The sequence below is a fragment of the Shewanella aestuarii genome (assembly GCF_014647215.1).
In the GTDB taxonomy this organism is placed as follows: domain Bacteria; phylum Pseudomonadota; class Gammaproteobacteria; order Enterobacterales; family Shewanellaceae; genus Shewanella; species Shewanella aestuarii.
Window position 1 is genome coordinate 1 of sequence record NZ_BMOT01000005.1, and the last position, 57671, is coordinate 57671.

The 57671-nt window shown below is 39.1% G+C and carries 55 protein-coding genes (1 of these 55 running past the window's edge); 46 read left to right on the forward strand and 9 right to left on the reverse strand.

The window, feature by feature from the left end:
- Positions 1-103 precede the first annotated feature (103 nt).
- The 34 genes from IEY03_RS08735 to rfbB all read left to right on the forward strand — a co-directional run bounded on the left by IEY03_RS08735 (position 104) and on the right by rfbB (position 37889).
- Positions 104-703 carry a glutathione peroxidase gene (locus IEY03_RS08735; RefSeq protein WP_188840988.1) on the forward strand — a complete coding sequence of 200 codons (600 nt, stop codon included), beginning with the start codon at positions 104-106 and terminating at the stop codon, positions 701-703.
- Between the two features lie 266 nt (positions 704-969).
- On the forward strand, positions 970-1983 hold the full coding sequence (gene hemH / locus IEY03_RS08740; RefSeq protein ID WP_188840989.1) for a ferrochelatase: 1014 nt from the start codon (positions 970-972) through the stop codon (positions 1981-1983).
- A 110-nt stretch (positions 1984-2093) separates the two neighbouring features.
- Positions 2094-2423: a stress response translation initiation inhibitor YciH gene (gene yciH, locus IEY03_RS08745; RefSeq protein ID WP_188840990.1), complete on the forward strand. Its 330-nt coding sequence runs from the start codon at positions 2094-2096 to the stop codon at positions 2421-2423.
- A gap of 79 nt (positions 2424-2502) precedes the next feature.
- Complete coding sequence (locus IEY03_RS08750) at positions 2503-3114, forward strand: YqgE/AlgH family protein (RefSeq protein ID WP_188840991.1); 612 nt, start codon at positions 2503-2505, stop codon at positions 3112-3114.
- Positions 3115-3164: 50 nt separating this feature from the next.
- Positions 3165-3587, forward strand: a complete 423-nt coding sequence (gene ruvX, locus IEY03_RS08755; protein ID WP_188840992.1) for a Holliday junction resolvase RuvX — start codon at positions 3165-3167, stop codon at positions 3585-3587.
- Between the two features lie 139 nt (positions 3588-3726).
- Complete coding sequence (locus IEY03_RS08760) at positions 3727-4284, forward strand: DUF4136 domain-containing protein (RefSeq protein WP_188840993.1); 558 nt, start codon at positions 3727-3729, stop codon at positions 4282-4284.
- A gap of 348 nt (positions 4285-4632) precedes the next feature.
- Positions 4633-5142, forward strand: coding sequence for a transcription/translation regulatory transformer protein RfaH (gene rfaH, locus IEY03_RS08765; protein ID WP_188840994.1), 510 nt, complete (start codon positions 4633-4635; stop codon positions 5140-5142).
- A gap of 1200 nt (positions 5143-6342) precedes the next feature.
- Positions 6343-9075: an SLBB domain-containing protein gene (locus tag IEY03_RS08770; RefSeq protein WP_346056043.1), complete on the forward strand. Its 2733-nt coding sequence runs from the start codon at positions 6343-6345 to the stop codon at positions 9073-9075.
- A 160-nt stretch (positions 9076-9235) separates the two neighbouring features.
- A complete protein-coding gene (locus IEY03_RS08775; RefSeq protein ID WP_188840995.1) occupies positions 9236-9613 on the forward strand; it encodes a four helix bundle protein in 378 nt (125 codons plus the stop codon).
- A 342-nt stretch (positions 9614-9955) separates the two neighbouring features.
- On the forward strand, positions 9956-10918 hold the full coding sequence (locus tag IEY03_RS08780) for a Wzz/FepE/Etk N-terminal domain-containing protein (protein ID WP_188840996.1): 963 nt from the start codon (positions 9956-9958) through the stop codon (positions 10916-10918).
- Between the two features lie 260 nt (positions 10919-11178).
- Positions 11179-12459, forward strand: a complete 1281-nt coding sequence (gene tviB / locus IEY03_RS08785; protein ID WP_188840997.1) for a Vi polysaccharide biosynthesis UDP-N-acetylglucosamine C-6 dehydrogenase TviB — start codon at positions 11179-11181, stop codon at positions 12457-12459.
- An 11-nt stretch (positions 12460-12470) separates the two neighbouring features.
- Positions 12471-13415, forward strand: a complete 945-nt coding sequence (locus tag IEY03_RS08790) for a Gfo/Idh/MocA family protein (RefSeq protein ID WP_188840998.1) — start codon at positions 12471-12473, stop codon at positions 13413-13415.
- A 22-nt stretch (positions 13416-13437) separates the two neighbouring features.
- Positions 13438-14022, forward strand: a complete 585-nt coding sequence (locus IEY03_RS08795; protein WP_188840999.1) for an acyltransferase — start codon at positions 13438-13440, stop codon at positions 14020-14022.
- Between the two features lie 14 nt (positions 14023-14036).
- Entirely contained in the window at positions 14037-15101 is a 1065-nt protein-coding gene (locus IEY03_RS08800) for a DegT/DnrJ/EryC1/StrS family aminotransferase (protein WP_188841000.1), read from the forward strand.
- Positions 15101-16336 carry an oligosaccharide flippase family protein gene (locus tag IEY03_RS08805; RefSeq protein WP_188841001.1) on the forward strand — a complete coding sequence of 412 codons (1236 nt, stop codon included), beginning with the start codon at positions 15101-15103 and terminating at the stop codon, positions 16334-16336. The genes IEY03_RS08800 and IEY03_RS08805 overlap by 1 nt, the downstream gene beginning before the upstream one ends.
- 1 nt (position 16337) lies before the next feature.
- Positions 16338-16865, forward strand: coding sequence for an acyltransferase (locus IEY03_RS17130; protein ID WP_188841002.1), 528 nt, complete (start codon positions 16338-16340; stop codon positions 16863-16865).
- 4 nt (positions 16866-16869) lie between these two features.
- On the forward strand, positions 16870-18795 hold the full coding sequence (asnB, locus tag IEY03_RS08815; RefSeq protein WP_188841003.1) for an asparagine synthase (glutamine-hydrolyzing): 1926 nt from the start codon (positions 16870-16872) through the stop codon (positions 18793-18795).
- Entirely contained in the window at positions 18782-19423 is a 642-nt protein-coding gene (hisH, locus tag IEY03_RS08820) for an imidazole glycerol phosphate synthase subunit HisH (RefSeq protein WP_229778253.1), read from the forward strand. Before asnB ends, hisH begins: the two co-directional genes overlap by 14 nt.
- On the forward strand, positions 19424-20185 hold the full coding sequence (locus tag IEY03_RS08825) for an AglZ/HisF2 family acetamidino modification protein (protein ID WP_188841004.1): 762 nt from the start codon (positions 19424-19426) through the stop codon (positions 20183-20185).
- 8 nt (positions 20186-20193) lie between these two features.
- Entirely contained in the window at positions 20194-21297 is a 1104-nt protein-coding gene (locus IEY03_RS08830; RefSeq protein WP_188841005.1) for an N-acetyl sugar amidotransferase, read from the forward strand.
- Positions 21298-21302: 5 nt separating this feature from the next.
- The gene (locus tag IEY03_RS08835; RefSeq protein WP_188841006.1) at positions 21303-21860 is read left to right on the forward strand and encodes an acyltransferase; all 558 of its coding nucleotides are present in this window, start codon (positions 21303-21305) and stop codon (positions 21858-21860) included.
- On the forward strand, positions 21857-22990 hold the full coding sequence (locus IEY03_RS08840; protein WP_188841007.1) for a glycosyltransferase family protein: 1134 nt from the start codon (positions 21857-21859) through the stop codon (positions 22988-22990). Before IEY03_RS08835 ends, IEY03_RS08840 begins: the two co-directional genes overlap by 4 nt.
- 5 nt (positions 22991-22995) lie before the next feature.
- Positions 22996-24111 carry a glycosyltransferase gene (locus tag IEY03_RS08845; protein WP_188841008.1) on the forward strand — a complete coding sequence of 372 codons (1116 nt, stop codon included), beginning with the start codon at positions 22996-22998 and terminating at the stop codon, positions 24109-24111.
- Between the two features lie 45 nt (positions 24112-24156).
- Complete coding sequence (locus tag IEY03_RS08850) at positions 24157-25392, forward strand: O-antigen ligase family protein (protein WP_188841009.1); 1236 nt, start codon at positions 24157-24159, stop codon at positions 25390-25392.
- Between the two features lie 122 nt (positions 25393-25514).
- Positions 25515-26627, forward strand: coding sequence for a glycosyltransferase (locus IEY03_RS08855; protein ID WP_188841010.1), 1113 nt, complete (start codon positions 25515-25517; stop codon positions 26625-26627).
- On the forward strand, positions 26627-27700 hold the full coding sequence (wecB, locus tag IEY03_RS08860; protein ID WP_229778254.1) for a non-hydrolyzing UDP-N-acetylglucosamine 2-epimerase: 1074 nt from the start codon (positions 26627-26629) through the stop codon (positions 27698-27700). The genes IEY03_RS08855 and wecB overlap by 1 nt, the downstream gene beginning before the upstream one ends.
- Positions 27690-28922 (forward strand): glycosyltransferase family 4 protein, encoded by a 1233-nt coding sequence (locus tag IEY03_RS08865; RefSeq protein ID WP_188841011.1) that lies wholly within the window; start codon positions 27690-27692, stop codon positions 28920-28922. The genes wecB and IEY03_RS08865 overlap by 11 nt, the downstream gene beginning before the upstream one ends.
- Positions 28906-29502, forward strand: coding sequence for a sugar transferase (locus IEY03_RS08870; RefSeq protein ID WP_283103382.1), 597 nt, complete (start codon positions 28906-28908; stop codon positions 29500-29502). Before IEY03_RS08865 ends, IEY03_RS08870 begins: the two co-directional genes overlap by 17 nt.
- A complete protein-coding gene (locus tag IEY03_RS08875) occupies positions 29499-30128 on the forward strand; it encodes an acetyltransferase (RefSeq protein WP_188841012.1) in 630 nt (209 codons plus the stop codon). The genes IEY03_RS08870 and IEY03_RS08875 overlap by 4 nt, the downstream gene beginning before the upstream one ends.
- A 28-nt stretch (positions 30129-30156) precedes the next feature.
- Positions 30157-31332: a DegT/DnrJ/EryC1/StrS family aminotransferase gene (locus tag IEY03_RS08880; RefSeq protein ID WP_188841013.1), complete on the forward strand. Its 1176-nt coding sequence runs from the start codon at positions 30157-30159 to the stop codon at positions 31330-31332.
- A 310-nt stretch (positions 31333-31642) separates the two neighbouring features.
- On the forward strand, positions 31643-33574 hold the full coding sequence (locus tag IEY03_RS08885) for a polysaccharide biosynthesis protein (protein WP_188841014.1): 1932 nt from the start codon (positions 31643-31645) through the stop codon (positions 33572-33574).
- An 89-nt stretch (positions 33575-33663) separates the two neighbouring features.
- Positions 33664-35019, forward strand: coding sequence for a phosphoglucosamine mutase (glmM, locus tag IEY03_RS08890; protein ID WP_188841015.1), 1356 nt, complete (start codon positions 33664-33666; stop codon positions 35017-35019).
- Positions 35020-35180: 161 nt separating this feature from the next.
- Positions 35181-36590, forward strand: coding sequence for an MBL fold metallo-hydrolase RNA specificity domain-containing protein (locus IEY03_RS08895; protein WP_188841016.1), 1410 nt, complete (start codon positions 35181-35183; stop codon positions 36588-36590).
- 255 nt (positions 36591-36845) lie between these two features.
- The gene (gene rfbB / locus IEY03_RS08900) at positions 36846-37889 is read left to right on the forward strand and encodes a dTDP-glucose 4,6-dehydratase (protein ID WP_188841017.1); all 1044 of its coding nucleotides are present in this window, start codon (positions 36846-36848) and stop codon (positions 37887-37889) included.
- On the opposite strand, the gene rfbC is transcribed toward rfbB, so the two are convergent.
- From rfbC to IEY03_RS08920, 4 genes are all read right to left on the reverse strand, one after another.
- Positions 37886-38434, reverse strand: a complete 549-nt coding sequence (gene rfbC / locus IEY03_RS08905) for a dTDP-4-dehydrorhamnose 3,5-epimerase (protein WP_188841018.1) — start codon at positions 38432-38434, stop codon at positions 37886-37888. The genes rfbB and rfbC overlap by 4 nt on opposite strands.
- A 64-nt stretch (positions 38435-38498) precedes the next feature.
- On the reverse strand, positions 38499-39419 hold the full coding sequence (gene rfbD / locus IEY03_RS08910) for a dTDP-4-dehydrorhamnose reductase (protein ID WP_188841019.1): 921 nt from the start codon (positions 39417-39419) through the stop codon (positions 38499-38501).
- A 26-nt stretch (positions 39420-39445) separates the two neighbouring features.
- Entirely contained in the window at positions 39446-40309 is an 864-nt protein-coding gene (gene rfbA, locus IEY03_RS08915) for a glucose-1-phosphate thymidylyltransferase RfbA (RefSeq protein ID WP_188841020.1), read from the reverse strand.
- Between the two features lie 99 nt (positions 40310-40408).
- Positions 40409-42238 carry an ABC transporter ATP-binding protein gene (locus IEY03_RS08920; protein ID WP_188841021.1) on the reverse strand — a complete coding sequence of 610 codons (1830 nt, stop codon included), beginning with the start codon at positions 42236-42238 and terminating at the stop codon, positions 40409-40411.
- A gap of 200 nt (positions 42239-42438) precedes the next feature.
- On the opposite strand from IEY03_RS08920, the gene IEY03_RS08925 reads away from it, so the two are divergent.
- From IEY03_RS08925 to IEY03_RS08950, 6 genes are all read left to right on the forward strand, one after another.
- Positions 42439-43986 (forward strand): DNA-3-methyladenine glycosylase 2 family protein, encoded by a 1548-nt coding sequence (locus IEY03_RS08925; protein WP_188841022.1) that lies wholly within the window; start codon positions 42439-42441, stop codon positions 43984-43986.
- A 29-nt stretch (positions 43987-44015) separates the two neighbouring features.
- Positions 44016-44576, forward strand: coding sequence for a methylated-DNA--[protein]-cysteine S-methyltransferase (locus tag IEY03_RS08930; RefSeq protein ID WP_188841023.1), 561 nt, complete (start codon positions 44016-44018; stop codon positions 44574-44576).
- Positions 44577-44828: 252 nt separating this feature from the next.
- Positions 44829-46103 carry a DEAD/DEAH box helicase gene (locus IEY03_RS08935; RefSeq protein ID WP_188841024.1) on the forward strand — a complete coding sequence of 425 codons (1275 nt, stop codon included), beginning with the start codon at positions 44829-44831 and terminating at the stop codon, positions 46101-46103.
- An 11-nt stretch (positions 46104-46114) separates the two neighbouring features.
- On the forward strand, positions 46115-46594 hold the full coding sequence (locus tag IEY03_RS08940) for a dual specificity protein phosphatase family protein (protein ID WP_188841025.1): 480 nt from the start codon (positions 46115-46117) through the stop codon (positions 46592-46594).
- 24 nt (positions 46595-46618) lie between these two features.
- Positions 46619-48169: a phospholipase D family protein gene (locus IEY03_RS08945; RefSeq protein ID WP_188841026.1), complete on the forward strand. Its 1551-nt coding sequence runs from the start codon at positions 46619-46621 to the stop codon at positions 48167-48169.
- A 102-nt stretch (positions 48170-48271) separates the two neighbouring features.
- Complete coding sequence (locus tag IEY03_RS08950) at positions 48272-49177, forward strand: chemotaxis protein (protein ID WP_188841027.1); 906 nt, start codon at positions 48272-48274, stop codon at positions 49175-49177.
- A 93-nt stretch (positions 49178-49270) separates the two neighbouring features.
- Here IEY03_RS08950 and IEY03_RS08955 read toward each other — a convergent pair whose 3' ends face one another.
- Positions 49271-49603: a type II toxin-antitoxin system RelE/ParE family toxin gene (locus IEY03_RS08955; protein WP_188841028.1), complete on the reverse strand. Its 333-nt coding sequence runs from the start codon at positions 49601-49603 to the stop codon at positions 49271-49273.
- Complete coding sequence (locus tag IEY03_RS08960) at positions 49603-49851, reverse strand: type II toxin-antitoxin system Phd/YefM family antitoxin (RefSeq protein ID WP_188841029.1); 249 nt, start codon at positions 49849-49851, stop codon at positions 49603-49605. The genes IEY03_RS08955 and IEY03_RS08960 overlap by 1 nt, the downstream gene beginning before the upstream one ends.
- Before the next feature lie 347 nt (positions 49852-50198).
- On the opposite strand from IEY03_RS08960, the gene sstT reads away from it, so the two are divergent.
- Complete coding sequence (gene sstT / locus IEY03_RS08965) at positions 50199-51425, forward strand: serine/threonine transporter SstT (protein ID WP_188841030.1); 1227 nt, start codon at positions 50199-50201, stop codon at positions 51423-51425.
- A 182-nt stretch (positions 51426-51607) separates the two neighbouring features.
- On the opposite strand, the gene IEY03_RS08970 is transcribed toward sstT, so the two are convergent.
- From IEY03_RS08970 to IEY03_RS08980, 3 genes are all read right to left on the reverse strand, one after another.
- Complete coding sequence (locus IEY03_RS08970) at positions 51608-52261, reverse strand: pseudouridine synthase (RefSeq protein WP_188841031.1); 654 nt, start codon at positions 52259-52261, stop codon at positions 51608-51610.
- A 65-nt stretch (positions 52262-52326) separates the two neighbouring features.
- On the reverse strand, positions 52327-52881 hold the full coding sequence (locus IEY03_RS08975; protein ID WP_188841032.1) for a protein disulfide oxidoreductase: 555 nt from the start codon (positions 52879-52881) through the stop codon (positions 52327-52329).
- Positions 52882-52895: 14 nt separating this feature from the next.
- A complete protein-coding gene (locus IEY03_RS08980) occupies positions 52896-53498 on the reverse strand; it encodes an acyl carrier protein phosphodiesterase (protein WP_188841033.1) in 603 nt (200 codons plus the stop codon).
- A 205-nt stretch (positions 53499-53703) separates the two neighbouring features.
- On the opposite strand from IEY03_RS08980, the gene IEY03_RS08985 reads away from it, so the two are divergent.
- From IEY03_RS08985 to secD, 5 genes are all read left to right on the forward strand, one after another.
- Positions 53704-53934 (forward strand): hypothetical protein, encoded by a 231-nt coding sequence (locus IEY03_RS08985; RefSeq protein ID WP_188841034.1) that lies wholly within the window; start codon positions 53704-53706, stop codon positions 53932-53934.
- A 73-nt stretch (positions 53935-54007) separates the two neighbouring features.
- The gene (gene queA, locus IEY03_RS08990) at positions 54008-55060 is read left to right on the forward strand and encodes a tRNA preQ1(34) S-adenosylmethionine ribosyltransferase-isomerase QueA (RefSeq protein WP_188841035.1); all 1053 of its coding nucleotides are present in this window, start codon (positions 54008-54010) and stop codon (positions 55058-55060) included.
- Between the two features lie 156 nt (positions 55061-55216).
- Positions 55217-56350, forward strand: coding sequence for a tRNA guanosine(34) transglycosylase Tgt (gene tgt, locus IEY03_RS08995; RefSeq protein WP_188841036.1), 1134 nt, complete (start codon positions 55217-55219; stop codon positions 56348-56350).
- A gap of 61 nt (positions 56351-56411) precedes the next feature.
- Positions 56412-56744, forward strand: a complete 333-nt coding sequence (yajC, locus tag IEY03_RS09000) for a preprotein translocase subunit YajC (RefSeq protein ID WP_188841037.1) — start codon at positions 56412-56414, stop codon at positions 56742-56744.
- A 17-nt stretch (positions 56745-56761) separates the two neighbouring features.
- Positions 56762-57671, forward strand: the start of a protein-coding gene (secD, locus tag IEY03_RS09005) for a protein translocase subunit SecD (RefSeq protein WP_188841038.1). Its footprint extends 941 nt past the window's final position; 910 of the gene's 1851 nt are visible here — the first part of the coding sequence; it begins with the start codon at positions 56762-56764; the stop codon falls past the right edge of the window.

The window sequence follows — 57671 nt, forward strand, 5'->3', positions numbered from 1 at the left end:
TCAATGCCTTGCCTAAACGCGTGTAAATTCTTGCTGAAATCGAGCATCTTCAGGTTGTTTGGGTATAGAGCTTTATAAATAACACGTAAACTAAGGATTAATCATGTCTGTTACTGCAAAAAGCATTAATGATTCTGTTGTGGTGCCGTTTATTAAAGGCGCAGCCGTAATATCTACACTATTTGTCGGTGCGACGCTGTTTAGCGCCACGGCTTTTGCGGCAAGTTGTCCAGATTATTTAAATGTTGAGGCGCGCAAATTACATTCACAAGAAAATGTAAACCTGTGTGAACTCACCCAAGGTAAATCGGTATTAATCGTCAATACCGCCTCCAATTGCGGCTTTACACCGCAATTCAAAGCACTTGAAGCGCTACACCAAAATTATAAAGATAAAGGCTTAGTGGTAATAGGCTTTCCATCGGATGACTTTTTCCAAGAGGAAAAAGATGAAGCTAAAACCGCCGACGTTTGTTTTTTAAATTATGGCGTGACCTTTACCATGGTAGCCACATCACCAGTACGAGGTAGCGATGCTAATTCAGTATTCGAACATTTAAACGCCAAAACTAGCGCGCCAAAATGGAACTTCTACAAATACCTTGTTTCGAGTGATGGTGAAACCGTAACCCAGTTTAACTCTCGAGTAAAACCTGACAGCGAAGAGCTTAAAAAGGCGATTGAAAAACAGTTAAGCCTATAATCCCGATAGCTTAATCGTCATTTTATCAAAACGGAATAAGTGGTTTTTCAAGTCATTCAAACCTTAATAACGGCAATATTTCGGGTTAAGCTAACGCCGTTTTTAAGGTAAAAGGTTATTTGATAGGCCGTTTATTAATCTCTAGTGATATTTTTGGCCAGTTGAGTCGCATTTTTAACAAGATATTGGGACAACAAGACGTAAAAATAATATTCTTTTCACATCAAAATAGTACGATACAAAACAATAAAAACTAGGAGCGAGTTTTGGCGCGATTCTCAGGGTTAGACAAAGAAACAGGTCATAGTGCACGTGGAAAAACCGGCGTGTTATTAGTTAACTTAGGTACGCCAGATGAACCTACAGCATCGGCAGTTAGGCGTTATCTTGCAGAGTTTTTAGCAGATCCGCGCGTGGTTGAAATTCCAAAGTTAATTTGGATGATGATTTTACACGGTATTATTTTACGTGTTCGTCCGGCAAAATCAGCGGCTCTGTACAAAGAAATTTGGACAGAAGAAGGCTCACCGCTTTTAGCGATTAGCAGACAACAGCAATCGAAACTATCTGAATTATTATCATCAACGGGCACCAATGCGTCTGTTCATCTTGCAATGCGTTATGGCTCGCCATCGGTCGCATCAACTTTACAAGATATGCATAAGCAAGGTATTGATAAATTAGTGGTATTACCGCTTTATCCTCAGTACGCCGCGCCAACAACGGCATCCGCTTTTGATGCAATAGCCAAAGAGTTATGCAAATGGCGCTACTTACCAGCATTACACTTTATTAATACTTATCACGATCACCCTGATTTGATCAGCGCATTAGCAAATTCGATTCAGCAAGATTTTGATAAAAACGGTAAGCCGCAAAAATTAGTGTTGTCATATCACGGTATGCCAGAGCGCAATTTACATTTGGGTGATCCATATTACTGTTTTTGTATGAAAACCACCCGCTTAGTGGTTGAAAAACTGGGATTAACTGAAGACGATTATATCACCACATTCCAATCGCGTTTTGGTAAAGCTAAATGGTTACAACCCTATACCGATGCAACAATTGAAGCATTACCAGCAAAAGGGATTAATGATATTGCGGTAATTTGCCCCGCCTTTAGTGCCGACTGTTTAGAAACCCTAGAAGAAATTCAGGGTGAAAATCGTCACGTGTTTGAAGGCGCTGGTGGCAAAAACTTTAGATACATTGAATGTTTGAATGCCAATGATGACCATATCAAAATGATGGCTAATATCGTTAAACCTTATCTATAAAGCGATTAAAGGATGAAGCAGGGCTCTAGAATCTAGAATCTAGCTCTTATCTCGCTTCATCTATATCAATTTGTTAGACTCAACATAACAATGGTTAACACATATAAGTTATGAGAATAGATCCCAACATAGCCCTAGTTTTCAGTACCGATAAAGGCAGAATTGAACCCGATAAAATAGTAGATGCTGTGCCAGAAGGCGATGGTATTGTGCGTATTCATAAAGACAGTAAAGGCCGCAAAGGTAAAGGCGTGAGTGTCATTAAAGGCTTAGGTTTGGATCAAACTGAACTAAAAGCATTGGCACAAAAGCTTAAAAAGCAATGCGGCTGCGGTGGTACGGTCAAAGACTTTACCATTGAAGTACAAACCGACAATCGTGAACAATTGAAAACCTTGCTAGAAAAAATGAATTATACGGTAAAGTTAGCAGGCGGTTAATCAGCTTGGTTTGTTATAGCTAGAGCCAGTAGTGAAAAGTGATGCATTTAGACTCATTATTTAGCAAGAGAAATTAATTATGGATGAATCTAAAACTAACCTACAAAAAGCAGACAAAAACGCTTCGAAAGGCGATAACTTGCAAGGTTATCTATTAATAGCTATGCCTTCACTAGAAGATACGTTTTTTGAACGCAGCGTAATTTATGTGTGTGAGCATGATGAAAAAGGTGCAATGGGGTTGATCATCAATCGTCCTATTGGGATTGAACTTGAAGACTTGTTAGATCAAATGGGCCTAAATCCACCACCTGAAGCGGCGTTTTATATCAATTCACAGGTATTAATCGGTGGTCCAGTTTCACCAGACAGAGGTTTTGTGCTTCATAGTCCGCAATCCAATTGGATCAATAGCCATCAGATCAGCGATTATTGCATGCTAACATCATCTAGAGATGTGCTTTCTGCTATCGGTACTGCTAAATCGCCTGAGGATTATATTGTGGCGTTAGGTTATGCAGGTTGGGGCAAAGATCAATTAGAACAAGAGTTAGCCGATAATACCTGGCTGACAATAAAAGCAAGCCCAGAACTACTTTATAGCAAAGACCCTGAGCATTTATGGGATATCGCCTCAAAGCAACTTGGCTTTGATATGTGGCAAATATCATCACAAATTGGCCATGCTTAATGACGGCATCTAGAATCTAGAATCTAGCTTCTATTTATAACGAGAAAAATATGCATCCACAAACCGTATTAGGTTTTGACTATGGCACCAAAAGTATTGGTATTGCAATTGGCCAAGCGGTCACTGGCAGCGCAAACCCACTATTATCAATAAAAGCCGTTGACGGCATTCCTAACTGGGATGAAATCGGTAAATTAATTCAAGAATGGCAACCCGATCTGGTTGTTGTGGGACTGCCGTTGAATATGGATGGTACTGAGCAAGAAATGACTCAACGTGCGCGTAAGTTTGCCAACCGCATTAGTGGCCGTTTTGGTGTTAAGGTTGCAACCCAAGATGAGCGTTTAACAACCGCAGATGCCAAAGCAAGATTATTTGAGTTAGGTGGATTTAAAGCGCTGACTAAAGGGCAGGTTGATGCGGTATCGGCAGTATTAATTATTGAAAGCTACTTTGAAAACCAGTTTTCATAAGAGTCTCTAGATTCTAGATTCTAGATTCTAGCTTCTCGCCTCTCGCCTCGTGCCTTTAATCGGCTTTCAAATCGAACTTGACAATCATTTAGCTGTCTATAAGCTAAGAATGAATTAACGTGTTGTATTTGGAGTATTTATGAAGAAGTTGTTTTTAGCCGCAGCGGTATTAGCCTTAAGTGCATGCAGCACATTAAAAACCGATACAGATTTTGATCCTGCAGTATCATTTAATCAATTTAAAACATTTGCTTGGGTTGAAACCAAAGCGACCGAAGAAGGCTATCATTTAGATGGTTTAATTGACCAACGCGTTAGAGATGCAGTTGACAGCCAAATGGCTGCCAAAGGGTTAACCAAAGTATCCGTTGAAGAGGCTGATTTACTTGTTAATTATCTCACTAAAGTGGATAAAAAAATCAATGTCGATACCTTTAATAACAACTTCGGCTACAACCCATATTACGGTCCAGGTTGGGGATGGAGCGGTTCAATGCACACTCAAACCACAGTGCGTGAATACGAAGTGGGTACCTTAATAATTGATTTAGTCGATAACAAGACTGACAAATTAGTGTGGCGCGGTAGTGTTGCCGATACCATTCGTGAAAAAAATACCCCACAAGAACGAGTTGACGCAATTAACAACGCCATTAGTCAAGTGATGCTAGCGTATCCTCCGCAACCAAAGCAATAAAGCGGTTTCAAGATGCTGCGCTATACTGGCGCAGCATCTTTATATTCAAATAACAATTACTACTTAACTAGTTTAATGTGGCTCTAAAAATACGGCATATCATCTGTAACCCATCTCTGTTTACCGACTAACAACCCGATATTCTCGTTTTTTTAACAGTACTGGGCTCATACCTATTAAAGTTACACTCTAGCCTCTAGAATTCTAGTCTAGCTTCTAAATTCTAAATTCTAAATTCTAAATTCTAGATTCTATTTTTAATGCATTTTAGCTTTACCCCCCATACCCTGTTTGCTAGAATCCTCAGCCGTGATAAGGACCTTCACATCTTTAGTTAAGTGAGCCCCAATGAAATCTTGGTATCTTTTGTACTGTAAGCCGCGCGAAGAGTTACGTGCGCAACAAAATCTAGCGCTTCAACAAGTTGAAAGCTACTTGCCAATGATTAAAGAGTCTAAAAAAGTTAAATCAATCACAAAAATGGTTGAAACGCCTCTATTCCCTAATTATCTATTTATTCATTTTGACCCAACAGAGTTCAGTGTCAGTAAGATCCATTCAACCCGGGGTGCAAGCCGCATTATTGGTTGCAAAGAGGTCATGACGCCGATTGACGATCGAATAATCAATGAGATCAAACGCCGCGTGAATGCACATATTCCTAAACAGGAAAAAGGCATACAAAAAGGCGACAAGGTGAAGTTTACTGAAGGCCCATTCATTGATTTAGAAGCCATTTTTGAAGAGCGAAATGCCGAAAAGCGTTGTTATGTGTTGTTCAATATTATGGGGCAACAAAAACGCATTTTAGTTGATGAAACCAGCATTCAGAAATGCATAAATACTGAACATGACTAAGCTAGTATTTTCATATTTAAACTGATACTTGTAGATATCTATTGATACGCTTGTAGGATATTGTCCATAGTGCAAAAGTTTAATAGGCATCTTTTACGTCTATGATGGTTGTAAACATAGCTTTTAAATATTAAAAATCAGTGCTTTGTGTTAATTAATTGGCGCTACTGCTAACTAGCACTAATGTAGTAATGTAACAAATTAGTAATTAAATTTTAAGTGAGCAAAAAGTGTGCATATTTAAGCACCCAGTTAAGATATAATACGGCGCACTTTTAAGATTGGTTCAGTTTTAGACTAATCATTCTATCTAGAACAAAATCAGATATTTCGCAGCGCGAAGGGCAATATAGAAGCCGAAATCTATGGGCGGTAGCGTGCCTGAAAGGCAAAAGACAGAAAAGTTTCTGTCTTTTAGTGAACGCCGAAGGGCGTCTCGCCCGCCACGCGGATCGGTAGCAAAGATCTTCAAAGCAAGGTCGTGACCTTTTAGATAATTTAGGTCTTTAGTCTTTTAGTGGACGCCGAAAATAATTGTCTGGAACAATGATTAACAGCTTTAGCTGGCTCGAAGAGTGAAATACAGGACGTATTTCATCAGGGCGCCTCGCCCGCCACGCGGATCGGTAGCAAAGATCTTCAAGCAAGGTCGTGACCTTTTAGATAATTTAGGTCTTTAGTCTTTTAGTGGACGCCGAAAATAATTGTCTGGAACAATGATTAACAGCTTTAGCTGGCTCGAAGAGTGAAATACAGGAGGTATTTCATCAGGGCGTCTCGACATCCATGCGGGTCAGTAGCAAAGTTCTTCAAAGCTAGGCAAACCTTACGACCTGATTATTTGATTAGAATTTATTACCTAATTAAAGTTTATCGATAACATGAATAGACTCTAATAACAGCTTTAGCATGACGAAATGCTAAAATACACGAAAACGGACTGAATCAAACCAGAACCAATATCACCGTAAGCGAAGCGTTCCGTTATCTGTAATCCGTATTTTGTTATCCGTTATCCGTATACCGTAATCCATAAGCGAAGCGTTCCGTTATCTGTAAACCGTATTCCGTTATCCGTAATCCGTAATCCGTAATCCATAATCCGTAAGCGAAGCGCTCTATCAATCTAGAATCTAGAATCTAGAATCTAGAATCTAATCTTAGAACCTAATTCAAAACCAATAATATCGGAGATACCTGGTGTTCCATAAAACCAAAAACATGTTCATTGCAGGCTTATCTGCCCTTATTATCATTAGCTCACAAGCGTTGGCTATTACTCCATCACCGCAAATGATCGAGCAGTTTAAACAACTGCCAAAATCAGAGCAGCAACGTATTGCTAAACAGTATGGAATTGACCCGTCAGTGCTTGCTGGTGGCCAGCAAGCCGCTGTGGTAACTAATCCAGAGGTGGTTGCTCAACGCAGCGCCGAGCAAGATATTGTTAACGCTAAGAAACAAGCTGATGATTTTGATTTTTCTGACGATAGCCAAAAAAATGAATTAAAGCGTTTTGGTTATGACATGTTTGCAGGTGAGCCATCTACTTTTGCCCCTGTGACAGATGTGCCAGTACCGAGTGATTATAAAGTGGGCCCTGGTGATACAATCAATGTACAACTCTTTGGTAAAGATAACCAAGAATACACTTTAAATATCAATCGAGACGGCACAATTCAATTTCCTGAGTTAGGCCCTATATCGGTTAATGGATTAAGTTTTTCTGAACTTCGCGAACAATTACAACAACGCATTAAGCAACAAATGATTGGTATTGAATCCAATATCTCTATGGGTGAATTACGCTCTATTAGAATATTTGTGGCAGGGGATGCGTATAAATCAGGCTCATATACGGTTTCTAGCTTATCAACTATTACTCAAGCTTTGTTTGTTGCCGGTGGTGTAAATGAAATTGGTAGCCTCAGAAATATTCAAGTAAAACGCAGTGGCAAACTAGTCGGGACCTTTGATTTGTACGACTTATTGTTACGTGGTGATGCCTCTGGCGATATTGGCCTTCGCTCAGGTGACGTGGTATTTATTCCATCTGTCGGTGGCTTGGTTTCAGTAACTGGTGAAGTGCGTCGTCCTGCTATTTATGAACTAAAAGCCGGTGAAACTATTGCTGATATTGTCAACATGGCCGCTGGTGTGACTCAAGCGGCTTATTCAAAATCAACCAGCATAGAACGCTACAACGCGAATGGCTTAAAAACCATTGTTAATGTTGATTTAACCACGAGTAAAGGCACCCAAGTTAAAGCTAAAGCAGGTGACTTCGTTCGAGTAAAAAATGCGTCATTGCAATATGAAGATGCGGTAACGGTTGTTGGCGCGGTAGTGCGCCCTGGTAAATACCAGTGGCAAGCAGGGCAAAGGGTTAGCCATTTATTACCTTCTATTTGGGGCGATTTATCTGCAAATGTTGATTTAGAATATGCTCTATTAGTGCGTGAAACCAACAAGTATGGCGAAATAAAAGTTTTTCAATTCTCACTAGGCAAAGCACTGAATGAGCCTCAATCGAATGAAAACTTATTGTTACAACCTCGCGATAAAGTGATTGTGTTTAATTTCAATGATATAACCCTGAATCGTTATGAATTAAACAAGTTAGTTCAGGCGAGAGTGAAGAAAATATCTTCATTAAGAGGTGAAGCTTTAGTGAGCGATGACACCTTTGACAGTGGCTTTAACTCATTAAACACCTCATTGGATAACCGTTATAAAAGTTCAATCGCTGGCGTTGCGATAACAGGCAGTGTTGAAGAAAAAGATGATCTAGTCAGAAACGAAGTCGAAAAAATGCTGACTAATCTGTTTGATGACCGCGATTTGATCAAACTCAGTCAGTCAATGCGCAGAACAGAATTGCTTTATCCAATACTGAATCAACTTTCACTGCAGCGTAAAGTCAACCAGGGGCTAAATATTGTTGCGATTGGTGGCAAAGTTCGACACCCTGGTATTTATCCACTGACTCAAAATGCGCATGTGGCAGAGTTGATTATTGCTGCAGGTGGTTTAGTTGAAGGTGCTTACGTAGAGAGAGCCGAACTAACCAGAGCAAATGATACCGATGCACTAGCAGATATTACCCACACCAATGTCAACATTAATGGCGTTTTACTGGGTATGCCTGAAGATAATGTCGCCCTACAAGCACGCGATATGTTAACAGTTCTGACCACACCTGAATGGCAAGAACGCAAAGTTATTGAAATTAGGGGTGAAGTTAAATTCCCTGGAACATACAACATTCGTCGTGGTGAGCGCCTATCCGATGTACTTGCCCGAGCGGGTGGATTTACTGATTATGCCTTCCCAAGTGCCGCAGTGTTTGTTCGCGATTCAATAAAAAATCAAGAACAACTAGAGATTAAAAAGTTAGCCAACCAATTACGCCGAGATATTGCCACCCGCGGCGTATCTAAAGATGGCACAGTGGTTAACTATGCCGATGCACAACTAATGTTAACTGACTTAGAGAATATTAAAGCTGTTGGTCGTTTGGTGGTCGATTTAAATGCCATTAGCTTAGGGATCCCTGAAGCCGACATTCAATTAGAAAATAGCGATATTTTATATGTGCCAACCGTTAAGCAAACGATTTCGGTCATGGGTGAAGTACAGCATCAGGCAACCCACAGATTTAAAGATGGCCTAACATTAGATAACTACTTAGATATGTCTGGTGGCCCAAGAGAGCGTGCTGACGATGACCGCACTTATATCATTAAAGCCGATGGTTCTGTCATGCTACCAGTAGCAAGTTTATGGTTCAGTGATAATGCAACCCTTTCGCCAGGCGACACTATTATTGTGCCACTGGATACTGAATACAAAGATAACCTCACGCTATGGACACAAGTAACAGGCATCATCTACAACACAGCAGTAGCCATCTCCGCAATATCGGGACTCTAGCGCGGAGCGCTAGATAGAATGCTGCTAGGACGTGACTTCGTTACTGCGAGAGCGCTTAGCTTCTAGATCTTAAAAGCAGAATGTTTGGCTCCACTCTAGCAGGCCAAAGGCCGTTCTAGCTTCGAAGCGTCAGATACTCTGCTTTAATCAAGGATTGATTATGCGATTTGAAAAGCTAGATGCATGGAAAAGAGCCTCACGTTTATCTTGTCAAATATACAAAGAGAGCGAGGCCATTCAAAACTGGGGTTTCAAAGATCAAATTACACGTTCAGGATTATCAGTTCCTTCAAACATAGCGGAGGGAGAAGAACGTGAAACCCCAAAAGAGAAGATTAGATTTCTCTATTATGCCAAAGGTTCATTAGGTGAGTTGGTTACTCAGTTATATATCGGTATTGAGATCGGCTACCTGAGTAAGCAATCTTCAATGGAATTGATAAAAGAAGCCAAAGAGATTGCAAAAATCATCGGCGCGTTAATTAGAAATAAAGAATCACAGATAAAAGAAGATAATGCTGATTACAATATTGAGTAATTTAACTAAGCGTTATTCTTACACTGTTGCTTTCTGTTATAGCTGCGCAGCGCTCTAGCCGCGAAGCGCATTAGAATCAAGAATCAAGAATCCATGCACTTGCTTTTAATGCAGCCAGTAACAACATATACACTTAGCAGATTTCTGCTAGCATCTTTTGACTTTATAGCAGCGCAGCGCTCTAGCCGCGAAGCGCATTAGAAACAAGAATCTATGCACTTGCTTTTAATGCAGCCAATAACAACATATACACTTAGCAGATTTCTGCTAGCATCTTTTGACTTTATAGCAGCGCAGCGCTCTAGCCGCGAAGCGTCCTAGAATCTAGAATCTAACAATAATATGAACAAACAAATACAACAAAATTACACCGATGCACAATTTCCACAGCGTCAAGACGATGAAATAGATCTTCGTGAGCTATTCTCAGTTATCTGGCAGGGCAAGTGGCTCATTATTGCCATCACAGCAGTCTTCGCCATTGGCTCAGTGCTTTTTGCACTAAGCCAACCAAATACCTACAAATCTGAAGCATTATTAGCGCCGGCAGATGCCGAGCAAGGCGGTGGTGGCTTAGCCGCGCTTGCAGGACAATTTGGCGGATTAGCATCAATGGCAGGTATCAACCTTGGCGGTAAAGGCGGCGTGGATAAAACCCAGATGGCCATCGAGGTGATGAAGTCACGTCAATTCACTAGCGATTTTATTCAAAGTCATAACCTACTACCTGATTTGATGGCCGTTAAAAGCTGGAATATGACTGACAATACCGTAACGTATAATGACGAAATGTACCTTGCTGCTGACAATAAATGGATCCGCGAGGTACAAGCACCCTTTAAACCTGAACCTTCAATGCAAGCTGCATTTAAAGTTTTTAGAAATAAGGTTGTAATTAATAATGACAAAGAAACCGGCTTGATAAAAATATCAGTCGAGCATTTATCGCCATTCATCGCCCAGCAGTGGGTGAATTGGCTAATTCAAGACATCAACAAAGTCATGAAGGAACGCGATGTGGCAGAAGCCATTAAAAGCACGGCATTTTTAGAAAGTCAAATCGAACAAACCAACGTAGCAGATATTCGCTCACTTCTTTACAAGTTAATCGAAGAGCAAGCTAAAATTATAATGTTTGCCGAAGTACGTGAAGAATATGTCTTTAAAACCATCGACCCAGCATTAGTACCAGAAGAAAAAGCAGGCCCTAAACGCGCACTTATCTGTGTATTAGGCACCATGCTTGGCGGCATGTTGGCAGTAATGTTGGTATTAATCAGACATTTTGTTAGGAAAGAGAATTAAGAGTCTTTAGTTTTATCATTTCTAGCAGCGAAGCGCTCTAGTAATCTAGAATTAACTCTTTTAAGAGCCTATTGGGATTGTTTAAAGAAAAAGAGCAAAAAAAATGCGAAACCCAAGGCTTACAAGAGATAGCGCTTACTTAGAAATAAGAGGTGCTGTCTTAAAGTGGATTGAAAGTGTCTCAGAGAGTTTTAAAAGGCTGAGATGTAGAAGTGATTTTTTAACATCGAATTTTATTTTTTTAGTTGGGATATCTATTAATGAACAATAATCTTGAAAATTTGAATATTGGTATTATTGGTTTAGGCTATGTTGGCTTGCCTTTAGCGGTTGAGTTCGGTAAGCAATATAATACTATAGGCTTTGATATTAATGAACCTCGAGTAAACGAGTTAACTTTAGGTAAAGACTCCACCTTAGAATGTACAAGCGAAGAGTTAGCCGAAGCAAGCTTGTTAAAATACACATGTTCACTAGATGATATTAAACAGTGTAATTTTTATATTGTTACCGTACCAACTCCCATTGATAGTAGTAATGCTCCAGATCTTACTCCATTGAAAAAAGCTTCAGAAGCGTTAGGCAAGGTCATATCTGTAAATGATATCGTTGTATTTGAGTCAACTGTCTATCCTGGTGCGACGGAAGAGGTTTGCCTCCCTATTATCGAACGTGTGTCTGGTTTGAAGTTTAACAAGGACTTTTTTGCTGGTTATAGTCCTGAGCGAATTAATCCGGGTGATAAAGTTAATCGTTTAACAACAATTGTAAAAATCACATCAGGTTCTACTCCTGAAATTGCCGATTTTGTTGATAACGTTTATCGTTCAATTGTTACAGCAGGTACTCACAAAGCATCTTCCATAAAAGTAGCCGAGGCCGCAAAAGTAATTGAAAATACCCAGCGTGATCTGAATATTGCCATTATTAATGAGTTCGCAAAAATCTTTAATCGACTAGATATTGATACTGAAGAAGTATTAAAAGCAGCTGGTACAAAATGGAATTTTTTACCATTTAAGCCTGGTTTAGTAGGTGGTCACTGCATCAGTGTTGATCCATATTATCTTACTCATAAGGCAAAAGAAGTTGGCTATATGCCAGAAGTTATTCTAGCAGGTAGACGTATTAATGATGGTATGGGCAGTTACGTAGCTACTCAAATGGTTAAAAAGCTTGCCAGCAAGAAAATTCATATAGATGAAGCTAATGTACTTGTAATGGGGTTCACTTTTAAAGGTGATTGCCCAGATGTCCGTAATACAAAAGTTATTGAAATTATTAAAGAGCTTAAAAGCTTTAATATTAATGTCGATGTACATGATACCTGGGCGGAACCTGAAGAGGTTAAACACGAGTACGGTATTGAGTTAACAAACGAGCTAAAAGAAAACTACTACGACGGCATTATTTTAGCGGTTGATCATAGTGAATTAAAAGACATGGGTATAGAAAAAGTAAGAGCTTTGGGTAAACAAAATCATGTTGTTTATGATGTAAAATATGTTTTCCCGCTTGAAGCTGCTGATATTCGTTTATAAGGATTAGCGTGATGAAAAAATTTGCTTTAATTGGAACTGGTGGATACATTGCGCCTCGTCATTTGAATGCCATTAAAGATACAGGTAATGATTTAGTTGTTGCAATGGATATCAATGATTCAGTTGGTATTATGGATATGCATTTTCCAGAATCTGAATTCTTTACTGAGTTTGAAGATTTTGCTGCTTATGTAGAAGATGAAGCCTTGAAGGGGAACAAACTCGATTATATTTCAATTTGTTCACCTAATTATCTACACGCACCTCAAATGAAGTTCGCATTAAAAAATGGTATTGATGTAATATGCGAAAAACCGCTGGTTTTAAGCTCTAAAGAAATTGATACATTAAAGCTATATGAAGAAAAATATGGTGCTAAAGTTAACAGCATTCTGCAGTTACGACTTCATCCTTCAATTATTGCACTACGTGAAAAAGTATTAAACAGTCCAGCAGATGAAGTATTTGATGTAGAACTTACCTACATGACTTCACGTGGAAAATGGTACTTAAAGTCATGGAAAGGTGTAGATGAAAAATCAGGTGGTGTGGCGACAAATGTTGGCGTACATTTCTTTGATATGCTTCATTTCATTTTCGGTGATATTAAGTTTAATGAAGTGCATTATAAAGATGAGCAAACGGTTGCGGGTTATTTGGAATATGATAGAGCGCGTGTTAAATGGTTCCTGTCAATTGATGCGAATAATCTACCTGAAAATGCAATTCAAGGTGAAAAGAAAACTTACCGTAGCATTATGATTGGTGACGAAGAACTTGAGTTTTCTGGTGGCTTTACAGATCTGCACACCCAAAGCTACCAGAATGTACTAGCAGGAAATGGTTACGGGCTAGAAGAAAATCGCACGGCTATTGAAACTGTAGAACGCATTCGCGAGCAAGCTGTTGTTTCTAATCCTGAACACTATCACCCATTAATGTCAAAACTACTTTAACCAAATATTGGAACCTACAAAAATGAATTTTATGAAGCATGAAACCGCAATTATTGACGATGGTGCGGTAATTGGCGAAAACTCAAGGGTTTGGCATTGGGCTCATGTTTGCGCTGGTGCTAAAATTGGTAAAGGCGTTTCGCTAGGCCAAAACGTTTTTGTAGGTAACAAAGTTACGATTGGCGATAAATGTAAAGTCCAGAATAATGTTTCAGTATACGACAATGTGCACCTAGAAGAAGGTGTGTTCTGTGGGCCGAGTATGGTTTTCACAAATGTCTATAATCCTCGTTCACTTGTCGAAAGAAAGGATGAATACCGAGATACATTAGTAAAAAAAGGGGCAACTTTAGGCGCGAATTGTACAGTTGTTTGTGGTATTACCATTGGTGAATATGCTTTTATTGGAGCTGGTACGGTAGTTAATAAAAATGTAAAGCCTTTTGCTCTAATGGTTGGCGTACCAGCAAAGCAAATTGGTTGGATGAGTGCATATGGTGAGAAATTAGATTTACCACTTACAGGTAATGCTAAAACAACTTGTAGCCACACTAATGATGTTTATACCTTAATGAACGATGCACTTTTTCGTGAAGAATCAAAATAATTGTGAGTGATAATATGCAATTTATCGACCTTGAAGCACAGTACAAACATTTAAAAGAAAAAATTGATGCCAGAATTCATAAGGTATTAGACCATGGTCAATATATTATGGGGCCAGAGGTACAAGAATTAGAAGAAAAATTAGCTGAGTATGTTGGTGTCAAGCATGCTATTACTTGCGCTAATGGAACAGATGCATTGACTTTAGCTATGATGGTGCTTGATATTAAACCCGGCGATGCAGTTTTTTGCCCGACATTTACATTTTTTGCAACGGCAGAGGTTATCGCTTATGAAGGGGCTACACCAGTTTTTGTAGATTCTGATGAAGCGACATTTAACATTTGCCCTGTAGATCTAGAAAAGCGAATTCAAGCAACTATTGCTGATGGTAAATTATCCCCTAAAGCGATTATTGCGGTAGATTTATTTGGCTTACCAGCGAATTATCCTGAAATTCAAAAAATAGCGGATAAATATAATTTAAAACTTGTTGAGGATGCAGCACAAGGCTTCGGTGGCGAAATAAATGGCAAGCGTGCTGGAAGTTTTGGTGATATAGCAACCACTAGCTTTTTCCCTGCCAAACCTTTGGGGTGTTATGGCGATGGTGGGGCGATATTTACAAATAATGATGAGTATGCAGAGTTACTTAAGTCATACCGTGTGCATGGCAAAGGCAAAGATAAATACGACAATGTTCGCATTGGTATGAACTCTAGATTAGATACAATTCAAGCTGCAATATTGCTTGAAAAGTTAGCAGCGTTCCCGACTGAACTTATTAATCGTAATAAAGCCGCTGACAATTACGAAAGAACACTAACTGGTAAATATAAAACTCCTCAAGTACCAGAAGGCTATGTTAGCTCTTGGGCTCAATATACATTAGTTTCTGATAATAGAAGCGCAGAAATGGAAAAGTATAAAGAACAAGGTATCCCAACAATGATTTACTACGGTACTTGTATGCATCAGCAAACTGCTTTTAAGCAATTAAACTACACCGATGAAGCTTTTCCTGTTGCATCGAAATTAGCGGGTAATGTTTTTAGCTTACCCATGCATCCGTATCTTTAATGTTTAAAAGTAAGTATGTAAGAAATATTCTTACTTTAGTTAGTAGTGCTTTTTTTGCTCAGATTTTGGCACTATTACTTACACCAATATTAACTCGACTTTATAGTCCAGAGGAATTTGGTGTATTTACTGCATTTATTGGTTACTCAGGGACACTTGCTGCTTTTATATTTTTAAGCTTAGAGCTTGCTATTGTAAAAAGTAAGAGCGCTAGAGAATTATCAAGTGTATTAGGTTTAATGCTTGTAATTTCAATCTTTTTGCTCTCAATACTATCCATCACAATATATTTAGAAAGCTCTTTTTATACACTTATTGGTTTTGATAAGTTATTTGATATTAAGACTATTGTTCTTTTAGGAGTGTTATGTTCAGCAACTAACTTAGTTTTAAATCAATTTATTAGTAGAAAAGAACAGTTTTCAGTTTACGCAACGTCTCAGATATCTTTTGTTGCCTTGAGATTTGTGTTTAGTTATCTATTTTTCTATTTTGGTTATACCCAATATGGATTGGTTTTTGGCTTCATCCTTGCAACTATATTGATAATTATCTATCTGTATCAAAGAGCTGAGATTTATAAGGAAAGGATAACTTTGAAAAAAGTATATTTTTTCGCGGCTTTAAGGAAGCATAAACAGTTAGTTATATTTAACACACCTTCAAATATTATTAATATATTAATAATAAATTTTCCTATTTTTTTTATACTCAAAAATTTTGGGCTAGAAGCTGCTGGTTTATTTGGTTTGGCATATAGAATGGTTATGTTGCCCGTAACTTTAGTAAACAAGGCAATTGGACAAGTCATTTATAAGCGATTTTCTGTAATGTCTATTACAGATAAAACAATGCTTGCATTTATTATTAAAAATATGTTGTTTTTAACTTTATCCTTTCCCGGTTTTGTATTGCTTTATTTATTTGGTGAAGAAATGTTCTCATTTGTTTTTGGTATGGAATGGCGAATTGCAGGAGAGTTCGCAGCCTTAATGTCTCCATTTATATTTTTAAGCTTTTTAATTTCACCTTTGTCATATTATTTTGTTGCTTACGATAAATCAGATATATTGATGATGATAAGTATTTTGTTTTTAGGAGGGCTTATTGTTGCCTCTTTGCTGTTCGAGTTCAATGATACAAATGACTTTATTAAATCTTATACATTAATTAATGTCGCCTATTATATAACCGTTTTGTTTGCGGTGCTAATTGGTATAAAAAGGGCTCAATGAAATGCAAAAAATTAAGAATATACTTAAAGGGACATCCATATTTAAATGGTATCTTTTTACTCGTTCAATAGGATTTGGAGTTAGCTTTGTAAACTTTTTATTCCAAAATATTTTCAGAATCGATGCTTGTAAGTATAGCAAAAACTATACAAGCAGATTAATAGCTCCTAGTAAATTCATCATACAAGATGATTGTATAGAGGTCAAAAAAAGTCTTGCTGTCAGTGGTGGTTGTTATTTTCAAGCAACTCATGGCATCTCAATAGGTCCTAAGACAATTTGGTCATTTAACGTTATTATGGTTACTTCTGATCATGATTTTAGTGATTACAGATTAGAGAATCCAGCGCGAAGTGGCCCTATTTCAATAGGCGAAAATTGTTGGCTGGGAGCTGGGGTCGTTGTTTTGCCAAAAGTTAAATTAGGACCAAATACTGTTGTCGGAGCAAATTCAGTAGTAACTAAATCGTTTCCTGCTGGTAATGTGGTTATAGCAGGAATTCCTGCTCGTATTATTAGGGAATTATAAGTATATGTGTGGTTTTTCTGCGCTTTATTCAACAACTGGATTAGAATTTAAAAATTTAGTAAAAATGAATGACGCTATTTCTCATCGGGGGCCTGATGGGGAAGGTTTTTATCTTTTTGATACTAAAAATAAAGTCAGCCACATAATGAAAAGTTCGTCTCTAGTTGATGATAATTATGACATTTTAAACGAAAAATTCAGCGTGTTAATTGGTCATCGTCGTCTTGCCATAGTTGATTTATCTGAGTCTGGATTTCAACCGATGGAAAGTGATGATAAGCGCTACGTGATTGCTTTTAATGGTGAAATTTACAATCATCATGAATTAAAAGAAGAGTTGTTAAAAATAGGTCATACATTTAACTCTAACTGTGATACTGAGGTTTTATTAAAAGCATATCTTGAGTGGGGAGAATCTTGCCTCGAAAAATTCAATGGTATGTTTGCGTTCCAAATACTAGACACCGAACTTGCCTGTGTGTTTGGTGCCAGAGATCGCTTTGGTGTAAAGCCATTATATTACTGGAAAACTGCCAGTTCACTCGCATTGGGATCGGAAATCAAACAGTTTACGACTCTACCGCACTGGCAATCAAAAATGAATTCGTCCAGAGTTTACGACTTTTTGCAATATGGGCAAACAGATCATACATCGCAGACTTTATTCGCAGGAGTGCACCAAGTTCCTCCTGGACATAAATTCAAGATTGATTTGAATGATGCCAATAATCTGGTTATATCTAAATGGTATTTTAGACCGCAAGCAAGAGTAAAAGATAAATTAAAAGAGGCTACAACTAAGTTTCATAAGTTATTTAAAGATTCCGTTCGATTGCGATTACAAGCTGATGTGCCGTTAGGGACAGGACTTTCAGGTGGTATGGATTCATCTTCTATAGCCTGTGAAATTAATGCAGTGTTGAAAGGGCAAGGTAAAGACGATTTGCAAAAAACTTTTTCTGCCTACACTGAAGTAAAAAAATATGATGAACGAAATTATATAAATGATGTTTTAGAAACGATTACTGCTGAATCTCACTTTGTTGAGCTGATATGTCCTGATAAAAGATCGATGCTAGAAGAAGTTGTTTGGCATCAAGATGAGCCATTTGGCACTACAAGTATATTTGCTGAGTGGTCTGTTTTTAAATTAGCTAAAAGCAAAAATGTTAAAGTCACTTTAGATGGACATGGTGCTGATGAAACTTTAGCAGGCTATCATAGATTTTTCTTTGTCTACCTGATCGAGTTGTTAAAATCTGGCAAGATATTCAGCTTTTTCAATGAAGTGAAAGCTTTGAAAAAACTTCATAACTATAATGGTTTGAGAGTTGTAAAAACATTATTATTTTTGTTGAAATCAGCCATTTTTACTAGCGAGAAAAGTAATGATTGGTGGAAAGTTTCTAAAGATTCAATTGAAGTCAGTAAAATGCACTTTTCAATACTTGATGAATCAAATTATGAATTATTCAATACAAGCGTGCCCATGCAGTTACACTGGTGCGACCGAGATTCAATGGCTCATTCAGTCGAAAGCAGAGCACCATTCTTAGATTTTAGATTAGTAGAGTATATTTTATCTTGTCCTTCTGAATTAAAAATTAAAGAAGGAAAAACAAAGTTCTTATTAAGGGAGTCGCTCAAAGGAATACTACCAAAAACAGTATATGAGCGAATTAGTAAAATTGGTTTTGCAACACCGGAAGAGAATTGGATGTCGGATAACCAAGCATTATTTTTAGAATTACTAGAAGCAGCTAAGTTAAATTTGAGCTCGGTAGTAAATCCTATCGCTTTTGAAAAGGCTGAAAATATAATACTTGGGAATAGCAGGTATGAAGGCTTTGCATGGCGCATCATTTGTTTGTCTATTTGGGTTCAAGTCTTTAATGTTGAAACTGGGGGGGAGGTAGTTGAATCATTCTAGTGAAGATACAATTGTCATTATCGATTATGGGGTCGGTAATTTAGGTTCTGTCGCCAATATGCTTAAGAAAGTTGGTGCAAAAAAAGTTATTTTTTCTAGTGACCCTTATGAAATAGAATCAGCTAATAAAGTATTACTGCCCGGAGTGGGGTCTTTTGATCATGGAATGAAGAGGTTAAATGATCTTGGAATATCGGACGCATTAAAAACGTTAGTCAAACGAGATGATTCACTTCTTATGGGGATTTGTCTCGGCATGCAGCTGCTAACAGAAGGAAGTGCTGAAGGTAAAATGCCAGGTTTAGGCTTAGTTCCTGGAAAAGCGTCTTTATTTCCAAATCAGCAGGGCCTTAGGGTTCCTCATATGGGGTGGAATGTCGTCAATCCTCAAAAGCTTAGTTTCTTACTACAAGATTTACCTGCTGAATCTAGGTTTTATTTTGTTCATTCTTATTATGTAAGTTGTTCAGATAACAAAGATGTTTTATGTAGCACTCATTATGGTCATGAATTTGTCTCTGCTTTTCAACGACGGAATGTAATAGGGTGTCAATTTCACCCAGAAAAAAGCCATCGCTTTGGCATTCAATTGTTTAAAAACTTCGTGAACTATGAGGGTGCCAACTAAATGTTAAGTACGCGTGTTATACCTTGTTTGCTGTTGCAAGAAGGCGGAATAGTCAAAACGAAAAAGTTTAAAAAGCCCAGATACATAGGTGATCCTATAAATGTAGTTAAAATATTGAATGAAAAGGAAGTTGATGAATTAATCTTTTTAGATATTGATGCGTCACCCAATAAAAGTGAGCCTGATTATGAATTAATTAAAACAATTACTAATGAGTGTTTTATGCCTTTTTCTTATGGCGGTGGTATTACTTCATTAGAACAGGCATCGAATTTATTTAATTTAGGTGTTGAAAAAGTCATTATTGGTAGTCATGCAATAAATAATAAAAAATTAATTACCGATATCGCATCACAATATGGCAACCAAAGTGTTGTAGCTACAATAAATATCAAAAGAGATATATTCAATAAACCTCGTTTATATGATCCTAGCAATAAGAAACTGCTTAAAATTGACTTGAGCAACTATTGCAAAGAATTAGTTAATGCTGGTGCGGGTGAAATCTTTTTAAACTTTGTAGATCGTGATGGTACGAAAAATGGTTACGATGGAGAGAATATTAGAACACTTTCAGCTCTAGTAACAGTTCCTATAACTGTTTGTGGTGGTGCAGGCTGTTTAGAAGACATGCGTATTGCCGTTAAAGACTTTGGAGCTTCAGCGGTAGCAGCAGGTAGCTTATTTGTTTACCACGGTAAGCGTGACGCAGTATTAGTCAATTACCCAGACTATTCAAAATTATTAGAACTTTTTAAATAAGAAGACTCATGCGAAAAGAATATCAAATTTGTACAAAATGTATTTTAGACACATCAGACTCGGGCATTACATTTGATGATAAAGGAGTGTGTCATTACTGTAATAATTTTGCAGAGTTGATGGAGAAATCAATTGATGGAGATGAAGCCAATAATTACCTTTTAGAGACTGTGAAAAAAATAAAAGCTTCAAGTGAAGGTGAATATAACTGTATCGTGGGAATGAGTGGTGGGGTCGATTCAACTTATGTAGCCTATTTGGCAAAAAAGTACGGATTAAAACCACTAGCCGTGCACATTGATGCCGGTTGGAATTCTGAGATTGCCGTCAAAAACATTGAGTCAGCTACAAATAAACTTGGCATTGATCTAGAAACAATTGTTGTAAACTGGAAAGAAGTACGAGACTTACAGAGGGCTTATTTTAAAGCTTCTGTTCCAAATTGTGACGTACCTCAAGATCATGCTTTTGTGGCTGGAGTTTACAATCTTGCAGCTAAATATGGTATTCAGTATATGATAAGTGGCCATAATAATGTAACTGAATTTATATTACCCCCTTCTTGGGGTTATGATAGTGGCGATTTAGATAATTTAATTGATATTCATAATAAATTTGGTGAAGTCAAGTTAAAAGGTTACCCCAAGTTATCATTGTTTAAGAAAGTTATCTATTATAGGTATTTTAAGAAGCTGCAGTCATTCAGGATCTTAAATTATGTTCCCTATAATAAAGAAGAAGTAAAACATTTTATTACTGAAAACCTTGATTGGAAAGATTATGGGGGCAAGCATTTTGAATCTCGATTTACAAAATTTTTCCAGTCTTATTATTTACCGACAAAGTTTGGTTTCGATAAACGCCGTGCTCATTTATCAAATTTAATTGCATCTGGACAAATGACTCGAGACGATGCTCAACGTGAAATGGAAATCTCGCCTTATAATAAAGACGAATTACCAGAAGATACTGAATATTTTATAAAAAAATTGGGTTTTTCTATAGATGAGTGGCAAGAAATAATGAAAAGCAATCCGCGGAAACATACTGATTTTAAGTCTGATTATGATCAGTTGTGGTTTAAATTATTAAAAAATCTTAAAAGAAAGTAGCGCTAATGAAAGTTGTAATAAAGTTATTTTTTCATTCATACGTATCTGTATTGGTTTTGTTTTTTTCTTTATTAACAAAATTTGTTGGCTTTGAAACCGTTGCTATCAGAATCAGTCAAATTCCTTATAAGTTAGGCAATAAAGTTAGATATGCGTTTTATAAGAAACACTTAAAAAGCCTTGGTGAAAATGTAACATTTTCTTTCGGTTGTTTAGTAACCAATATAAATACTGTGATAGGCAGTAATGTTAGGTTTGGACCATATAATACAGTAGGGCTAGCTAATTTAGGTGATGATATTATTACAGCTCAACATGTGCACATTTTAAGTGGTTCTAAGCAACATTCATTTGAATATAGAAATGCCCCAATTTGGAAGCAAACAGGTACCATTCAATGTATTGAGTTAAAAGGTGATAATTGGGTAGGGGCAAATGTCGTAATAATGGCAAATGTTGGTTATGGGACAGTTTTAGGTTCTGGTTCTGTTGTCGTGAAGAATATTCCAGAAATGTGTATTGCAGCAGGTAATCCGTGTGAAAAGCTGAAGGAACGTCCATGAAAAAAATACTTTTTATTTCCTATTATTTTTCTCCGGAAAAAACTGTCGCAGCCCAACGTGTTAGTTACTGGGCAAAAAATATAAAAGAACATATTGATGTTGAAGTCGATGTCATCACTGCATCAGAGCAATGTATCGAAGAAACCTCTAGAATAGATAACATTTTTCATGTATCTAATTCTAGAACCGGCCTCCTAGGACATCTGTTTAAAAGTGATTTAGGAGCAACATGGTTTTATGATTTAAAAAAACATTTTTCAAAAAATAAAAAAAAATATGATGTTGTTGTTATTACTGGGAATCCATTTCTTCATTTTTTTATAGCTAAAATACTTAAGCACACAATGGGGTGCAAAATTGTTTTAGACTTTAGAGATCCTTTCGCTAAAAATGAACGAAATGTGAGCACTGTTCTCTCGGTAAAGTTTAAGCGTAAAATGTTGGTTTTATTTGAGTACTTTTTTTGCGAGTTTGCCGACAAAATTATTGTTATGAATGAAGGTTGTAAAAAATTACTCTGTAGTAGGCAGAAAGAAATTATAGAAATTATTGATAACGGCTATGACGAAAAAAGCTTAAACAATGCGACTAAAAAGCTTGCTGTCGGTAATAATTCAAAAAAAACAATAGTATATTTAGGTAGTTTTGCTGTAGATAGAAATATAGATAATTTACTTACTTCAAATAAAGCTTTAGGTTTTGCGTTTGATATATTACATATAGGTAAGCCATTAGAAGGTTTGGATAAGCACAAAGGTGTAACTTGTACTGGTTTAGTTTCATACTCTGATGCTGTAGGGTATGCAAAGGGTGCTGATATTGGATTAATTTTAGCCTCAGGCAAGGCATTTGAGTCGACAACGAAGATATTTGATTACATTGGATTAGGGTTGCCAATTTTGATAATTACAAATGGGGAAGTTCAAACTGGTAATATTCACGAGGTGACCAAAGATTATCCTGCAGTCTGGTGGGCTTCGAATAATGAGCAATCAATTATCGATGCATTGAAAGATATAATGACCTTTGAACTAAACTATAAAGCAAATGGCTTCTCAAAAGAGAAATTTTCAAGGAAGCACGGTTTAGGTGCGTTAGTAAATTTTATCGACTTAAAAAAGACGCTTTAACCAAAATGAAGATTTTAATAATTCCATATAATTACCCAACAAAAGAAAATTCAAATCGTGCTATTTTTATACAAGATCAAGTGGAAATGTTAAGAAACCAAGGTCATTGTGTGGCTGTTTTAGGTGGAATACCTAAAACTCTTAATGATATTTTTAATAGTCGTAATTTAAAGTTTGGCAGGTTATCTTCAGAAAATTGGTTGCTATCGTTACCAGCAATTCGCGGTGTGGGTTTTTTAAATAATATAATTCAATTGGTTATAGGTAAGTGCATATTTAAGCGATACCTTTCGAGAAACTCAATTCCAGACGTCGTTCATGTACATAACTCATCTTCTGCAGAGCTAGCTCTTTGGGTTAAGAAAAAGTATAAAATTCCATTTGTAGTTACTGAGCACTCTAGTCTTATGTGGAGTGGACATAACAAATTAAGTAGTTTAGTTTTCAAAGAAAGTAAGGCTAATATTGCGGTAAGTAAGAAGTTTGCTCAGCATTTATCAAAACAATATAATAAAAAGTTTTATTACATTCCCAATGTAGTTGATACTAGCTATTTTCAACCAATTAAAGTCTCGGAAGAAATACGTCGCAGCAATTTTAATGTTGATGATGCAATTTTTTTATCCGTGGGGAATTTAACTGAAAATAAAAACCATAGACTAGCTATTAAAGCGTTAAAAATTCTAGTTGCTAGATTTAAGAATATAAAATTATTCATTGCTGGTGAGGGTCCTGAGAGACAAAGTCTAGAAAGGCTAATTAGTGAATTAGGGCTTTGTAATAATGTTTTTTTATTAGGGAAATTACCTAGAAATGAAGTAAGAGAGTTACTATGGAAATCAGACTTTTTTGTACTCCCAAGTAAAAGTGAAACATTTGGTGTTGTTCTTATTGAAGCTATGGCTGCAGGGTTGCCTGTACTTTCATTACAAAATGGCGGTAGCGAATCTATTGTTAATAGTAGCGTTGGATTTATTGCTAAAGATGATAGGGAGTTCACTGATAATATGGCAAAGCTCCTTGTGACACCATTTAATAAAGAAGAAATTATAGAGTATGCTCGTCTAAACTTTTCTCAAAGTGTTGTCTCTCAGTTACTTAAGCAAGTCTACACTTTATAAATAAGGTTTAATGTGCAAAAGCTTAATATTTTAAGGAAATTGACTGTGTTTTTTACAGTCTTTTTTTTATTAACCCCAACTTTTAAGGTTCCAGGTTTTATTGGGATTAGGTTTGATGATTTACTGGCATTTTTAATAATTTTTTTATTTTTTCTATTATCTAAATCTGTAACTATCAGTGTTAAAGTTCCAGTACGTGCAGGCTTAATAATCATATTTTGTTTACTAATGCTAATTTCTATTTCATGGGGTTCAACCTATGGTCTTCCTTCTAGTATTCTTGATTTGACAAAGTATATTTGGCTTGCGAAGCTATTTGTTATTTATTTAGTTTTTTATAATTATATTTATTTTGATACTTCAGTTGATAACGTTATAGAGAGAAGAAATGCCTCTTTATCATTCATAGTAACTATAGCTTCTGTGTCAGCTTTAATTTGTATTAGTCAGTTTTTTAATCCATTAAATATTAATAAGTATTATGTCCCATTTATTGCGCCAACTCAATTTACTACGCTTATTGAGGGGTATGGCACACCTAGAGTTGTGGGGATGATAGGTAATCCCAATGCTCAAGGTTATCTAATGGCTTTAACTTTGTTATCAGGCTTGTATCTTATGTTAACAAAAACATCTAAGCTTTTAAGCATTAAACTATTTTTGATATTTATAGCTATGCTAATGACTCTTTCAAGATCTTCATTGGCTGTTTTTGTTATTGGAGCTTTATTGTTATTTGTTTTTTATAAAAAGAATAAAATTTTTTCTTATTATAAATATTTAACATTATCAGTAATTGGTGTGTTTTTATTTGGAGCTTTTATTTTTTTGAAAGAAAATGAAGTTATTTATAATTTAATCTTATGGCGATTTGAAGGCCTGGGTAATATCATGGAGGATAAAAGCTTCATTACACGTTTTCATGGGTGGATTATAAATTTCGAATATTTTACTTTAAGTCCCGTTTTTGGTGTAGGCCCCCTACCCAGAGGGGGGGAAGTATTTGGTACATCGGATAATGAATGGATGTTTTTTTTAAGGTCTTATGGAGCAGTTGGCACAGCTTGGCTGTTACTCTTTCTTTATTCCTCTTTTATTTTTACTAATAAGATTAAGGCGATATATATGAGAAATTTTAATTACTTCACTTTATCGGTTGTTATTATGACTTCTATATATATGATCCCAGCAGGAGTTATTACTAGCAGTAGTCTTAGCTCGCTTTTTGTTGCTATCTTGGCTTTTAATGATAAGCAACTTTTTGTTTTTACAAATAAGTAAAAGTTACCTTTTAGAATACTCATTGAGCATAAAGTTATTCTGCTTTTTACACTCTTAACAATGCTATATGTGGAGTTGCATTTAAGTTTATAATATTAATAATTACAACAAGTGGTAATGGTATGAAGTATAAAGTAACTCACTTAACATCAGCACATCCCAGATATGACATTCGGATTTTTTTGAAAATGTGTAGTTCATTAGCAAAAGAAGGCTATATTGTCAATTTAGTTGTTGCTGATGGTGACGGAGATGAAGTTTGTAATGAGGTAAACATATTCGACACTGGCGTAAAAGCTAAAGGTCGAATTGAGCGAATGACTAAAACAGTTCATTGTGTTTACGAAAAAGCAAAAGAATTAGATTCTGATATATATCATTTGCATGATCCTGAGTTAATCCCTATAGGCGTACGATTAAAAAAATTAGGGAAAGTTGTTATATTTGATGCACATGAAGATTTACCTAAGCAATTAAAATCAAAACCATATTTAAATGTATTCTTTAGGAAAACCCTCCCTGTGGTGTTTAGTCTTTATGAACAGTTTGTATTCAGAAAGTTTGATGCATTAATCGGAGCAACACCCTCGATTACTAATAAATTAAAAAAAATAAACTCAAATTCGTTTACAGTTAATAATTATCCAATTTTGGGTGAGTTAAGTTCAGCTTCAAGCACAACATGGGACGTTAGGGCTAATGAAGTCTGTTATTTAGGTGGGATCGCCGAAATAAGAGGAATTAAACAAGTTATAGCTTCTCTCGCTGAAACCCCAAATATAAAGCTTAATCTCGCTGGGCGCTTTTCTGAAAAACATGTAGAAGAAGAGGTTAAATCTTGGGAAGTTTGGAATCAAGTAAATGAGCTTGGTTTTATTAACCGCGAAGAGGCTGCAAAAGTTTTAGGACGTTCAAAAGCTGGCGTTGTTACCTTTCATGATTATCCCAATCATATTGATGCACAACCAAATAAAATGTTTGAATACATGTCAGCAGGTTTGCCAATTATTACTTCAAATTTCCCAATGTGGAAGGACGTTGTCGAAGGTAATAATTGTGGTATTTGTGTTGATCCAATGGATTCTCATGCTATTGCTGAAGCTGTTAACTATATAATCAATAATCCTAAAGAGGCTGAGCTTATGGGAAGCAATGCTTTGTCTGCAATCAAACATAAATATAATTGGTCTGTGGAAGAGCAGACTCTGTTCAAATTATATAAGGAACTATTATAATGACTAAAGTTGTAACCATATTAGGTGCGAGGCCTCAATTTATCAAAGCGGGTAGTGTAAGCCGAGAGTTTGCAAAATATGATAATTTTAAAGAAATTATCGTTCATACTGGGCAGCATTATGATGCGAATATGAGTGATGTGTTTTTTGATGAAATGAAAATTCCAAAGCCAGATTATTTCTTAGGCATTGGCGGTAAGTCTCATGGCGCTATGACTGGCCAAATGATCGAAAAAATTGAAGAAGTACTTTTGAACGAAAAACCGGACTGGGTACTGGTATATGGTGATACTAATTCAACATTAGCCGGCGCTATCGCTGCCTCTAAGCTTCATATTAAAGTTGCTCATATTGAAGCTGGTTTACGCTCATTTAATATGAAAATGCCAGAGGAGGTTAATCGAATACTTACAGATCGTATTAGTTCAATTTTATTCTGCCCAACACAAACTGCAATAGATAATCTGCAAAGTGAAGGCGTTGATAAATGGAATACTCAAGTTGAGCTATCAGGTGATGTAATGCAAGATGGTGCCATTTTTTATAGAGACCTTGCTGAAAAACCACCAGGCCTCACTTTAGATAGGGAATTTATATTATCTACCATTCATCGAGCTGAAAATACAGATTCGGAAAAAAGACTAACTGCAATTGTAGAATCATTAAATGAGATCGCAGAGCAGATTGCTGTTGTATTGCCTCTACATCCACGTACAAAAATTAAGCTTGAAGCTTTATCTGTTAAGTTATCTTCAAAAGTTACATTAATTGATCCTGTAGGCTATTTAAATATGGTGTGGTTAATTGATAACTGTAAGCTAGTCATGACGGATAGCGGTGGATTACAAAAAGAGGCTTTCTTTTTTGAAAAACCTTGTATCACTCTCAGAGATGAGACTGAATGGGTCGAGTTAGTTATAAATAACTTTAATACTTTAGTAGGCGCAGATAAAGCTGCGATAATTAGTGCTTTTAAAGAACATACATTTTCTAATGATTTTAGTATTGATTTATATGGAAATGGGTTTGCTTCTAACAATATTGCAAATGCATTAATTAACTATGAAAAGTAACATTTGGTACATATCAAAATATGCCAATATAAAAAAGTACGGAGCAGATACCAGACATGCCAGCTTTTGCGAAGAATTTGCAAAAGCTGGGCATAAAGTGAGGCTGATTACATCGAACTCTTCTCATTTATATAATAACTTACCAAAATTTAAAAATCGTTATTACGACGTGAAAAGTAATAACTTTAATGTTACTTGGGTAAACACTTTGAAATACTCCAAAGCTACAAGTATTAAACGAATTTTTAGTTGGTTATGGTTTGATTTTTTTGTGTTTTTGATGGCTTTTAACAATAAGTATGAAAAGCCAGATGTTGTTATTGCTTCCTCGCTATCTTTGTTTACTGTTTTAACAGGTTGTTTTTATAAGAAATTTTATAAAGCTAAGTTTATATTTGAAGTTAGAGATATTTGGCCTCAAACGTTAATAGATTTAAAAGGGTTTAGCTCAAACCATCCTTTAATTTGGCTTTTAAATAAAATAGAACGATTAGGTTATAAATATTCTGACGCCATTGTTGGTACTATGCCGGGTTTAAAGCTCCATGTTGAAAATGAGGTAGGTCTTGGCTCTAAAGTGCATTGCATTCCACAAGGTGTAAACTTAGCTTTTTATGACAATAGTCAAGAAAAATTATGCGAAGAGTATGTTGAACAGTACATACCCAAGAATAAGTTTATTGTGACTTACACCGGAACTTTTGGGGAAGCTAATGCTTTAGAGTATATAATTGAAGCCGCAAAAAAATTGAAGCATACAAGTCAAATACATTTTTTATTAGTTGGGGAAGGTTATTTAAAAGAGGAGCTGAAAGATAATGCTAGCGAGCTTACGAATATAACTTTTGCTCCTAAAGTAGTAAAAGAGCAAGTACAACATTTACTTAGCTTATCAGATCTACTTGTTGCCTCTGTTCGAGATGAAAAAATTTATAAATACGGAATGTCTTTGAATAAGTTTATCGATTACATGTATGCAAAAAAGCCTATTGTTTGTATGTACTCTGGTTACCCATCTATGATAAATGAAGCTAAATGTGGGGAGTTTACGCCTGCTGAAAACAGTAATTATTTTGCTAGTGCAATCAAGAAATACCAACTAATGACTTCATTAGATAGACAGCAGATTGGTGGTTTGGGTTATAAGTTTCTTATAAGCGAAAGAAGCTTTGGCGTGTTAAGTAAAAGGTATATGGAATTATTCAATGAAGCGTCTCTTTGACTTTATAGTTGCTCTTTGCGCATTAATTACTTTATTACCAGTAATAATCGTTGTTGCGGCACTTATCCGTTTTAAATTAGGTTCGTCTATATTATTCATTCAAAATCGTCCTGGTTTAAATGGCGATATTTTTAAAATGATGAAGTTTAGAACCATGTTAGATGCTAAAGATAAACAGGGGAATTTATTACCTGATGAACAACGTATGACTAAGTTTGGCTCATTTTTACGCTCTACTAGCTTGGATGAGCTGCCTGGATTATTTAATGTTTTAAAAGGGGACATGAGCATAGTAGGGCCCAGACCTTTATTGGTACAATATTTACCACTTTATAGCCCAGAGCAATCTCGTCGCCACAATATACGCCCAGGTATTACAGGTTGGGCACAAGTTAATGGCCGTAATGCAATTAGCTGGGATCAAAAATTTAAACTTGATGTTTGGTATGTAGATAATCAAAGTTTTTTCCTCGATTTTAAAATAATATTACTTACGGTTAAGAAAGTCTTAGTCCGTGAAGGGATAAGCGCTGACGGGTATGTGACTATAGAGCCATTTAAAGGCAATAAATCGTCATGAAATCCTTAGCTATTTTAGGCGCTAGTGGTCATGGCAAAGTATTGGCAGACATAGCATTACTAAATGGTTACGAATGCATTCAATTTTTCGATGACCGTTATCCCGAATTAAAAAAAATTGGGTGTTGGGCAGTCTTAGGTAACACCAGTAATTTATTATCTTGTTGTGCAGATTACTCATCTGTGATTATAGGCATAGGGCATAACTCAACTCGGTTGCGTAAACAAATCGAATTGGAAAAAGTGGGTGCTCACTTAGCGACGTTAGTACACCCTACTGCAGTAATAAGCACATTTTCGACCATTCAGCCGGGGAGTGCAGTGATGGCTGGAGCGGTGGTTAACGCGTTCGCTACTGTTGGCAAAGCGGCTATCGTGAATACTGCAGCCACGGTCGATCACGATTGCCAATTAGGCGATGCTATTCACATTAGCCCTGGTGCACACTTAGCTGGTTCGGTTAATGTGGGGGATTGTACTTGGATTGGCATCGGAGCTTGCGTAATTCAGTGTCTTACATTAGGCGCGAATGTCGTGGTTGGAGCCGGTTCTACGGTAATTAATTCTGTTTGTAACGATACAACGGTTGTGGGTTCCCCCGCGAAACCTATCAGCCACACTCTTTAATTTTTGACATATAATCTAGGACTACCTTGTGCTCAATATCCCATTTTCTCCATGGCCTTCTTTTACACAACAAGAAGCCGACGCGGTTAGCCGTGTTATTTTATCGAACAAAGTCAATTATTGGACTGGCACAGAGTGTCGTGAATTTGAAAAAGAGTTTGCGGCTTGGACTGGGTCTGAACATGCCATTGCTGTTGCAAATGGCACACTAGCCTTAGATTTAGCCTTAAAAGTGTTAGGTGTTGCTGATGGTGATGAAGTTATCTGCACTCCGCGCACATTTTTAGCTTCTGCCTCCTCAATAGTTACAGCTGGTGCGACTCCCGTTTTTGCCGATGTTGATTTAAATAGTCAAAATATAACTGCAGAAAGTATTGAAGCTGTTTTAACTCCAAAAACAAAAGCGGTTATTGTGGTTCATCTTGCCGGTATGCCTGCAGAGATGGATGCCATAATGAAGCTTTCTGCAAAACATGGTTTTTATGTGATTGAAGATTGTGCTCAAGCACATGGAGCTAAATATAAAGGGCGCTGTGTCGGAACAATAGGTCACATTGGTGCTTGGTCTTTTTGTCAGGATAAAATCATGACTACCGGCGGAGAAGGTGGCATGGTGACAACCAATGACAAAGCCCTATGGTCTGCAATGTGGTCTTATAAAGATCATGGCAAAAGTTTTGATGCTATTTATAACCGTGAGCATCCACCAGGGTTCCGTTGGTTACATGAAAGCTTTGGTACTAACTGGCGTATGACTGAAATGCAGGGGGCGATTGGTCGTATTCAGTTAACTCGTATGCAAGATTGGACGGCTAAACGTCAAACCAATGGGCAAGCGCTAGATGAAGCTGTAGCGGATCTTAATGTTGTTCGAACGGTCAAAGTACCCAATTATATAGAACATGCTGAATACAAGCATTATATGTTCGTCAATCTTGAAAACTTAGCGGAAGGTTGGACGCGTGATAGCATTATTGATGAAATAATGGCAGCGGGTGTGCCTGCTTATCAAGGTAGTTGTTCTGAGGTTTATCTTGAAAAAGCCTTTGATAACACGACATGGCGTCCAAAAGACCGTTTATCAAATGCGGTTGAACTTGGTGAAACCAGTTTAATGTTTTTAGTACATCCTACATTGACTCAAGCAGAAATAGATAAAACATGTGACGTTATTCGCCGAGTGTTGATGTCTGCACAAAAGTAGAACATTCAGTACTATCTATTGCTTTTTTGGCGTTAGGGTGTTGTTTTACAAGTCTTAACGTTTTTCTATTTAGTCCCAATATTTAAAAAGGGCGAAAAAAACTGTCTCAGACCTTTAAATCTGAGTGTTTAATTATCCTTGTTCTATCGCTTTTTTTAGGGGGATATTTACCCTCACACTTTAGTTTCACGTATAATGGACAAACCATAATTTGTGCAATGATCACTTTGTTTGTCTAAAATGAACGCGGTGATCCTGTCAGTATTTTAAGTTGTAATACATTATGATTTTTATCAATTTGGAGCGGAAAATGGATTTTTTGCAAACATTATTTGGGCTTAAACGCTCACATAAACGTGTTGTCAGTTTGGTCATTGATTCAATCTTTCTTTGCTTTGCCTTTTGGGCGGCATTGTTAGTTCGTGTTGATGACATTAGTGTATTAGCCGATGCTAGCTACTGGTTGTTAGTGGCTATTGTGGTGCCTTTTAGTTTAGTGGCCTTTACTAAGCTGGGGTTGTACCGCGCAGTGTTACGCTATATGAGCCTACAAGCCTTGACGGCTATTTTTTTAGGCGTGGTGGTATCAACGATTACATTAGTGATTGCGTCCTATTTCACTGATGCGTTGCTTCCTCGTACTGTGCCCATTATTTATGCTGCTTTTGCCATTGTGTTTATTGGTGGCACTCGCGCGATTGTGCGTTCGCTTGTTGGCTCAGGCGTGAAGCGGATCGGTGAGCCTGTGATTATTTATGGCGCAGGTGTGAGTGGGCGCCAACTACTCACCTCTTTAGTGCTGAGTCATGAATATTATCCCTTTGCTTTTGTTGATGATGATGAAGCATTACATGGCACGGTTATTCAGGGGGTGCATGTTCATTCACCGTCGATTATTCGTAAATTGATCAAACAAAGAAAAGCGACCAAAGTATTGTTGGCTATTCCTAGTGCGACCAGAAGTAAGCGCCAGGATATTTTAAATCGACTGGAACCTTTATCTGTTCAGGTATTAACTATTCCAGCAATGTCAGATTTAGTTAATGGCACTAAACTTTACAGTGACATTAAAGAAGTTGAGATTGACGATCTATTAGGGCGTGATTCGGTTGCACCTCGACAAGATCTCTTATCTGCCAATATTAAAGATAAAGTGGTTATGGTCACAGGGGCCGGTGGCTCAATTGGTTCTGAACTTTGTCGTCAAATTTTAAAACGAGCACCGAAGAAGTTAGTATTATTTGAGTTATCAGAATACTCACTTTATGCCATAGAAAGAGAGCTGAGCGCTACCGCTAGTGAACTGGGTTTAAATGTGCGCATTTTCCCTATGATGGGCTCAGTGCAACGTGAAAACCGTATTCAAGCCATCATGGAGTCTTTTGGTGTTCAGACAGTTTACCATGCTGCAGCCTATAAACATGTGCCTCTTGTTGAGCATAATGTGGTAGAAGGTGTGCGTAACAACGTATTTGGCACCCTTTATACAGCAAGAGCGGCTATTGCAGCAAAAGTTGAAACCTTTGTTTTAGTGTCTACCGATAAAGCGGTTCGCCCGACCAATGTGATGGGCACTACAAAGCGTATGGCCGAATTAGTTTTACAAGCCTTTGCTAAAGAAAAGCACAGCACGCGTTTTTGTATGGTGCGATTTGGTAATGTGTTAGGTTCATCTGGTTCTGTGGTGCCTTTATTTCGCAGTCAAATTGCTAATGGCGGCCCTGTTACCGTAACCCACCCTGAAATCACTCGTTTCTTTATGACCATTCCTGAAGCATCTCAGCTGGTTATTCAAGCTGGCGCTATGGGTAAAGGCGGCGATGTATTTGTTTTAGACATGGGGAAATCGGTTAAAATCGTCGATTTAGCGGCTAAGATGATCCGTTTAAGTGGTTTTGAAGTGCGTGATGAAACCAATCCTGAAGGTGATATTGCCATTGAGTTTACTGGTCTTCGTCCAGGTGAGAAGCTTTACGAAGAACTACTGATTGGCGATGATGTTACTGGTACTGAACACGAGCGTATCATGACCGCTAACGAGTTACATTTAACCTGGAATGAGTACGCTAAGATTCTCGAGCGTTTAGATACCGCATGTCATAACTTTGATCATGAAGCTATACGCGATATTTTATTAAAAACCCCAACGGGATTTGCGCCTACAGATGGTATCTGCGATTTGCTTTATCAGCAAACAGAGAAGAACTTACTCTCAAGAAAGAATGTGGTTAAGTTGGCTTAAGCTTCTTAATAATATATAAATTTTTTCAGTTCAGTTTTATAAAGACCAACTTTATTGAGTTGGTTTTTTATTTTTTATCAAGGTTTTTTATGACTCGTAAATATTTCGGCACCGATGGCGTTCGCGGTAAAGTGGGTTCATTTCCTATTACGCCAGATTTTGCAATGAAGCTAGGTTGGGCTGCTGGTAAGGTGTTAGCATCTTCTGGCACAAAAGAAGTGTTAATAGGCAAAGATACGCGAAGTAGTGGTTATATGCTTGAGTCAGCGATTGAGGCGGGTTTATCAGCTGCAGGCATCAATGTTGCTTTAATTGGCCCAATGCCAACTCCTGCTGTTGCTTATCTTGCTTCTACCTTCAGAGCGGATGCTGGAGTGGTGATTAGCGCCTCTCACAATCCTTTTTATGATAACGGTATTAAGTTCTTCTCAAACTCGGGTACTAAGCTGAATGATGAACAAGAATTGCAAATTGAAGCTTTATTAGACCAAGCGCTTAATCATAATGCGATGGAATGTGTTTCATCAGAATTACTAGGTAAAGTTCGCCGTATTAATGATGCGGCTGGTCGCTACGTAGAATTTTGTAAGGGGACCTTTCCTAAGCATTTATCGCTGGCCGGTTTAAAGATTGTTGTCGATAGTGCCAATGGTGCCGCGTATCAAGTAGCTCCAAGTGTGTATAGGGAACTTGGCGCTGAGGTGATTAGCATAAATGACACACCTAATGGCGTGAATATTAATGATCATTGCGGCGCAACGCATTTAGATAGTTTACAAACCGCAGTGATGGTGCATGAAGCCGATTTAGGGATTGCGTTAGATGGTGATGCCGATCGCGTGATGTTTGTTGATCATAATGGCCATATAGTAGATGGTGATGAAATTTTATTTATTCTCGCACAAGCTGCACACGTTAAAGGCGAGATGCAAGGTGGGGTAGTGGGCACCTTAATGGCTAACTTAGGTTTAGAGTTAGCGTTAAAGAAAATGGATATTCCTTTTATTCGCGCGAAAGTTGGCGATCGCTATGTGGTTGAGCAGCTAAAAGAAACCGGTTGGACATTAGGTGGTGAAGGCTCTGGCCATATTCTTGACATGAACCATGCCACAACCGGAGATGGTATTGTTGCATCACTGCAAGTGCTTAAAGCAGTGATTGAATCAGGCCAAACGCTCGCTGAAGTTAAATCTGGCATGACCAAATTGCCACAAGTACTATTAAATATCCGCCTGACAGCCAATAATGCAGATGAAATTATCGTATCGGATGCAGTAAAACAGGCTGTGATTGAAGCTGAAACAGTTTTAGGTGATAACGGACGTGTATTATTGCGTAAGTCTGGTACTGAGCCACTTATCCGCGTGATGGTTGAATCAATAGACCCTAATATGTCACAAGCGCAAGCTGAACATATTGCCAACGCGGTTAAAAATTTTAATTAACTAGCAATCAATTGTATTTAAGGCTTTAAGTGAAAACTTAAGGCCTTTTGTGTTTTTAGATGAGTAGAAACTGGTCGATATCATTTATTGCCGCATTCGTTTGTCGTTTAGGCTGTTTTTTGTGCTAGGTTAAGGTATCTAAATTATAAAAAGGATTTTTTATGCGGATACTTCATCATGGCGCGGTTAATGGCGTAACGGGCTCATGTCATCAATTAGATGTGAATGAATCAGGTGCTATTTCAAGTTATCTTATTGATTGTGGCTTGTTTCAAGGTGCGGAAACTGCCGGTAATGCTTCGGCTAAACAACTGCAAATTGATTTTGATATCAGCACTATTCAAGCGCTTGTCGTAACTCATTGTCATATTGATCATGTTGGTCGTATTCCCTATTTAATTGCCGCAGGTTTTGATAAACCCATTTATGCCACTGAAGCGACTGCGGCGTTATTGCCTTTAGTGATAGAGGATGCGCTAAAAATTGGGGTGACACGGGATAAGGCGTTAATTGCCGCCTTTTTAGCTAAACTTGCATCACTGATTGTGCCCGTTAAATATCATCAATGGATAGCATTGCCGTTAAACTTAACGGTTAAACATAAACAGGACGTTAGTGCGGTTAAACTTAAGTTTAAGCCCGCAGGTCATATTTTAGGATCTGCCTATATTGAGTTTGACCTGATAGGTAAAGCAAAACACAGGGTGGTGTTTTCAGGTGATTTAGGCGCCACTTATGCGCCTTTGTTAGCCAGTCCGCGCAGTCCTTATCGTGCCGATACGTTAGTTATTGAATCAACCTATGGTGATAAAAATCACCAAGGCAGAAAACATCGCAGTAAACTGCTGAAACAGCTTATTGAAAAGTGCGTTGCCGATAAGGGGGTTGTGCTTATTCCCGCTTTTAGCATTGGGCGAACGCAAGAGTTACTTTATGAGTTTGAGCAGATTATTGCTAAAAATCAGCATAATGCTATTTGGCAGCAGATTGATATTATTGTTGATTCGCCAATGGCCGCTAAATTTACCCAGAAGTATCTTGAGTTTCAGGCGTTATGGGATAGCGAAGCCAAGCGAGTTGTCAATAAAGGTCGCCATCCTTTGGATTTTGAGCAGCTGTATACCATTGATTCGCACCAAGATCATTTGGCCGTTATCAATTATCTTAGCTCTCGTAATAAACCTGCCATTGTTATTGCGGCTTCGGGGATGTGTAGTGGTGGCCGTATGATGAACTATTTAAAGCGCTTTTTGACTGAGCCAACGGCAGATGTCTTGTTTGTAGGTTATCAAGCTAACGGGACACCGGGCAGAGACATTCAAACTTACGGCCCGAAAGGGGGTTATGTTGTATTAGATGAAGAACGTATTGATATCAAAGCTGGCATTCATACCATTAGTGGTTATTCCGCCCATGCTGATCAAACTAATTTAGTGAATTTTGTTAAACGGATGCATCACAAGCCCAAGCATATTCGCATCGTGCATGGCGATGAAGACGCAAAGCTTGCATTGGCTGATAAATACAGACAATTATTACCCGAATGTGAGGTGGTAATAGGAAAGGCCTGATGATGTTTTGTTATCGCCAGTGACTGTAACTATTACATCTTCACCAAGGTCAGTTCTCGTTGCTTCATAGTCGAGGTTTGTTTCTCTTTCGTCATTAATGTGCTGGTGTTTATATGCTGTTTTTTGCCATCAACAAGGTCTGCTATTTGCGCTGTGGTGTTTATTTATCGGATATCTTCACTTGCAAACCTTGGTAGACTTTGTTTTGTCATTTACAATTACAATTAATATTTTATCCATGCTGGATAATTGCCTTTGAACATTTTGGTAACAGGCGGAGCGGGTTTTATTGGCTCAGCATTGATTCGTTTTTTGATTAAAAATACACAAAATTCTGTCGTTAATGTCGATAAGTTAACCTATGCCGGCAACTTGACCTCATTAGTGTCTGTTAGTGATAGCCCACGATATCATTTTGAACACATTGATATTTGCAATCGTGCGGAAATGGCACGTATTTTTACCCAATATCAGCCCGATGCGGTAATGCATCTGGCAGCTGAAAGCCATGTCGATCGTTCGATAACTGGTTCTAGTGATTTTATTCAAACCAATATCGTCGGCACGTTTACGCTACTTGAGGCGGCGCGTGAATACTGGCAAACACTTTCCCCCGTCAAGCAGAAGCTGTTTTGCTTTCAGCATATTTCAACCGATGAAGTCTTCGGTGATTTACTTCATCCTGATGATGCACCAAACCAGGTATTGCCTTCATTTACCGAGCAATCACCTTATGCACCCAGTAGTCCGTATTCGGCGTCTAAAGCTTCGAGTGATCACCTTGTTCGCGCCTGGCAGCGCACTTATGGTTTGCCCGTTATTGTGACTAATTGTTCAAACAATTATGGTCCTTATCAGCATGTTGAGAAGTTCATCCCCTTAATGATTGCCAATGCATTAGCGGGTAAAGCTTTACCTGTTTATGGTAAAGGCGATCAAATTCGTGATTGGTTATATGTCGAAGACCACGTCAAGGCGCTTTATAAGGTGCTAACCGAAGGCGAAGTAGGTGAAACCTATAATATTGGTGGCAACAACGAAAAACGTAATATTGATGTGGTATTCACCATTTGCGCTATGTTGGAAGAACTTGCGCCCTCGACCCCTTATTCCCTGGCAAGTGGTCATGTGGGTGGGTTTAGATCATTAATCACCTATGTTGCTGATCGCCCCGGACACGATAGGCGCTATGCTATTGATGCCAGTAAAATGCAGCAAAAACTCAATTGGCAACCAGAGGAAACATTCGAATCGGGGATGCGAAAAACCGTACAGTGGTTCCTCAAATCCTCTAGCTAAAGAGCGCCTGTTTCAGTGAACTTTTTACCTTGTGTGTCTTTGGCTGATAACTTAGGTGCTATACCATTCAATGGCCATTGGATATTCAATGTAGGATCATTCCACTGGATACATTCTTCCGATTGTGGGTGGTAATAGTCGGTGCATTTATACAGGCATTCGGCTTTGTCGCTTAATACAAAAAAACCGTGGGCAAAGCCTGCAGGAACCCACAATTGACGTTGGTTTTCAGCGGACAATATTTCTCCCACCCATTGACCATAAGTCGTTGAACCAGATCTTAAATCAACTGCGACATCAAAAACTTGCCCAGAGGTGACTCTTATTAACTTGCCTTGAGTCTGTTGCCGTTGAAAATGTAAACCGCGCAGCGTGCCTTTTACTGACATGGAATGGTTGTCTTGAACAAATACACAAGGCTTAGCTGTAACTAAATGTTCAAACCGTTGCTGGTGCCAGGTTTCGCAAAAGTAGCCCCTATCATCACCAAACACGGTTGGTTCGATAATTTTTACCACGTCAATATGAGTATTTATTACTTTCATGCATTGCAAACCGTTAATTGAGTTTTGTGAATGTTTTATTGATCATGACTTTTGCTCATTGCTTTCAGTTGTCATGGGTACCAGTCAATGGGTTGAACATTTTAGCTAACCCTGCTTGCCAATCACTTGGCGCGATGCCGAATGTGTTGGTTATTTTACTACAGGCTAACATTGAATGTGTAGGTCTTATGGCTTTGCTGGCAAATGTAGCAGATGCCACAGGCAATAAAGTGGGTGTTGCTAACTCTGGTTGGCTCTGCTTAAGATTAGCGTAAATAGCTTCAACATACTGATAGCGATTCGCATACGGGTAACCGCAAAAATGATAGGTGTCATAAAGTGCTGTGTTATCTGCTTGTTGATGCGATTTTGCTGTTAACTGACTCATTATATTGATAATCGCTGCGGCTAAATCACCGGCATAAGTGGGGCAGCCTAATTGATCGTTGACAATATTCAGTGAGTGATTGTTAGCGGCTAAATTCACCATAGACTTAACGAAATTATTGCCCCATTCACTAAAGACCCATGCTGTGCGAATAATAATATGCTTTGAGCAGATATCCTGTACTGATTGTTCTCCCGCTAACTTACTTTTTCCATATTGATTTAATGGCAGGGGCGTATCATCTTCAACATATGCCGCGGCTTGATGACCATCAAACACATAATCGGTTGAAATTTGAATTAAGGTGGCGGCCATTGTTTGCGCGGCTTTGGCGAGATTTTTAGGCCCAAGCTGATTGACCTTAAAAGCTTGCTCGGTTTCTGTTTCAGCCAGTTCAACATTATTATAGGCGGCTGTATTGATAATGAAGTCTGGTTGGCATTGCATTACAGCATCTAATACCGCCTGTTCATCTGCAATATCGAGTTCGCCATGTGAAAATGGCATGAGGGTGAATGTGCTTTTTTGCAGACTCATATAATGGCGAAGTGCTTGGCCTAATTGTCCATTTGCACCGGTCAACATTACTTTTATCATTGTGGTTCTCGTGGGTGAAATTGCCATTATTTGGCAAGTAATCTTACTAAATATTGCCCGTATTCATTTTTAAGCAACGGTTTAGCGATGCGTAATACGTCATCGTTTGTTAGCCATTTGTTTCGCCAGGCAATTTCTTCTAAGCAGGCAACTTTTAAACCTTGAACCGTTTCAATCGTTTGTACAAATGAAGAGGCTTGATGCAAACTTTCATGTGTTCCGGTATCGAGCCATGCAAAGCCGCGTCCTAATAATGATAAATGTAATTGCCCTTGATGAAGGTAATGGCTAATGACATCACTGATTTCTAATTCGCCACGGGCAGAAGGGGCTAACTGTTTGGCAAATTGTACTGCTTGATGATCAAAAAAATACAGTCCAGTTACCGCATAATTTGATTTCGGCTTAGCAGGTTTTTCTTCAACAGAAAGCACATTTAACTGACTATCAAACTCCACTACACCAAATCGCTCTGGCGCATTCACTTGATAGGCAAATATTGTGGCACCGTCTTGCTGCTTCGCTTGCTGTAGCATTAGGCTAAAAGATTGGCCATAAAATATATTATCCCCTAGGACTAAGCACACTTTGGACTTACCGATAAAATCCTCGGCGATAATTAGTGCTTGAGCAATTCCCTCAGGAGCAGGCTGTACTGCGTAAGATAAGCGCACGCCAAAATCACTACCGTCGCCCAGCAAACGTTTAAAGCTGTCGCTATCATCAAGGGTTGTAATAATTAAAATGTCACGAATACCCGCCAACATCAGGGTTGAAATAGGGTAGTAAATCATAGGTTTGTCATAAACTGGCAACAGCTGTTTAGATACACTTCGTGTTAGAGGATATAACCGTGTACCTGAACCGCCCGCTAACACAATACCTTTCATAAAACCTCGATGTAAAAATTGGATGCGCAACGCTTAGGTGCTAAATGCCAGATTCTAGATTCTAGATTCTAGATATTAGCATTCTGGCTTGGCCTTTACTTAGTCCATACCCAAGAACCCACCGGTTTGATGTGCCCATAACTGGCTATAAATACCGCCTGAGGCGATTAATTCTTGGTGGCTGCCTTGTTCAACAATTTTGCCTTCATCGAGTACGATTAAACGGTCCATGGCTGCAATAGTTGATAATCGATGCGCAATTGCAATCACCGTTTTGCCTTGCATTAGCTCATATAATGACTCTTGAATTGCGGCTTCTACTTCTGAGTCGAGTGCTGATGTCGCTTCATCTAAAATTAAAATTGGGGCGTTTTTAAGTAATACTCGCGCAATGGCGATGCGTTGTCGCTGGCCGCCAGAAAGTTTTACGCCTCGTTCACCCACTTGCGCATCTAAGCCCTGATTACCATGCGGATCGGTTAATCGTTCAATAAATTCGCTGGCTTGCGCTTGCTGAATAGCAGCCTGTAGTTGCTCTTCAGAAGCCGTCGGATCGCCGTAAAGAATGTTTTCACGAATCGAGCGATGCAGTAGTGACGTATCTTGAGTCACCATGCCAATATGGGCGCGAAGTGAGTCTTGGGTAACTTCTTTTAGCCCTTGTTGATCAATGAGGATTTCACCTTTTTCAACATCATGAAAACGCATCAATAGGTTTACTAGGGTGGATTTTCCCGCGCCAGAACGACCAACTAAACCGACTTTCTCGCCAGCTTTTATCTGTAAATCTAAGCCTTCAATCACGCCTTTTTGCTCACCGTAATGAAAGCTGACTTGATTAAAATCGATTTGACCTTTGCTTACCACCAAAGGTTTTGCCTGGGGTTTATCTTCAATCAAAATGGGTTTTGATAAGGTGTTCATTCCATCGGTCACAGTGCCGATATTTTCAAAGAGTGAGCTAATTTCCCACATGATCCACTGCGACATGCCATTTAATCTCAGAGCCAAGCTGACTGCAATGGCAATCGCGCCAACGGTAATCGCATCATCTGCCCATAACCAAATTGATACTGCAGCAATGGTAAATGCCAAGATATAGTTGATGATTTGCACCGAAACGTTAATCACTGTGACTAAACGCATTTGTCCATACACGGTTTTTAAGAAGGTCATCATACTGGCTTGAGCATAATCGGCTTCTTGCTGAGTATGAGAGAATAATTTTACTGTTGAAATATTTGTGTAGCTGTCCACTATCCGGCCGGTCATGGTTGAGCGCGCATCGGCTTGCTCGGCAGATATGGCTTTGAGCTTAGGCACCAATTTCCATTGAATCGCTACGTAAGCCGCTAGCCAAATGAGCATCGGCAGCATTAAACGCACATCGGCGCTGGCGATCATCACCAGCATTGAGGTGAAGTAAATCAGAATATACATCAACACATCTAACAGCTTCATCACGGTTTCACGCACCGCTAATGCTGTTTGCATCACTTTAGTCGCGACTCGGCCGGCAAAATCATCCTGATAAAAAGAAATGCTTTGTTTGAGTAAATAGCGGTGCGCCATCCAACGGATGGCCATAGGATAGTTACCCAGCAAGGTTTGATACACAATTGAAGCGTGTAACCATACCAATACGGGAATGATCACTAACACAATCACTGACATGGTAATTAAGGTGTCACCTTCTTCTTGCCACAAGGTATCAGGATTTTTTGTGACTAGCCAATCGACAAGTTGCCCCATAAAACCAAATAATGACACTTCTAACATGGCTAATAATGCGGTCAGAATTGACATGATGATCAGTGGTGCCCCAAACCCTTTGGTGTAATGGCGACAAAAAGCATATAAACCTGTTGGCGGCTGGGTTGGTTCTTCTGGGGGTAAGGGTTTTACTAATGACTCGAAAAAATTAAACATGCAGGGCTCTAATTATTCATCACAAAAATTCACCCTTAGGATACCTGAACTGTTGGCGCTTGTTTATCTTTGATCTTGAGTAAATGCTAATTTGCAACATAATGCCTATCGCAGGGTTCACCTTGAGTTCCGATTTTCGCTAGTGCTTCTAAACGGGCTATCGTAAAGTAGTCGTCAATATCACCTGTGTTGGATTTGCTGTGGCTAGATTACCTGAACATGATTGTGCGCTGTTGGCTGATGTCTGTCGTCAAGCAAGGCTGAGCCGAGATGCGCGATTTGATGGGCAGTTTTTCACTGGGGTGTTTACTACGGGGATTTATTGCCGCTCAATTTGTCCAGCATCGCCGCCCCATGAAAAAAATGTGCGCTATTTTGATACCAGTATTAAAGCGGCTAATCATGGGCTTAGACCGTGTTTACGTTGCCGCCCCGACAGTGCGCCGCATTCCTATGCCTGGATGGGGACTAAAACGACATTGCAACGTGCCGTTAAGTTGATCGATGCAGGCGCAATGGCGGGGGATAACGCCTTAAGTGTTGAGCAGCTGTCTGAAAAATTAGGGATCAGTAGCCGTTATCTGGTGAAGTTGTTTAATCAATATCTGGGCACATCCCCCAAACGTTATGCGATATATCAACAAGTGATGTTTGCAAAAAAACTGCTGCATCAAACCAGTATGCCTATCACTGAAGTCGCCTTCGCGGCTGGATTTAATAGCGTTCGCAGTTTTAATGATGCCTTTAAACAAGCATTGTTATTAACCCCTAGCGCATTAAGAAAATCAGTCAATACCCAACAAAATGATTCTGGCTCTGCCCGCCAGTTTGCTGCTGGCTCGGTTAACTTGCCTATTACCTTAACCTTAAGTTACCGTCCACCACTTAATTGGCAGGCTATGTATGATTTTTATCATTTAAGGCAAGTCAGCCAAATGGAGTGGATAAGGGATCATAGTTATGGTCGCAGCTTTGATTTGGATGGGGTGCAAGGCATCTTTGAGCTTAAACATATCGACAGTAAAGCGCAGTTTGAATTAAGCGTCATTTTTGTTCGTCCAACTGATAGCCGTTATTTGGCAAATGTCGTCAATGCTGTGCGTAAGCTTCTTGATCTTGATGCTGATATGGCGACCATAGAGCTTCAACTGCAACAGGTTAAGGTGCCGCTGTTAAATAACACACAGCGACAAAACTTGCTTAGTGATTCAAGTATAAAAACGGGCCTACGCATTCCGGCGACCTTTTCTGTGTTTGAGGCTGCATGTCGTGCTGTACTCGGCCAGCAGGTGAGTGTGGTTCAAGCAACCAAATTACTCAATACGCTGGTGGCACATTATGGTGAATTAATGGTGGTTAATCAGCAAGCATACCGGTTATTTCCAACACCTAAGGCGATTGCTTCAGCCAGTTTAGATGAGTTGAAAATGCCAGGTGCGCGAAAGCTGGCATTGAATGCTCTAGGTCAGTTTGTGGCGGATAACCCACAATCTGTGCCCGTTGACTGGTTAAACGTAAAAGGCATTGGTCCTTGGACAGTGGCCTATGCGCAAATGCGAGGTCAAAGCGACCCGAACATCTTTTTATCAGGCGATTTAGTGATTAAAAATCGCTTGAAAGTCTTTTGTCTGCAATGTGGTGTCACGCTTGATACTGCAAAACAATATGGCGAGTTAGTTGATGACATTGCCCTGCAAATTGCCCCATGGGGCAGCTATTTAACATTCCAACTGTGGGCAAACACTTAAGGCTTAACAGGTTTATCAAGGAAATAAAGATGACAAATGAATATCAGCCACCTGTTTTAGAAGCTCAACTTACTAGCCCCGTAGGGATGTTATTGGTAAAAGCGTCAGCGATAGGCTTAACCCATTTAACGGTTGCGGATCTCAAGCACCAATCTGAGCAAGTTGAGGTGTGTACTGTAATTGAACTGATAACCGCGCCATGCCCTGAAGAGAGTAAAGTTAATGCATTGCAACATATTAATGCGGTTCATCGGCAACTAAGCGAATATTTTGTCGGTCAGCGTCAAATATTTGAATTAGCATTAGCGCCAAAAGGCACTGTGTTTCAGCACCAAGTATGGCAAGCATTAGCGGCTATGCATTTTGGTGAAGTTTGTAGCTATGGTGAAATTGCTAATCGCATTGAACGACCCAAAGCCGTCAGGGCCGTTGGCGCGGCAAATGGTGCTAACCCGATAGCGATTATCGTGCCGTGTCATCGGGTCATAGGTAAAAATGGTAAGTTAACTGGCTACGCCTATGGCTTGGAGATGAAACAGTTTTTATTGGCGCTAGAAGCCAGAAGCCAGAAGCCAGAAGCTAGAGGCTAGAGGCTAGAGGCTAGAGGCTAGAGGCTAGAGGCATCAAATGAGCTGGATAACGTCTGTCTTGTTGAGATCTTCTATCAGAGATCTTGCTGTCATTTTTCATTTTCAATATTGTTGATAATGCAGTGGCTTGCTGGAGACTTTACCTTGGTATTATCGGCTCACAAAATGACACACCACTGAGTGATTTTTTTCAGACTTTAGTGACAAATTAAGGTAAAATTATCCCTTTATTTTAATTGACTGAATTGATACATGACCCAAGCGGCTACTTTTACTGATTTTGGTTTGTCGGCACCTTTGCTTGCACGACTCATTGAGCTGAACTATACCACTGCCACGCCTGTGCAGGCAGCCACCATACCCGCCTTATTGCAAGGTAAAGATGTGCTAGCGGGGGCGAATACCGGTTCAGGTAAAACGGCAGCGTTTGCGTTACCCATCATTCAGCATTTAAGTATCAATACCCAACGCGGCACTTCTAAACAGAATAATGTCAGTTGTTTAGTGCTAGTGCCTACCCGTGAATTGGCCAAGCAGGTTGCTGATAGTTTCCAGTCCTATGCCAGTCATTTAAACGGCTTGATTAAAACCGTAGCAGTATTCGGTGGCGTGTCGATTAATACCCAAATGTTGGCATTACGTGGTGGTGCTGATGTGGTTGTTGCCACACCGGGTCGATTGTTGGATTTATTATCTTCCAATGCGCTTAAGTTAAACAAAGTGTCACATTTAGTGTTAGATGAAGCTGATCGTATGTTAAGCCTTGGCTTTACCGACGAGCTCAATCAAGTGCTTGAGTTAATGCCAAAGAAAAAGCAAACCTTGCTGTTTTCTGCGACGTTCCCTGAAGATGTGCAAGTGTTAGCCTCGTCTTTATTAACAAATCCTCTTGAAATTCAAATGCAAAGTGCCGATGCTAGCACTTTAGTGCAGCGAGTTTTTACCGTAAATCGTGAAAGTAAAACCGCATTATTGGCCCATTTAATTAATGAAAACCATTGGCGACAAGCGCTTATTTTCGTTAATGCAAAAAACACTTGTGAACATTTAGCGCAAAAATTAGCTAAAAGAGGCATTAATGCTGAGGTGTTTCACGGAGATAAAGCACAAGGTGCAAGAAATCGTGTATTAGAGGCTTTTAAATCGTCTGAAATTGATGTATTAATTGCCACCGATATTGCGTCACGTGGTATTGATATTGAAAAATTACCTGTGGTAATTAATTTTGATTTACCAAGAAGTCCAGCTGATTATATGCATCGTATCGGTCGAAGTGGCCGTGCGGGTGAAGTCGGTTTGGCAATTAGTTTGTTATGTCATGACGATTATCATCATTTCTCTGTGATTGAGAAAAAGAATAAGATCCGTCTTGAACGCGAGCAAGTTGCAGGCTTTGAGGCTGATGATGAAATGCCTTTAAGCGCGCAAATAGTTAAACCAATGGCCAAGCCCGCTGGTACGGGTAAAAAGAAGCGTAAAAACCTTCCTCCTGTAAATGTGGATATTTGGTCAACAAAACCAGATTAAGTAGTAGGTATATGAAACAAGTTTTTTGGTTGATTGATGGGCAACTTGCAGGACGCAGTGGTCCCAATAAAGATGCATGGGATTTAGCAGAACTTAAACACGCCGGATTCGGCGCCATAGCCTCACTGAATGATGGCGCTATGTGTGATACACAACAGATGGCTGATTTGGGCATCGAACATCAAATATTTAACTTGCCGGATAATATTCCGCCCGTTGATGGTGATGTTGAAATTTGTGCTGAAATAATGCCAAAAGTATTGGCTTTTATTCGCCAAGCCGAAGCGCAAAATAAAGCAGTATTGTTACATTGTCGTTCAGGTATCAACCGTACTGAGCTAATGATGGCTTATTATTTAATGGAAAATGGCGCGGCTCCAGTGCACGCGGTTAGCCAGGTTCGTAATGCCAGTGGTTTAGCCTTTGATGCTGAAGGCTGGGATCAGTTTGTATACGATGTACTTTACCGCTTGCAAGCTGCATCAAACTAATGTGTTAACCACAGAGGGGAAGGAATGCTAACAAGCAGAATACTGAGTCAATATATTGGTTACTTTGTTCTTAGCGGGCTAGCGTTTCTTTCTTTAGTGGGTTGTGCTTCATATCATGTGTATCCCACAGCACCACTAGAATACCAATTACCTTCGCCATCCGATTCTCCTCTTGCTTTATATCTCACAAAGCTTCCGCAAATTAACGATCAAACCGGTGTATATCCCTTAGGTGATGGTGTCGATGCTTTTGTTGCCCGTTTGGCGTTAATTGATGCAGCGAGAGTGTCAATAGACTTACAGTATTATCTCTATCATGATGATGAAACAGGCAAATTACTGACATTATATTTGTATCGTGCCGCTGAACGTGGTGTTCGGGTGCGTTTACTGATTGATGACATGGCCACTAAAGGTAAAGACCAACAGCTGTTTCGGTTAGTGCAACACCCTAATATTAGTGTGCGCATATTCAACCCCGATCTTGAACGTCAGTTTCGCACACTTTCTTTTGCACAAAACTTCAGTCGCCTGAATCATCGCATGCACAATAAATCCTTTACTGTCGACAATTTAGTCTCGATCGTCGGTGGGCGTAATATTGGAGATGAGTATTACTCTGCTCACCGCAGTGTTGAATTTGGTGATTTAGATATGTTGCTGATCGGCCAGCTTATTCCTGAGGTGTCAAACCAATTTGATCTTTATTGGAACGCATCACAAGTGCAACCGATTGAACAACTGTTAGGTAAAAAGATTGAGTTTGATGATGTTGCGAATGTAAGGGAACAGCTTGATAGTTATGAGTTGTCCGTCAAAGAGCATCCATATCTGTTAAGGCTAATACAATCGCAATTATTGTCGAGAATAATAGAACAACAAATTGGCTGGTTTTGGTCATCGAGCGAATTGTTTTACGATCCGCCTAATAAGTTGAATACCGCGGTTAATCACACATTGTTACTTGATGATTTATCGACATTTTTTAACCGAACAAAGAACGAGTTAATTATCATTTCGCCTTACTTTGTGCCAACAAATGCCGGCACAGATGCGTTGATTAATGCGGTTAAAAACGGACTCAAGGTAACGATAATTACCAATACATTGGCCGCGACAGATGTGCTTGCGGTACATGCTGGGTATATTAACTATCGCGAACGGTTAATTGATGGTGGTGTACTCATTTATGAAATGAAGTCCTCCCCTGAATGGCAAAAGGATAAGTCTCAAAGCCAATGGAAAGGCAGCTCTCGCAGTAGTTTGCATGCCAAACTTTTTATTATTGATCGTAAAATGATGTTTGTTGGCTCATTTAATTTTGACCCTCGCTCAGCTTGGCTAAATACTGAAATGGGCGTGATAGTTGAGCAGCAAGCTTTAACAACGCTTATCGCTGAAGATGTCTTAAGTCAGTTAAATGTCAATGCGTATCAAGTCATCAAAAAAGAAGGGCAGATACAATGGCTCGACTTACAGCATCAAACTTATTTGACCACCGAGCCCGATAGTAGCTGGTGGCAACGTTTTACTGCCAATGCTTTATCATGGTTACCCGTAGAATCACAGTTATAACATTAATTTTTTATCGTTATTTGAATCAGTTGCACAATAATGTTCAAGATTTGCTGCTATATTTAGCGTAGGCGATTATTTTATTTTCAGTAAGGAATTTCAATGGCATCAAAGGGCAGTAAAGCCAGTCAATCTCAAGGGCTACTCTTATTTCATTTGAATCAGAGTCAGTTGTTTGCGCTTGGCACATTGAAAATTCGTGAGCTAGTGCCTTTTACCGAATTGACTAAAATTCCTAATTCTCATCCTAGTATTATGGGGGCCGCGACCGTTCGTGGTGGCACTATTCCTGTTATCGATATGGCGGCAGCAATTGGTTTTCGGCCGATTGAACAAAGTGAGTTGAAAAATTGTTTTATCATCATCACCGATTGTCAGCGGATGGTTATTGGTTTTGTGGTACGCGCCATTGATAAAATCATTGAATGTAATTGGCGTGATATTGAACCACCATCAAGTAGTTTAGGTAAAAATGCTTACTTAACCGGAGTCACCCGTTTTGATGGCCGCTTGGTACAGTTACTCGACGTTGAGTTGCTTTTATCTAAAATATTCCCCAATGATCCAACGGTTAACCGTGCTATTTTGACCGACGTACAGCGTGAAAAACTCAAACCGTTACGGATTTTAATTGTCGATGACTCTAAAGTTGCCCGCAAGCAGTTATCCGATGCGCTCGATTCAATCAATATTCCTTATGAAGTAACCTCTAATGGCCATGAAGCATTAATGATGATGGTGGAGGCGGCAAAGGAGCGTAAGCCTGTTGACCTGTTAGTCAGCGATATTGAAATGCCAGGGTTAGACGGTTATGAGTTGTCATTTGAAGTAAAAGATAACCCTGAAATCGCCAAGGCGTATATTATTTTGCATACCTCGCTTTCAAGTGAGATTAGCTTAAGCCAGGCCAAGCAGGTTGGCGCGAATGAAGCTTTAACCAAGTTTGATGCTAAAGAACTGATAGAAGCTATGCTTCGGGGCGCACAATTCTTAGCAAATTTGCAGTAAATCCTCACCTATCGGGCGGGGATATTAAGGTGAATATGCGATAGCATTTTAACTATAGTGATGGCCTAATCATAGCTGTGTGGTTAGTTACCTTCATAAATTTAAATCTGAACCTATACTTCTCATTCTTTTAAGGTGTTTTTCAGGAGCCATTTGATTAGATAAAAATCCGACAAAAACAACATCATTTTCTCTCTTCAAATAATAGAAAACATGCTTATCATCTGAAAATCTATAACTATCTCTCGATACCTCATCAATAGACAATCCCAGATTTGGATTATTGGCTAAAGCTTGCATTCTTTTTCGCAAAATCTCTTTATATTTTAACCATTGTGGATTACCCCACTTTTTGATTGTGTACTTGCGAATAGACTCTAAATCTTTTCTTGCATGGCCTCTTATTAAGAATGGTGTATTCTTCATTAATCATACTTTCCAGAGTCTAACTCATCCAAAAAGTCATTTCCGTCCACAAGATCATTTTCATCAATATTTTCAAAGCGTGATCGAACAAGCTCCATTTTCAATTCTTCAAAACGGTTGTATTCTTCACTTGAGACAATTACAGCGACAGGGGTTCCGTTCTTTTTAATTTGAATAGGTTCCGATTGAACTTTCAAAAGCATCTTACCGAAATTGGTTTTTGCTTCGTTTGCATTTAGTGTAAACATCTAAAGTCCCTCAACTTGATTACATACACATTAATAGAATCGACCAAAACAGTCAAATCGAACGATTTTTACGGTTGTCAATTCAACAGCCCTTTTTAATGACTTCAATTGCTGTTTGTTATCACTTCAATGACTTTTGTTCAGATCAGTTTTTCACTGAACATGTTGCCGCCTAATAGAGCGGTTATCCCTTTGCATGTTTAATAAATGTGGTCAGCTTGCAAATTTTGCGTAATTTTCAGTTTAAATATCAGCCTTTGCTAGACTTTGCCCATAGCATCCTGATATACAACCTCTATATCTGAATAACAGATAAAAAATAATAAAATAAATTTGAAGGTTAAGTCATGAATCAAAACACATCGCTGTTTGCGCGCATTGTGAACGGTAGCCTAGTGCTACAAATTATTGGCGGGATTATTTTAGGGGTGATCCTCGCATCTGTTTCAACATCGGCAGCCGGGCAAGTTGCTTTTTTAGGTGATTTATTTGTTGGTGCATTAAAAGCTATTGCGCCGATTTTAGTATTTGTACTCGTGGCATCTTCTATCGCGAATCAGAAGAAAGATAGTCACACTAATATGCGTCCTATCATTGTGTTGTATTTACTCGGCACACTTGCAGCAGCGATTACCGCTGTTATTTTTAGTTTTATGTTCCCAACCACATTATTACTCGCCACGGGGATTGAAGGTTCCAATCCACCGCAGGGGATTGGTGAAGTATTGAATACTTTATTGTTTAAAGTGGTCGATAACCCAGTCAATGCCTTAATGACCGGCAACTACATTGGCATTTTAGCTTGGGGTGTCGGTTTGGGGATTGCGATGCATCATGCCAGTGATTCGACTAAGCAAATGCTAGCTGATGTCAGTGATGCGGTGTCGAGCATTGTGCGTTTTGTTATTCGCCTTGCGCCTATTGGTATCTTTGGTTTAGTTGCCGCCACGTTTGCGACAACAGGTTTTGCCGCGTTGGCCGGTTACGCTCAGTTATTATTGGTATTAGTCGGTGCAATGTTATTTATTGCACTTGTGGTTAATCCATTGATTGTTTATATCAAAATTAAGCGTAACCCGTATCCTTTGGTACTAAAGTGCCTACGTGAAAGTGGCGTGACGGCGTTTTTTACCCGTTCAAGTGCCGCTAACATTCCGGTTAACATGGCCTTATGTGAAGAGTTAAAACTACATAAAGATACCTATTCAGTTTCTATTCCTTTAGGTGCAACGGTCAACATGGGCGGGGCGGCGATCACTATCACAGTGTTAACTTTGGCGGCGGCGCACACCTTAGGAATTCAAGTTGATTTTATGACGGCGATTTTATTAAGCGTAGTTGCTGCCGTATCGGCTTGTGGTGCTTCTGGTGTTGCTGGTGGTTCATTACTACTGATCCCATTGGCCTGTAGTTTATTTGGCATTTCAAATGATGTCGCCATGCAAGTGGTTGCGGTGGGGTTCATCATTGGCGTTATCCAGGATTCTGCTGAAACTGCACTGAACAGTTCAACAGACGTGGTCTTTACGGCAGCAGCCTGTGAAGCAGCTGAAAATAAAGCTAAATCTGTATAAATATTTATGCAGCAGGAGTGAGCTAAGCTCAACATCTATCTAGCTAAATTACTCATAAATCGATAAAAATGCCGACACCTTGCAGTGTCGGCATTTTTTATGACTGATATCAGGCTGCTAATCTCAGGCTGCTAATATTGATTTGATTTGTAACTGAAACTTGGGTTTGTTTGAAATTGACTTTAGAAATGCTCAGGGCTAACAAAGGTCATTTGTGTCAGTTTATATGGGTGAATAATCGATAACGATTTAGCGTGCAGCTTTAATCTTGGGCTGGCGTTAATCGCTGCTTTATCGGCGTAAAAAGTATCACCTAGAATGGGGTGACCTAAGGCAAGCATGTGAACCCGTAACTGATGTGTTCTGCCAGTGTGAGGGCGGAGTTCAATCAAGGTGCTGTTATCACGCAGTTTGAGCACCTGGTAATCGGTTATCGCCGCTTTCCCCTGTGTGCTAACTTGCTGAAAAGGCGGGTTATCAGCTATTGGGCCTAAGGCTAAATCAATTTGTCCTGAAAGTGGTGATACATGGCCTGCAACCTCGGCTATATACACCTTTTTCGCTTCACGGTTTTGAAATTGGGTTTTCAAATGTGATTCGGCTTTTTTGTTGCGGGCAAAAATTAAAATGCCTGAAGTGTCACAATCTAATCGGTGCACTAAAATGGCATCGGGATAACGCTCAATCACGCGACTAATCGCGCAGTCATGGGTCTCTGGCGCTCGTCCTGGGTTCGATAATAATCCCGATGGCTTATTAATAACGATGATGTCTTTGTCTACATGTCGAATATCTAACCAAGGAATGCTAGGCGGTTGATAACTAAAAATATGCATTGGTTCACTCAGAAGAAATTAACACGGATGATGAGGGGGAGTTTAGCAAATTTGTCGTCAAATAATTATAAAAAAGTGCTTAGCCATAATCGAAGTTTGAGGCCCCATTGGGTGGTGATACCTGATGTTACAAAGCGAATTTGTTGCTGATTATCGATAATATAAATAGCCGGAAAAGCATTCGCTCCCCATTGCTGTGAAAGGCTTTGTTGGTGTGGCACTAAAGTCATGTTAGCCTCGTTAATCACAGGAAACTGTAAGTCATTGTTGTACATGAATTGGATGATATCTTGATCACTTCCCGATGCGACTGCAATAGAAATGACTTGGTATTCATTATGTGAAGCAAGGCTATTTACCATTGGTGAGGTGACTTTGCAGGCCGGGCACCATGTTCCCCAAAAATACACCAATGTCGGTTTGGTTGAGGTGGCAAGTATAAATGGCTGTTGCTGAACGGTAACGGCCGAAAGTTGCGGCGCTTGACCGTCTATCATGTCACGTTGCATATAGCTGGCAATCGCAAAAAGAGCCACTGACAAAATACCCAGATCGCGAATTTGCTTTATCCAAAAAGCGCGGCTGTTAATCCGTTGGCGCAAGGTCATGTTATCAGTCATTTTTTCTCATTGTCTTATATTGAGTCTAAATATTCTGTTGGTGTCTTTCTGCTATAAATGCGGCTATAAGCCATCAGTTGCGGATAAAAGGTACGAAAAGCGATTTCAATATCAATATAGAGTTTATCTACATCTTTAATGGCACTGTTGAATAATTCGGGTTTAGATAAACGCTGACTAATGCCTGTAATTGCTTGATTTAAGCCTTGTTTAGTTTGATAACTGCTTAGCCAATCCTGCTGCACAATCTTGGGGATGATGTGTTGCAGCTTTTCTGGTAACTGCTCAGTTGTTTGCATACATTGATAAGCTTTTTGAGTGAAATCTTGCAGCGATTGATGATGATATTCTTCCCAGTAATAAGCTAGGTAATGATCAAAGGCTAAATCAATTAAAATTGGTGCCACTCTGCGGGATGATTTGGGAAATTGCTTTAATAAATCGATAATAATCTCATGACTGTCGGTCACCACATCTATTTGTCTATGTAACCAAATGCCCTGTTGCAAATGTTTTGGGTGGTTAATGATGCTGCCTTTGGCAAAATCACCCGCTAGATTTGCCGTTAAGTGAGTGCCACTGATGTCAGCAAGGTGTAGATGTGCAAGAAAGTTCATGATTTTATGCTTCTTTTTTAAAGGTTTTACAGTATGATAACAACTAAAGAAAAAAGGGTATTTGTCAGTAAAGCAATCATTACGTCTGCTAACTGTATCATAAACAAGTAAAATGCTGCACAAATAAGCCTCACAACAACGACATAAGCAATATTAACTACCGCTTTAAACTCTTAAGTAACGTTTGTTTTTAGGATCATGGACGATGAAAAACTGGCTGAACAAAATTATTGGGCGCACATCTGCGCCTACCCGCAATAAAGTGAAGTTTGATTTACACTATCATTCGCACAGTTTCACAATGGAAGACTTTAAAAACGCCAGTGAAGAGATAGAAATGGCCACAAGAGATAATCTTGAAGCTACCGTAGATGTCTCGAATGAAGTCAATAGCGCTGCAAGTAATAACTCAGATAATGATAACCTAACAAAATGATCGTCTTAACTTGATCTTCATTCACGGTCACCATAGACTAGCGGCCGTTTTTTAGACTTGTTGAGATCCCACTATGCGCGTCACCGACTTTTCGTTTGAGCTTCCAGATGAATTAATTGCCCGTTATCCTACGGCGCAACGCAATGCATCGCGTTTACTAACTCTTGATGGCCAAAATGGCGCCTTAGCTGATAAAAAATTCACCGATTTACTGCAAATGATCAACCCTGGTGACTTGATGGTATTTAATAATACCCGAGTGATCCCAGCACGTTTGTTTGGCCAAAAATCAACTGGCGGTAAGTTAGAGATTCTCGTTGAGCGCATGCTTGATGATAAGCGGATTCTCGCCCATGTTCGCAGCTCTAAATCTCCTAAAGTTGATAGTCTGATTGATTTAGATTCTGACTCAGGATGCGGTTACCAAATGAAAATGGTTGCTCGCCACGATACTCTTTTCGAGCTTGAGTTATTATCAGAGCTCACCATTCTAGAAGTATTAGAACAAATCGGTCATATGCCGTTACCGCCTTATATTGACCGCCCAGATGAAGACGCAGATAAAGAACGCTATCAAACCGTTTATAACCAAAAACCAGGTGCGGTAGCTGCACCAACGGCAGGTTTGCATTTTGATGATGCCATGTTGGCAGCGTTAAAAGACAAAGGCGTTAATATTGCGTTTGTTACATTGCACGTAGGTGCGGGCACTTTTCAGCCAGTGCGTGTTGATAATGTGCTTGAGCATAAAATGCACTCAGAGTGGGCCGATGTGCCACAGGATGTGGTTGATTTAATCGGCCAAACTAAAGCAGCCGGTAATCGTGTTATTGCCGTTGGTACCACCTCGGTTCGCTCGTTAGAAAGTGCCGCCAAAGCCTGTGGAGATAATCCATTAACGGCGTTTTGTGGTGATACTGATATCTTCATCTACCCAGGTTTTACTTTCAAAGTTGTCGATGCCATGGTGACTAATTTCCACCTGCCAGAGTCAACATTAATCATGTTGTTGAGTGCTTTTGCCGGTTATGACGAGGTCATGCACGCCTATCATCACGCGATAAAGCAAAAATATCGCTTTTTTAGCTATGGCGATGCGATGTTTGTGACGAAAAAAGCCCCCTAAAAGCAAAATATGATTTAAAATAAGCGCCCACTGATATGTGGGCTTTTTTTACACATTTTTTGGCAATGTGAAGGTTCAACACTTGAACTTATCACAATTGCCCTCATTACTATTGAAACAACAACGAGTCAGACTGTTTATCTGGCAAGGTGATTTATGAAATTTGAATTAGATACAACTGATGGCCGTGCCCGTCGTGGTCGTTTAGTATTTGAACGCGGTACCGTTGAAACGCCGGCATTTATGCCAGTAGGTACCTACGGTACGGTGAAAGGCATGACGCCTGAAGAAGTTCGCGCAACCGGTGCTGACATTCTTTTAGGTAATACCTTCCATTTATGGTTACGTCCAGGTGAAGAAATCATGCGTAAGCATGGTGATTTGCATGATTTTATGAATTGGCAGCGTCCAATTTTAACTGACTCGGGCGGATTCCAAGTATTCAGTTTAGGTGATATTCGTAAAATCACTGAAGAAGGTGTGCATTTTCGTTCACCCATTAATGGTGAGAAGATTTTCTTAGACCCTGAAAAGTCGATGCAAATTCAAGACTCGCTCGGCAGTGATGTGGTGATGATTTTTGACGAATGTACTCCGTACCCCGCGACACATGATGAAGCGCGTAAGTCGATGCAGATGTCGTTACGTTGGGCGAAACGTTCGCGTGATGAGTTTGATCGCTTAGAAAACCCAAATTCACTCTTTGGTATTATCCAAGGTGGTGTCTATGAAGATTTGCGTGATGAGTCTATTGCTGGGCTAACCAATATTGGTTTTGATGGTTATGCCGTGGGTGGTTTAGCGGTGGGTGAGCCCAAAGAAGATATGCACCGCATTCTTGAGCACGTTTGTCCGCAGTTACCTGAAGATAAGCCTCGCTATTTAATGGGTGTTGGTAAACCAGAAGATTTAGTTGAAGGTGTTCGCCGTGGTGTTGACATGTTTGACTGTGTAATGCCGACGCGAAATGCCCGTAATGGCCATTTGTTTACCAGCGAAGGCGTGATTAAAATCCGTAATGCGCGTCACCGTGATGACACGTCAACACTGGATGCCAAGTGTGATTGTTACACCTGTAAAAACTATTCACGTGCCTATTTGTATCACTTAGATCGTTGTAATGAGATTTTAGGTGCGCGTTTAAACACCATTCATAACCTACGTTACTATCAAATGTTGATGGAAGGTTTGCGTGGTGCGATTCAGACAGGTACATTAGACGCCTTTGTGAAGGACTTCTACACCGGTTTGGGACGTGAAGTTCCAGAAGTACCTGAGTTAAAAGATTAATTACAGTTTGTTTAGACTTATTATTGTTCATTTAATTGTTTATTTATAAGAAGAGAGAACTATGTTTATTTCAAATGCATATGCAAACGCAGCGGGCGCTCCACAAGGTGGCGGTACAATGGAATTAGTGTTCATGCTAGTCATGTTCGGCTTAATCTTTTATTTCATGATTTTCCGTCCGCAATCTAAGCGTGTTAAAGAACATAAAAACCTGATGTCTTCGATTTCAAAAGGTGATGAGGTGCTAACAAGTGGCGGTATTTTGGGTAAAGTAACCAAAATCAGCGACGAGAATGATTACGTGTTATTAGCCATTAATGACAACAATCAAATCACCATTAAAAAGGATTATATTGCGGCAGTATTACCTAAAGGTTCTATTGCGTCGCTATAAGCCAAGAGGGCGTCAGAGTGTTAAATAAATACCCTATGTGGAAAAACCTGATGGTGATAATTATTATCGCCATTGGGGCTTTTTATGCTACTCCGAACCTTTTTGGTGAAGACCATGCCGTTCAAGTTGTGGCAACCCGCGGTGCTGAAGTCACTGTTTCCACACAATCAACAGTAACAGACGTACTGGAAAGCAAAGGCATAGCGGTAAAGCGCTCTGAGCTTGAAAATGGTCAGTTGTTGGTGCGTGTGAATAACCCAGACCAGCAGTTATTGGCCAAAGAAGCCATTGCTCAGGTGCTAGGGAATAATTACACAGTTGCATTGAACTTAGCCCCAGCAACTCCAGAATGGCTTGAGTCTCTAGGTGGTTCACCTATGAAACTGGGTCTTGATTTACGTGGTGGTGTGCACTTCTTAATGGAAGTGGATATGGGCGAAGCCCTGCGTAAAATGGAAGAAGCAAAAATTGCTGATTTTCGTAGCCAACTGCGTGAAGAAAAAATTCGTTATGCCGGTATTCGTAAAACAGCTAAAGGCATCGAAATTAAATTTCGTGATGCTGAAACTGTTGGCGTAGCGGAACGTTTTCTGAAAACCAAAAGCAATGACATGGTGTTTTCTGATGGCAGTCGTGATGGCAACTTCTTCTTATTAGCCGATATGAGCGAAGCTTATATCAAGCAAGTAAAAGAAGAAGCGTTACAACAAAACATCACCACCATTCGTAACCGTGTTAACGAGTTAGGTGTTGCTGAGCCGGTTGTTCAACGTCAAGGCGCTGAGCGCATTATTGTTGAATTACCTGGTGTGCAAGATACCGCTCGTGCTAAAGAAATTTTAGGCGCAACGGCTTCAATTGAATTCCGTATGGTGGATGATAAAGCGGATCCGGAAGCGGCGGCTAGTGGTCGAGTATCAGCGGCAT

Coding starts and splice junctions, on each gene's coding strand:
- IEY03_RS08735 (WP_188840988.1), top strand. CDS start 104: ATGTCTGTTACTGCAAAAAGCATTAATGATTCTGTTGTGGTGCCGTTT.
- yciH (WP_188840990.1), top strand. CDS start 2,094: ATGAGAATAGATCCCAACATAGCCCTAGTTTTCAGTACCGATAAAGGC.
- IEY03_RS08750 (WP_188840991.1), top strand. CDS start 2,503: ATGGATGAATCTAAAACTAACCTACAAAAAGCAGACAAAAACGCTTCG.
- ruvX (WP_188840992.1), top strand. CDS start 3,165: ATGCATCCACAAACCGTATTAGGTTTTGACTATGGCACCAAAAGTATT.
- IEY03_RS08760 (WP_188840993.1), top strand. CDS start 3,727: ATGAAGAAGTTGTTTTTAGCCGCAGCGGTATTAGCCTTAAGTGCATGC.
- rfaH (WP_188840994.1), top strand. CDS start 4,633: ATGAAATCTTGGTATCTTTTGTACTGTAAGCCGCGCGAAGAGTTACGT.
- IEY03_RS08775 (WP_188840995.1), top strand. CDS start 9,236: ATGCGATTTGAAAAGCTAGATGCATGGAAAAGAGCCTCACGTTTATCT.
- IEY03_RS08780 (WP_188840996.1), top strand. CDS start 9,956: ATGAACAAACAAATACAACAAAATTACACCGATGCACAATTTCCACAG.
- tviB (WP_188840997.1), top strand. CDS start 11,179: ATGAACAATAATCTTGAAAATTTGAATATTGGTATTATTGGTTTAGGC.
- IEY03_RS08790 (WP_188840998.1), top strand. CDS start 12,471: ATGAAAAAATTTGCTTTAATTGGAACTGGTGGATACATTGCGCCTCGT.
- IEY03_RS08795 (WP_188840999.1), top strand. CDS start 13,438: ATGAATTTTATGAAGCATGAAACCGCAATTATTGACGATGGTGCGGTA.
- IEY03_RS08800 (WP_188841000.1), top strand. CDS start 14,037: ATGCAATTTATCGACCTTGAAGCACAGTACAAACATTTAAAAGAAAAA.
- IEY03_RS08805 (WP_188841001.1), top strand. CDS start 15,101: ATGTTTAAAAGTAAGTATGTAAGAAATATTCTTACTTTAGTTAGTAGT.
- IEY03_RS17130 (WP_188841002.1), top strand. CDS start 16,338: ATGCAAAAAATTAAGAATATACTTAAAGGGACATCCATATTTAAATGG.
- asnB (WP_188841003.1), top strand. CDS start 16,870: ATGTGTGGTTTTTCTGCGCTTTATTCAACAACTGGATTAGAATTTAAA.
- IEY03_RS08825 (WP_188841004.1), top strand. CDS start 19,424: ATGTTAAGTACGCGTGTTATACCTTGTTTGCTGTTGCAAGAAGGCGGA.
- IEY03_RS08830 (WP_188841005.1), top strand. CDS start 20,194: ATGCGAAAAGAATATCAAATTTGTACAAAATGTATTTTAGACACATCA.
- IEY03_RS08835 (WP_188841006.1), top strand. CDS start 21,303: ATGAAAGTTGTAATAAAGTTATTTTTTCATTCATACGTATCTGTATTG.
- IEY03_RS08840 (WP_188841007.1), top strand. CDS start 21,857: ATGAAAAAAATACTTTTTATTTCCTATTATTTTTCTCCGGAAAAAACT.
- IEY03_RS08845 (WP_188841008.1), top strand. CDS start 22,996: ATGAAGATTTTAATAATTCCATATAATTACCCAACAAAAGAAAATTCA.
- IEY03_RS08855 (WP_188841010.1), top strand. CDS start 25,515: ATGAAGTATAAAGTAACTCACTTAACATCAGCACATCCCAGATATGAC.
- wecB (WP_229778254.1), top strand. CDS start 26,627: ATGACTAAAGTTGTAACCATATTAGGTGCGAGGCCTCAATTTATCAAA.
- IEY03_RS08865 (WP_188841011.1), top strand. CDS start 27,690: ATGAAAAGTAACATTTGGTACATATCAAAATATGCCAATATAAAAAAG.
- IEY03_RS08870 (WP_283103382.1), top strand. CDS start 28,906: ATGAAGCGTCTCTTTGACTTTATAGTTGCTCTTTGCGCATTAATTACT.
- IEY03_RS08875 (WP_188841012.1), top strand. CDS start 29,499: ATGAAATCCTTAGCTATTTTAGGCGCTAGTGGTCATGGCAAAGTATTG.
- IEY03_RS08885 (WP_188841014.1), top strand. CDS start 31,643: ATGGATTTTTTGCAAACATTATTTGGGCTTAAACGCTCACATAAACGT.
- glmM (WP_188841015.1), top strand. CDS start 33,664: ATGACTCGTAAATATTTCGGCACCGATGGCGTTCGCGGTAAAGTGGGT.
- IEY03_RS08895 (WP_188841016.1), top strand. CDS start 35,181: ATGCGGATACTTCATCATGGCGCGGTTAATGGCGTAACGGGCTCATGT.
- rfbC (WP_188841018.1), bottom strand. CDS start 38,434: ATGAAAGTAATAAATACTCATATTGACGTGGTAAAAATTATCGAACCA.
- rfbD (WP_188841019.1), bottom strand. CDS start 39,419: ATGATAAAAGTAATGTTGACCGGTGCAAATGGACAATTAGGCCAAGCA.
- rfbA (WP_188841020.1), bottom strand. CDS start 40,309: ATGAAAGGTATTGTGTTAGCGGGCGGTTCAGGTACACGGTTATATCCT.
- IEY03_RS08920 (WP_188841021.1), bottom strand. CDS start 42,238: ATGTTTAATTTTTTCGAGTCATTAGTAAAACCCTTACCCCCAGAAGAA.
- IEY03_RS08930 (WP_188841023.1), top strand. CDS start 44,016: ATGACAAATGAATATCAGCCACCTGTTTTAGAAGCTCAACTTACTAGC.
- IEY03_RS08935 (WP_188841024.1), top strand. CDS start 44,829: ATGACCCAAGCGGCTACTTTTACTGATTTTGGTTTGTCGGCACCTTTG.
- IEY03_RS08940 (WP_188841025.1), top strand. CDS start 46,115: ATGAAACAAGTTTTTTGGTTGATTGATGGGCAACTTGCAGGACGCAGT.
- IEY03_RS08945 (WP_188841026.1), top strand. CDS start 46,619: ATGCTAACAAGCAGAATACTGAGTCAATATATTGGTTACTTTGTTCTT.
- IEY03_RS08950 (WP_188841027.1), top strand. CDS start 48,272: ATGGCATCAAAGGGCAGTAAAGCCAGTCAATCTCAAGGGCTACTCTTA.
- IEY03_RS08955 (WP_188841028.1), bottom strand. CDS start 49,603: ATGAAGAATACACCATTCTTAATAAGAGGCCATGCAAGAAAAGATTTA.
- IEY03_RS08960 (WP_188841029.1), bottom strand. CDS start 49,851: ATGTTTACACTAAATGCAAACGAAGCAAAAACCAATTTCGGTAAGATG.
- sstT (WP_188841030.1), top strand. CDS start 50,199: ATGAATCAAAACACATCGCTGTTTGCGCGCATTGTGAACGGTAGCCTA.
- IEY03_RS08970 (WP_188841031.1), bottom strand. CDS start 52,261: ATGCATATTTTTAGTTATCAACCGCCTAGCATTCCTTGGTTAGATATT.
- IEY03_RS08975 (WP_188841032.1), bottom strand. CDS start 52,881: ATGACTGATAACATGACCTTGCGCCAACGGATTAACAGCCGCGCTTTT.
- IEY03_RS08980 (WP_188841033.1), bottom strand. CDS start 53,498: ATGAACTTTCTTGCACATCTACACCTTGCTGACATCAGTGGCACTCAC.
- IEY03_RS08985 (WP_188841034.1), top strand. CDS start 53,704: ATGAAAAACTGGCTGAACAAAATTATTGGGCGCACATCTGCGCCTACC.
- queA (WP_188841035.1), top strand. CDS start 54,008: ATGCGCGTCACCGACTTTTCGTTTGAGCTTCCAGATGAATTAATTGCC.
- tgt (WP_188841036.1), top strand. CDS start 55,217: ATGAAATTTGAATTAGATACAACTGATGGCCGTGCCCGTCGTGGTCGT.
- yajC (WP_188841037.1), top strand. CDS start 56,412: ATGTTTATTTCAAATGCATATGCAAACGCAGCGGGCGCTCCACAAGGT.